At 46.7% G+C, this 57671-nt stretch carries 63 protein-coding genes and 1 tRNA gene (2 of these 64 only partly in view); 19 read left to right on the top strand and 45 right to left on the bottom strand.

Annotated elements, in window-relative coordinates; genetic code table 11:
• On the bottom strand, positions 1-1116 hold the 5' portion of the coding sequence (locus AS006_RS05225; protein ID WP_101513282.1) for a radical SAM protein. The gene continues 255 nt to the left of window position 1, outside the view; only the first 1116 of its 1371 coding nucleotides appear in the window; its start codon is at positions 1114-1116; its stop codon lies off the left edge, out of view.
• Positions 1113-1853, bottom strand: a complete 741-nt coding sequence (locus AS006_RS05220) for a type III pantothenate kinase (RefSeq protein ID WP_101513281.1) — start codon at positions 1851-1853, stop codon at positions 1113-1115. Before AS006_RS05220 ends, AS006_RS05225 begins: the two co-directional genes overlap by 4 nt.
• A gap of 138 nt (positions 1854-1991) precedes the next feature.
• Here AS006_RS05220 and AS006_RS05215 point away from each other — a divergent pair, with 138 nt between their 5' ends.
• The 9 genes from AS006_RS05215 (at position 1992) to tsaB (ending at position 10169) form a co-directional block, all read left to right on the top strand.
• The gene (locus AS006_RS05215; RefSeq protein WP_101513280.1) at positions 1992-3284 is read left to right on the top strand and encodes an O-acetyl-L-homoserine sulfhydrylase; all 1293 of its coding nucleotides are present in this window, start codon (positions 1992-1994) and stop codon (positions 3282-3284) included.
• Positions 3285-3287: 3 nt separating this feature from the next.
• Positions 3288-4202, top strand: coding sequence for a homoserine O-succinyltransferase (metA, locus tag AS006_RS05210; protein ID WP_101513279.1), 915 nt, complete (start codon positions 3288-3290; stop codon positions 4200-4202).
• A gap of 69 nt (positions 4203-4271) precedes the next feature.
• Positions 4272-5396, top strand: coding sequence for a sodium ion-translocating decarboxylase subunit beta (locus AS006_RS05205; RefSeq protein WP_199167397.1), 1125 nt, complete (start codon positions 4272-4274; stop codon positions 5394-5396).
• 12 nt (positions 5397-5408) lie between these two features.
• Entirely contained in the window at positions 5409-5615 is a 207-nt protein-coding gene (locus tag AS006_RS05200) for an ATP-binding protein (protein ID WP_101513277.1), read from the top strand.
• Positions 5603-6757 (top strand): 2-oxoacid:acceptor oxidoreductase subunit alpha, encoded by a 1155-nt coding sequence (locus tag AS006_RS05195; protein ID WP_101513276.1) that lies wholly within the window; start codon positions 5603-5605, stop codon positions 6755-6757. Before AS006_RS05200 ends, AS006_RS05195 begins: the two co-directional genes overlap by 13 nt.
• Positions 6758-6809: 52 nt before the next feature.
• Complete coding sequence (gene eno, locus AS006_RS05190; RefSeq protein ID WP_199167395.1) at positions 6810-8099, top strand: phosphopyruvate hydratase; 1290 nt, start codon at positions 6810-6812, stop codon at positions 8097-8099.
• 45 nt (positions 8100-8144) lie between these two features.
• Entirely contained in the window at positions 8145-9059 is a 915-nt protein-coding gene (locus tag AS006_RS05185; protein WP_101513275.1) for a cation diffusion facilitator family transporter, read from the top strand.
• 12 nt (positions 9060-9071) lie between these two features.
• Complete coding sequence (locus AS006_RS05180) at positions 9072-9536, top strand: DUF3855 domain-containing protein (RefSeq protein WP_233185655.1); 465 nt, start codon at positions 9072-9074, stop codon at positions 9534-9536.
• A 9-nt stretch (positions 9537-9545) separates the two neighbouring features.
• A complete protein-coding gene (tsaB, locus tag AS006_RS05175; RefSeq protein ID WP_101513273.1) occupies positions 9546-10169 on the top strand; it encodes a tRNA (adenosine(37)-N6)-threonylcarbamoyltransferase complex dimerization subunit type 1 TsaB in 624 nt (207 codons plus the stop codon).
• 6 nt (positions 10170-10175) lie between these two features.
• On the opposite strand, the gene AS006_RS05170 is transcribed toward tsaB, so the two are convergent.
• Positions 10176-12554, bottom strand: coding sequence for an ATP-dependent Clp protease ATP-binding subunit (locus AS006_RS05170; RefSeq protein WP_101513272.1), 2379 nt, complete (start codon positions 12552-12554; stop codon positions 10176-10178).
• A 263-nt stretch (positions 12555-12817) separates the two neighbouring features.
• Here AS006_RS05170 and rsmH point away from each other — a divergent pair, with 263 nt between their 5' ends.
• The 3 genes from rsmH to AS006_RS05155 are packed head-to-tail and all read left to right on the top strand — an operon-like array spanning position 12818 to position 15737.
• Positions 12818-13720 carry a 16S rRNA (cytosine(1402)-N(4))-methyltransferase RsmH gene (gene rsmH / locus AS006_RS05165; RefSeq protein WP_101513271.1) on the top strand — a complete coding sequence of 301 codons (903 nt, stop codon included), beginning with the start codon at positions 12818-12820 and terminating at the stop codon, positions 13718-13720.
• Positions 13686-13976, top strand: coding sequence for a hypothetical protein (locus tag AS006_RS05160; RefSeq protein ID WP_101513270.1), 291 nt, complete (start codon positions 13686-13688; stop codon positions 13974-13976). Before rsmH ends, AS006_RS05160 begins: the two co-directional genes overlap by 35 nt.
• A 9-nt stretch (positions 13977-13985) precedes the next feature.
• A complete protein-coding gene (locus AS006_RS05155; protein WP_101513269.1) occupies positions 13986-15737 on the top strand; it encodes a penicillin-binding transpeptidase domain-containing protein in 1752 nt (583 codons plus the stop codon).
• On the opposite strand, the gene trxB is transcribed toward AS006_RS05155, so the two are convergent.
• The 7 genes from trxB to rplI are packed head-to-tail and all read right to left on the bottom strand — an operon-like array spanning position 15728 to position 20518.
• Positions 15728-16681, bottom strand: coding sequence for a thioredoxin-disulfide reductase (trxB, locus tag AS006_RS05150; RefSeq protein WP_101513268.1), 954 nt, complete (start codon positions 16679-16681; stop codon positions 15728-15730). The two genes, AS006_RS05155 and trxB, sit on opposite strands and share 10 nt — an antisense overlap.
• Positions 16682-16687: 6 nt before the next feature.
• Positions 16688-17353, bottom strand: a complete 666-nt coding sequence (locus AS006_RS05145) for a thioredoxin family protein (RefSeq protein ID WP_101513267.1) — start codon at positions 17351-17353, stop codon at positions 16688-16690.
• Between the two features lie 29 nt (positions 17354-17382).
• Positions 17383-17862 (bottom strand): hypothetical protein, encoded by a 480-nt coding sequence (locus AS006_RS05140; RefSeq protein ID WP_233185642.1) that lies wholly within the window; start codon positions 17860-17862, stop codon positions 17383-17385.
• The gene (locus AS006_RS05135) at positions 17862-18782 is read right to left on the bottom strand and encodes an SPFH domain-containing protein (protein WP_101513265.1); all 921 of its coding nucleotides are present in this window, start codon (positions 18780-18782) and stop codon (positions 17862-17864) included. The genes AS006_RS05140 and AS006_RS05135 overlap by 1 nt, the downstream gene beginning before the upstream one ends.
• A gap of 13 nt (positions 18783-18795) precedes the next feature.
• Positions 18796-19218 carry an NfeD family protein gene (locus AS006_RS05130; RefSeq protein WP_101513264.1) on the bottom strand — a complete coding sequence of 141 codons (423 nt, stop codon included), beginning with the start codon at positions 19216-19218 and terminating at the stop codon, positions 18796-18798.
• A gap of 11 nt (positions 19219-19229) precedes the next feature.
• Positions 19230-20072: a ribonuclease Z gene (gene rnz / locus AS006_RS05125; RefSeq protein WP_101513263.1), complete on the bottom strand. Its 843-nt coding sequence runs from the start codon at positions 20070-20072 to the stop codon at positions 19230-19232.
• Positions 20069-20518, bottom strand: a complete 450-nt coding sequence (gene rplI, locus AS006_RS05120) for a 50S ribosomal protein L9 (protein WP_101513262.1) — start codon at positions 20516-20518, stop codon at positions 20069-20071. Before rplI ends, rnz begins: the two co-directional genes overlap by 4 nt.
• 81 nt (positions 20519-20599) lie before the next feature.
• Here rplI and AS006_RS05115 point away from each other — a divergent pair, with 81 nt between their 5' ends.
• A complete protein-coding gene (locus tag AS006_RS05115; protein WP_101513261.1) occupies positions 20600-21664 on the top strand; it encodes a glucose-1-phosphate thymidylyltransferase in 1065 nt (354 codons plus the stop codon).
• A gap of 19 nt (positions 21665-21683) precedes the next feature.
• Here the strand turns inward: AS006_RS05115 and secF are convergent, their stop codons facing one another.
• From secF to AS006_RS05060, 11 genes are all read right to left on the bottom strand, one after another.
• On the bottom strand, positions 21684-22562 hold the full coding sequence (gene secF, locus AS006_RS05110) for a protein translocase subunit SecF (protein ID WP_101513260.1): 879 nt from the start codon (positions 22560-22562) through the stop codon (positions 21684-21686).
• Positions 22559-23956 carry a protein translocase subunit SecD gene (gene secD / locus AS006_RS05105; RefSeq protein WP_101513259.1) on the bottom strand — a complete coding sequence of 466 codons (1398 nt, stop codon included), beginning with the start codon at positions 23954-23956 and terminating at the stop codon, positions 22559-22561. The genes secF and secD overlap by 4 nt, the downstream gene beginning before the upstream one ends.
• Before the next feature lie 3 nt (positions 23957-23959).
• On the bottom strand, positions 23960-24301 hold the full coding sequence (gene yajC / locus AS006_RS05100; RefSeq protein ID WP_041437806.1) for a preprotein translocase subunit YajC: 342 nt from the start codon (positions 24299-24301) through the stop codon (positions 23960-23962).
• Positions 24294-24797: an ECF transporter S component gene (locus AS006_RS05095; protein WP_101513258.1), complete on the bottom strand. Its 504-nt coding sequence runs from the start codon at positions 24795-24797 to the stop codon at positions 24294-24296. Before AS006_RS05095 ends, yajC begins: the two co-directional genes overlap by 8 nt.
• Complete coding sequence (gene ribF, locus AS006_RS05090) at positions 24794-25684, bottom strand: riboflavin biosynthesis protein RibF (protein WP_101513257.1); 891 nt, start codon at positions 25682-25684, stop codon at positions 24794-24796. Before ribF ends, AS006_RS05095 begins: the two co-directional genes overlap by 4 nt.
• Before the next feature lie 4 nt (positions 25685-25688).
• The gene (truB, locus tag AS006_RS05085; protein WP_101513256.1) at positions 25689-26618 is read right to left on the bottom strand and encodes a tRNA pseudouridine(55) synthase TruB; all 930 of its coding nucleotides are present in this window, start codon (positions 26616-26618) and stop codon (positions 25689-25691) included.
• On the bottom strand, positions 26615-27004 hold the full coding sequence (gene rbfA / locus AS006_RS05080; RefSeq protein ID WP_101513255.1) for a 30S ribosome-binding factor RbfA: 390 nt from the start codon (positions 27002-27004) through the stop codon (positions 26615-26617). The genes truB and rbfA overlap by 4 nt, the downstream gene beginning before the upstream one ends.
• A 12-nt stretch (positions 27005-27016) precedes the next feature.
• Positions 27017-27880, bottom strand: coding sequence for an HDOD domain-containing protein (locus tag AS006_RS05075; protein ID WP_233185641.1), 864 nt, complete (start codon positions 27878-27880; stop codon positions 27017-27019).
• A complete protein-coding gene (locus AS006_RS05070) occupies positions 27852-29309 on the bottom strand; it encodes a cell wall metabolism sensor histidine kinase WalK (protein WP_101513254.1) in 1458 nt (485 codons plus the stop codon). Before AS006_RS05070 ends, AS006_RS05075 begins: the two co-directional genes overlap by 29 nt.
• Before the next feature lie 9 nt (positions 29310-29318).
• Positions 29319-30326, bottom strand: coding sequence for an L-threonylcarbamoyladenylate synthase (locus AS006_RS05065; protein WP_101513253.1), 1008 nt, complete (start codon positions 30324-30326; stop codon positions 29319-29321).
• Between the two features lie 48 nt (positions 30327-30374).
• A tRNA-Leu gene (locus tag AS006_RS05060) sits at positions 30375-30461 on the bottom strand.
• A gap of 125 nt (positions 30462-30586) precedes the next feature.
• Here AS006_RS05060 and hrcA point away from each other — a divergent pair.
• The 3 genes from hrcA to dnaJ are packed head-to-tail and all read left to right on the top strand — an operon-like array spanning position 30587 to position 33236.
• Positions 30587-31606, top strand: a complete 1020-nt coding sequence (gene hrcA / locus AS006_RS05055) for a heat-inducible transcriptional repressor HrcA (protein WP_101513252.1) — start codon at positions 30587-30589, stop codon at positions 31604-31606.
• A 4-nt stretch (positions 31607-31610) separates the two neighbouring features.
• Positions 31611-32117, top strand: coding sequence for a nucleotide exchange factor GrpE (locus AS006_RS05050; RefSeq protein WP_101513251.1), 507 nt, complete (start codon positions 31611-31613; stop codon positions 32115-32117).
• Between the two features lie 6 nt (positions 32118-32123).
• Positions 32124-33236, top strand: coding sequence for a molecular chaperone DnaJ (gene dnaJ / locus AS006_RS05045; RefSeq protein WP_101513250.1), 1113 nt, complete (start codon positions 32124-32126; stop codon positions 33234-33236).
• On the opposite strand, the gene yqeH is transcribed toward dnaJ, so the two are convergent.
• From yqeH to AS006_RS09510, 24 genes are read right to left on the bottom strand one after another with little or no spacing between them, the layout of a single operon-like run.
• The gene (gene yqeH, locus AS006_RS05040) at positions 33233-34324 is read right to left on the bottom strand and encodes a ribosome biogenesis GTPase YqeH (protein ID WP_101513249.1); all 1092 of its coding nucleotides are present in this window, start codon (positions 34322-34324) and stop codon (positions 33233-33235) included. The genes dnaJ and yqeH overlap by 4 nt on opposite strands.
• An 11-nt stretch (positions 34325-34335) precedes the next feature.
• Positions 34336-35232 (bottom strand): GTPase Era, encoded by an 897-nt coding sequence (gene era, locus AS006_RS05035; protein ID WP_199167410.1) that lies wholly within the window; start codon positions 35230-35232, stop codon positions 34336-34338.
• Positions 35228-35623 carry a cytidine deaminase gene (gene cdd, locus AS006_RS05030; RefSeq protein ID WP_101513247.1) on the bottom strand — a complete coding sequence of 132 codons (396 nt, stop codon included), beginning with the start codon at positions 35621-35623 and terminating at the stop codon, positions 35228-35230. Before cdd ends, era begins: the two co-directional genes overlap by 5 nt.
• Positions 35565-36926 carry a hemolysin family protein gene (locus AS006_RS05025; RefSeq protein ID WP_101513246.1) on the bottom strand — a complete coding sequence of 454 codons (1362 nt, stop codon included), beginning with the start codon at positions 36924-36926 and terminating at the stop codon, positions 35565-35567. The genes cdd and AS006_RS05025 overlap by 59 nt, the downstream gene beginning before the upstream one ends.
• Before the next feature lie 16 nt (positions 36927-36942).
• Complete coding sequence (locus tag AS006_RS05020; protein WP_101513245.1) at positions 36943-37398, bottom strand: 23S rRNA (pseudouridine(1915)-N(3))-methyltransferase RlmH; 456 nt, start codon at positions 37396-37398, stop codon at positions 36943-36945.
• Complete coding sequence (gene ftcD, locus AS006_RS05015; RefSeq protein ID WP_101513244.1) at positions 37395-38309, bottom strand: glutamate formimidoyltransferase; 915 nt, start codon at positions 38307-38309, stop codon at positions 37395-37397. The genes AS006_RS05020 and ftcD overlap by 4 nt, the downstream gene beginning before the upstream one ends.
• Before the next feature lies 1 nt (position 38310).
• Complete coding sequence (locus AS006_RS05010) at positions 38311-39069, bottom strand: response regulator (RefSeq protein WP_101513243.1); 759 nt, start codon at positions 39067-39069, stop codon at positions 38311-38313.
• Positions 39070-39103: 34 nt separating this feature from the next.
• Positions 39104-40474, bottom strand: a complete 1371-nt coding sequence (locus AS006_RS05005) for a PEGA domain-containing protein (protein ID WP_101513242.1) — start codon at positions 40472-40474, stop codon at positions 39104-39106.
• A 16-nt stretch (positions 40475-40490) separates the two neighbouring features.
• Complete coding sequence (locus AS006_RS09600) at positions 40491-40697, bottom strand: hypothetical protein (RefSeq protein WP_233185640.1); 207 nt, start codon at positions 40695-40697, stop codon at positions 40491-40493.
• Positions 40685-41122 (bottom strand): hypothetical protein, encoded by a 438-nt coding sequence (locus tag AS006_RS05000; RefSeq protein ID WP_233185639.1) that lies wholly within the window; start codon positions 41120-41122, stop codon positions 40685-40687. Before AS006_RS05000 ends, AS006_RS09600 begins: the two co-directional genes overlap by 13 nt.
• Before the next feature lie 50 nt (positions 41123-41172).
• Positions 41173-42207 carry an FtsW/RodA/SpoVE family cell cycle protein gene (locus tag AS006_RS04995; RefSeq protein WP_255408707.1) on the bottom strand — a complete coding sequence of 345 codons (1035 nt, stop codon included), beginning with the start codon at positions 42205-42207 and terminating at the stop codon, positions 41173-41175.
• 43 nt (positions 42208-42250) lie between these two features.
• Positions 42251-43459, bottom strand: a complete 1209-nt coding sequence (locus AS006_RS04990) for a hypothetical protein (RefSeq protein ID WP_101513241.1) — start codon at positions 43457-43459, stop codon at positions 42251-42253.
• Positions 43456-45159: a GspE/PulE family protein gene (locus AS006_RS04985; RefSeq protein WP_101513240.1), complete on the bottom strand. Its 1704-nt coding sequence runs from the start codon at positions 45157-45159 to the stop codon at positions 43456-43458. Before AS006_RS04985 ends, AS006_RS04990 begins: the two co-directional genes overlap by 4 nt.
• A complete protein-coding gene (gene ftsZ / locus AS006_RS04980) occupies positions 45159-46214 on the bottom strand; it encodes a cell division protein FtsZ (protein WP_015920154.1) in 1056 nt (351 codons plus the stop codon). Before ftsZ ends, AS006_RS04985 begins: the two co-directional genes overlap by 1 nt.
• A gap of 16 nt (positions 46215-46230) precedes the next feature.
• On the bottom strand, positions 46231-47490 hold the full coding sequence (locus tag AS006_RS04975; RefSeq protein ID WP_101513239.1) for a cell division protein FtsA: 1260 nt from the start codon (positions 47488-47490) through the stop codon (positions 46231-46233).
• Positions 47483-48010, bottom strand: a complete 528-nt coding sequence (locus AS006_RS04970) for a DUF4894 domain-containing protein (RefSeq protein WP_233185638.1) — start codon at positions 48008-48010, stop codon at positions 47483-47485. The genes AS006_RS04975 and AS006_RS04970 overlap by 8 nt, the downstream gene beginning before the upstream one ends.
• A 28-nt stretch (positions 48011-48038) precedes the next feature.
• Entirely contained in the window at positions 48039-49949 is a 1911-nt protein-coding gene (gene gyrB, locus AS006_RS04965; RefSeq protein WP_101513237.1) for a DNA topoisomerase (ATP-hydrolyzing) subunit B, read from the bottom strand.
• A complete protein-coding gene (locus AS006_RS04960; RefSeq protein ID WP_101513236.1) occupies positions 49930-50235 on the bottom strand; it encodes a DUF721 domain-containing protein in 306 nt (101 codons plus the stop codon). The genes gyrB and AS006_RS04960 overlap by 20 nt, the downstream gene beginning before the upstream one ends.
• Positions 50232-51053 (bottom strand): aminotransferase class IV, encoded by an 822-nt coding sequence (locus AS006_RS04955; RefSeq protein WP_101513235.1) that lies wholly within the window; start codon positions 51051-51053, stop codon positions 50232-50234. The genes AS006_RS04960 and AS006_RS04955 overlap by 4 nt, the downstream gene beginning before the upstream one ends.
• The gene (gene mtaB, locus AS006_RS04950; RefSeq protein WP_101513234.1) at positions 51013-52317 is read right to left on the bottom strand and encodes a tRNA (N(6)-L-threonylcarbamoyladenosine(37)-C(2))-methylthiotransferase MtaB; all 1305 of its coding nucleotides are present in this window, start codon (positions 52315-52317) and stop codon (positions 51013-51015) included. Before mtaB ends, AS006_RS04955 begins: the two co-directional genes overlap by 41 nt.
• Entirely contained in the window at positions 52314-52766 is a 453-nt protein-coding gene (locus AS006_RS04945) for an HPP family protein (RefSeq protein ID WP_101513233.1), read from the bottom strand. The genes mtaB and AS006_RS04945 overlap by 4 nt, the downstream gene beginning before the upstream one ends.
• Positions 52767-53726, bottom strand: a complete 960-nt coding sequence (locus AS006_RS04940) for a 1-phosphofructokinase family hexose kinase (RefSeq protein ID WP_101513232.1) — start codon at positions 53724-53726, stop codon at positions 52767-52769. It lies immediately after the preceding gene.
• Between the two features lie 28 nt (positions 53727-53754).
• Positions 53755-54483, bottom strand: coding sequence for an ATP-binding cassette domain-containing protein (locus AS006_RS04935; protein ID WP_233185637.1), 729 nt, complete (start codon positions 54481-54483; stop codon positions 53755-53757).
• On the bottom strand, positions 54428-54598 hold the full coding sequence (locus tag AS006_RS09510; protein ID WP_199167391.1) for a hypothetical protein: 171 nt from the start codon (positions 54596-54598) through the stop codon (positions 54428-54430). The genes AS006_RS04935 and AS006_RS09510 overlap by 56 nt, the downstream gene beginning before the upstream one ends.
• A gap of 124 nt (positions 54599-54722) precedes the next feature.
• Here AS006_RS09510 and AS006_RS04930 point away from each other — a divergent pair, with 124 nt between their 5' ends.
• The 3 genes from AS006_RS04930 to AS006_RS04920 form a co-directional block, all read left to right on the top strand.
• Positions 54723-55694 carry a radical SAM protein gene (locus AS006_RS04930; RefSeq protein ID WP_101513230.1) on the top strand — a complete coding sequence of 324 codons (972 nt, stop codon included), beginning with the start codon at positions 54723-54725 and terminating at the stop codon, positions 55692-55694.
• Positions 55695-55774: 80 nt separating this feature from the next.
• The gene (locus tag AS006_RS04925; RefSeq protein WP_101513229.1) at positions 55775-57223 is read left to right on the top strand and encodes a radical SAM protein; all 1449 of its coding nucleotides are present in this window, start codon (positions 55775-55777) and stop codon (positions 57221-57223) included.
• A 15-nt stretch (positions 57224-57238) separates the two neighbouring features.
• Positions 57239-57671: the 5' portion of a TetR/AcrR family transcriptional regulator gene (locus AS006_RS04920; protein WP_101513228.1), read on the top strand. Its footprint extends 143 nt past the window's final position; only the first 433 of its 576 coding nucleotides appear in the window; the start codon lies at positions 57239-57241; its stop codon lies off the right edge, out of view.

Genomic DNA, 57671 nt, shown 5'->3' with positions numbered 1-57671 from the left:
GTTCAAACAAACCTTTACAGCCTCCAGCACATCTTCTTTTGTCTGACCGGGCATGTTCACCATAATGTACGCTGAGACTTCCTCTTTCGAGAAACCAACTTTTCTTAGAATTCGGGCAGCGCGCACAAGATCTTCATCGTACACCTTTCCTCCCGTTTCTCTCTGGAGCTTTCCAGAGGTTTCGTATCCCAGTTTTATGGTCTTGAAGTTCGCTTCTTTCATCAGAAGAGCGGTTTCTTCATCGAGAAGTCTTGCGTGTATTCCGTTTGGAAGATGAAAGTGCACCTTCCAGTTCTTTCTAACGATGAGTTTCAATACTTCTTTGAATCGTCCAGATGCCAGTATCGCATCGTCGAAGAAAACGATGTCCTCAACCTGAAACATGTCCAGGTACTTCTCGACAGTTTCTACCACTCTCTCTGGACTTCTCACCCTGAGGCCTTTCCAGAGTCTGTGAACTGCACAATAGGAACAGTGAAAGGGACAGCCAAGCGTTGTGGTGAAAACAAGGTGCCCTACCCTCTCGTAGAGTTCGTACATTGGATCGAAAACTTCGAACCAGTTCTCCGGTATCTCCTTCGAGGGAAATCCGAGTTTTTCCAAAAAAGATGGAAGAAAAACAAGATCACCGAAAGGAAAGACCAGTGCTTCACTTCTGGACGCATGTTTTGGAAAGAGTCTTGGGTATATTCCCCCCAGAACGATCGGGACATCGTAGCGTTTTTTCAGAAAACGGATCGTTTCCCAGACACCGGGATACCAGTAACTCAGAGTAGAGGTGACCATCACAAGGTTTACCTCTCCTATCTCCCTGAGTCTCCAATCCAGAAATTCCGGGGGTGCTCCGTATCTTTTGTATTTCCTTGGGACAAAGCGGAGAATCTCTGGTTTCTCTATTACTCTACTCGGGAACTTTCCGGTAGCGTACTTTTTGTCTTTTGGAACTTTCACAAAGCGTGGAAGATAGGGATCGTGTCTGTTGAGAAGATCCACGAGGTGAACCTCGTATCCCATCCATTCCATTGCACGGGCAACGTAAAGGAGACCAAGGGGTTTCAGCCAGAAGTCGTACGCTGCAAAGTCGTGGATCCACGGATTCACAAGGAGCACTCTCATTTTCCGAAGCAGAAATGGAACACCCCCTTTATGGTCAGGTCTTCGTCGAAGATCTCGTGTCTGAGGATTTCCCTAACGATCTTCGACTGTCCTCCCGTCAGGACTACCGGCAGTTCGCCGTACATTCCTTTTATTCGTTTCACTATTCCCTCGAGGGCATAGACCGTTCCATTCACAACACCGAGTTGTATGTTCTCTTCCGTATCCTTGCCCACCACAAAATCTGCCGGTTTCACCTCAACGAGTGGAAGTTTCGCTGTTCCTCGAAAGAGTGAATGAACCATCATGAAGAGCCCGGGAAGTATGGCACCACCCTCGTAAGAACCCTCCACTACAAGATCCACCGTGGTGGCGGTTCCCATGTCAATGATGATGCCGCTGCTTTCGTACTCTTTCACGAAACCCACAACGTTTGCCACCCTGTCTGCTCCAATCTCCCCCGGGTTTTTCACGTTCCATCTCACACAGCCGTCCTTCGCCTTCACCCAGATTGGATCCATGCTGAAATACTTCCTTGAAAATCGTTCTATAACAATATTCTGAGTGGGAACAACGGAAGCAACTCCGATGCCCTCTATTTTACGCATGGCATCACCAAGAAGAGGATACAGATGCGAAAAGAGTTCGTCCTCTGTCTGGAAGATTCCTGTGGACAAGCGCCATCTTTTGAAAACTTTTCCGTCTTCCGTTGTGGAGAAAACGGAATGGGTGTTTCCAACATCTATCAGAAGATACACGGGTACCACCTCCGATTTTAAGATGATGTAAAATACATTTTACATTCAATACCTACAATTTGACACGAAGATTCAGTAAGGTAATACTAAATCCTTAGTTAGAGTACACCAGAAATTCTACCATGGGAGGTGGATACATTGGATTGGAGGAAGTACGGATTCAACACGAGGGCACTCCATGCGGGCTATGAACCCCCTGAGCCGACAACAGGTTCTAGAGCCGTTCCCATTTATCAGACGACCTCTTATGTCTTCAAAGATTCCGACCACGCTGCGAGACTGTTTGCCCTGGAGGAACCCGGGTTCATCTACACGAGAATCGGAAATCCAACGGTGGGTGTTCTTGAAGAGAGAATAGCGGCCCTGGAAGGTGGGGTCGGTGCTCTCGCTGTCTCCAGCGGACAGGCAGCCATCACGTACGCCATCCTGAACATAGCGGGGCCCGGTGATGAGATCGTCAGTGGAAGCGCACTGTATGGGGGAACATACAATCTCTTCAAACACACGCTGTACAGGAAGTCCGGAATTGTGGTGAAATTCGTGGATGAAACAGATCCGAAGAACGTGGAAGAAGCCATCACGGAGAAAACAAAAGCAGTGTACCTTGAAACCATTGGAAATCCGGGTCTTACGGTACCTGATTTTGAGGCAATAGCAGAAATCGCTCACAGGCATGGAATACCTCTCATCGTGGACAACACAGTGGCACCGTACATCTTCAGGCCGTTCGAACACGGAGCAGACATCATCGTGTATTCTGCTACGAAATTCATAGGAGGACAGGGTACATCGATCGGTGGGCTGATAGTGGACAGTGGAAAGTTTGACTGGACGAACGGAAAATTTCCAGAACTCGTGGAGCCGGATCCCAGCTATCACGGTGTGAGTTACGTGGAAACGTTCAAAGAAGCCGCCTACATAGTGAAGTGCAGAACGCAGCTTCTGAGAGATCTTGGAAGTTGTATGAGTCCGTTCAACGCATTCCTGTTCATTCTGGGACTCGAAACTCTGAGTCTGAGAATGAAAAAGCACTGTGAGAACGCACTCAAAGTCGTTGAATTCTTGAAGACGCACCCTGTGGTGAGCTGGGTCAACTATCCGATCGTTGAAAGCAACAAAACCAGAGAAAACGCCCTGAAATATCTTAAAGAGGGATACGGTGCCATAGTGACGTTCGGCATAAGAGGAGGAAAAGAGGCCGGAAAGAAGTTCATCGACAGTCTCACACTCATTTCCCATCTTGCCAACATCGGAGATGCAAGGACACTGGCCATCCATCCTGCTTCCACCACCCACCAGCAACTCACAGAAGAAGAGCAGTTGAAAACAGGAGTCACTCCGGATATGATAAGATTGTCTGTTGGAATAGAGGACGTGGAGGACATAATAGGAGATCTCGATCAGGCTCTCAGAAAATCTCAGGAGGGATGAAGATTGCCAATAAACGTTCCAAGTGGTCTTCCTGCCGTTAAGATTCTGGCAAAAGAAGGAATCTTTGTGATGACAGAAAAGAGGGCGATACACCAGGATATTCGCCCTCTTGAAATACTCATCCTGAACCTGATGCCAGACAAGATAAAGACGGAGATTCAGCTTCTTAGACTCCTTGGAAACACCCCTCTCCAAGTGAATGTGACCTTACTCTACACCGAATCCCACACACCCAAACACACTCCCATCGAGCACATTTTGAAATTCTACACAACCTTTTCTGCTGTAAAGAACAGAAAGTTCGACGGGTTCATCATCACAGGAGCCCCCGTGGAACTGCTACCTTTTGAAGAAGTGGATTACTGGGATGAGCTCACAGAGATCATGGAGTGGAGCCGTCACAACGTGTATTCGACCATGTTCATCTGCTGGGCGGCTCAGGCAGGGTTGTATTACTTCTACGGTGTACCGAAGTACGAACTACCCCAGAAGCTCTCGGGTGTTTACAAGCACAAAGTTGCGAAGGAAACGGTCCTCTTCAGGGGGCACGATGATTTCTTCTGGGCACCGCACTCCAGATACACGGAGATCAGAAAAGAAGACATAATGAAGATTTCGGAGCTAGAAATCCTTGCGGAATCAGACGAGGCCGGAGTTTATGTGGTTGCAAACAAAAGCGAAAGACAGATATTCGTGACAGGACATCCAGAGTACGACAGATACACCCTGAGAGATGAATACTACAGAGATATAAACCGCAATCTGAAAGTACCCATACCAGCCAACTATTTTCCAAACGACGATCCGACGAAAACACCTGTTCTCACCTGGTGGAGTCATGCCCATCTTTTCTTCAGCAACTGGCTGAATTACTGTATATATCAGAAGACACCTTACAGACTGGAAGACATTCACTGAGAAGAACCCCCGCAAGGGGTTCTTCTTTTGTGTTAGAATATTCCTGGCTGCACAGAGGGAGGGAAAAAGTTGTCCGTCTTATCAACACTGGAAAACTTCTTCAATCAAACGGCCTTTCCTCATCTCACAGTTGGAAACGTCATCATGTTTGCAATAGCGATCTCCCTGCTCTATGTGGCGATAGTGAAACACTCAGAACCCCTTCTGTTGATACCAATTGCCTTTGGCATCATCCTCGCAAACATTCCACCTGAAGCCTCCGGAATCCTGAACGAAGGAGGATTTCTTTATTACATAAAGAAAGGTCTCGATCTGGGAATCTATCCCCCACTCATCTTCCTTGGAATCGGTGCTCTCACGGATTTCTCTTTCATGCTCTCTTATCCGATTACCATTTTCCTCGGCGCCGCAGCCCAGATGGGGATATTCTTCACACTCTTTGTTGCAAAGATGCTTGGGTTTTCCTTGAAACAGGCAGCATCGATCGCCATCATCGGTGGAGCAGATGGTCCCACCGCCATCTACATCACCAACACACTGTCTCCCGAACTCATCGCTCCCATTGCTATCTCTGCGTACTCTTACATCGCCCTCATACCGATATTACAGCCTGTTGTTTCAAAAGTGTTGACCAGTAGGGAAGAAAGGAAAATACGGATGAAACCTCCCAGAAAGGTGAGCAGGTTCGAAAGACTCTCGTTTCCTCTCATCATAACCATCGCCACTGCTCTTCTGATACCAAAGTCGTTGCCACTCGTTGGTTCACTCATGTTTGGAAACCTCCTCAGGGAGGCAGGGGTGGTAAAGAGACTGGTGGAAGCAGCAAGCAGGTACATTCTCGACACGGTGACCATACTTCTCATGCTCTCCGTTGGGGCATCTGCCAGGGCGGACGTGTTCTTACAACCCCAAAGCCTGAAAATATTCTTCCTGGGCGCCACCGCTTTCATCGTGTCTATGAGTTCTGGTATTCTGTTTGCAAAACTCATGAACCTCTTTTTGAAAGACAAGATAAACCCTCTCATAGGTGCTGCCGGCGTTTCCGCCGTTCCAGATTCCGCCAGAGTCGCTCAGAGGCTTGCCCAGGAAGAAGATCCGAGCAATCACATACTCATGCATGCGATGGGGCCGAATGTGGCGGGCGTGATTGGATCTGCAACGGTAGCCGGTGTGTTTTTGATGTTCCTCAGCTGAGAAGGTGAGGTTATGGGATACAGAATCGAGGTAAACTACGATTGGTGTAAAGCCTGCAAACTGTGCTCCTGGGTTTGTCCCACAAAGGCTATCACAAGTGATGAACTTGGAAGACCCATGATACGCGAAGAAAAATGCATCGGGTGTCTGAGATGCGAGAAAATTTGTCCTGAGATGGCAATAGAGGTACTGGGAAGTGAAGAAAGATGCCGGAGATGATGTTTTTGCAGGGAAACGAGGCATGTGCACTGGGTGCCATAAAAGCGGGATGCAGATTCTTCGCAGGTTATCCCATCACACCTTCTACGGAGATAGCCGAAGTCATGGCGAGGGAGTTACCAAAGGTCGGAGGTGTGTTCATCCAGATGGAAGACGAAATAGCCAGTGCCGCAGCCGTTGTTGGGGCCTCTCTTGCCGGTGTGAAGGCCATGACTGCAACGAGTGGTCCTGGATTCAGTCTCATGCAGGAAGTGATCGGATACGCGATAATGACGGAGACTCCGTGCGTTTTTGTCAACGTTATGAGACTGGGACCGTCCACAGGACTTCCCACAAAACCGGCCCAGGGAGACATCATGCAGGCAAGGTGGGGAACACACGGCGATCACGCCATAATTGCCCTCTATCCCTCCACGGTGGAAGAAGTGTATCGTCACATAATCACCGCTTTCAACATGGCAGAAGAGTACAGAACACCGGTTATCTTCCTGATGGATGAGACCCTGGGACACATGAGGGAGAGTTTCTACCCTCCAAAAGACGAAGATCTTTTCGTCATAGAAAGACTGAAGGACACATCTTTTGGTGACGAAGAGTTATTTGTTCCGTTTTCCGAGAGCGAGTACGCAGAACCCACGCCGCTACCAATGGCCGAGATGGGAAGGACGAAGTTTCACGTTTCCGGTCTTGTACACGATGAATCTGGCTTTCCTCTCAGTTCTCCCGATGTGGCGGAGAAACTGATAAGACGGCTCACAAACAAGATAAGGCTTCACTCAGACGAACTAGCTCTGTACGAAGAGTACGAAGTGGAAGATGCAGAGATCCTCGTGGTGGCTTATGGAATCGTCGCAAGAAGTGCTCTGAGGGCTGTGAAAATAGCAAGACGCGATCGGATTAAAGTGGGACTGTTCAAACCCATTACGATCTGGCCAGCTCCCATTTCCAGATTCAGGAAACTGGCGGAGAAGGTGAACACGATCATCATCGCCGAGATGAATCTGGGGCAGTACGCGAAAGAACTGATCAGTGCCATCGACAGAAAATCGAAGGTCATAAGGACGATAAACAAAGTGAACGGAGAACTCATAAAACCGGAAGAGATACTCGATGTTATAACCGAAACTCAAATAGAGATTTAATCGGAATGGGGTACAATATTGATGGAATCAAAAAAGCGAGGAGGTGGAGACTGTGTACGTGGAAATCGTCGATGTGAGGGCAAGAGAAGTTCTCGATTCTCGAGGAAATCCCACCGTTGAGGCCGAAGTCGTTCTGGAAGATGGTACTGTGGGAAGGGCGATCGTTCCTTCCGGAGCATCCACTGGAAAGTTCGAAGCTTTGGAGATAAGGGACAAAGACAAGAAAAGGTATCACGGAAAAGGTGTCCTGAAAGCCGTAGAAAATGTCAACGAAACAATCGCCCCCGCTCTGATCGGCATGAACGCCTTCGATCAGCCCCTTGTGGACAAAACACTGATCGAACTCGACGGCACAGAAAACAAATCAAAACTCGGTGCCAACGCTATTCTCGCTGTCTCCATGGCAGTGGCAAGAGCGGCGGCGAACTATCTGGGACTTCCACTGTACAAATACCTCGGTGGAGTCAATGCGAAGGTACTTCCCGTTCCTCTCATGAACGTAATAAACGGTGGTCAGCATGCAGATAACAACCTTGACCTCCAGGAGTTCATGATCGTTCCAGCGGGATTTGACAGTTTCAGAGAAGCCCTGAGAGCAGGAGCCGAGATCTTCCACACCCTCAAGAAGATCCTTCACGACTCTGGACACGTGACGGCGGTCGGCGACGAAGGTGGATTCGCACCGAACCTCTCATCCAACGAAGAGGCGATAAAGATACTGATTGAAGCCATAGAGAAGGCTGGTTACATCCCCGGTGAGCAGGTGTTCATCGCCCTCGACTGTGCTGCATCCTCCTTCTACGACGAAGAAAAGGGAGTCTACTTCGTTGACGGCGAGGAAAAATCCAGCGAGGTACTCATGGGATACTACGAGGAACTGGTAGCAAAATATCCAATCATATCCATCGAAGATCCGTTTGCAGAAGAAGATTGGGATGCGTTTGTCGAATTCACCAAGAGGGTAGGACACAAGGTTCAGATCGTGGGAGACGATCTCTACGTGACCAACGTTAAGAGACTCTCCAAAGGAATCGAACTCAAAGCGACAAACTCCATTCTCATAAAGCTCAACCAGATAGGAACCGTCACGGAAACACTCGATGCAGTGGAACTCGCTCAGAAGAACAACATGACGGCCATCATCTCCCACAGATCCGGAGAGAGTGAAGACACCTTCATAGCAGATCTTGCGGTGGCAACCAACGCCGGATTCATCAAGACGGGATCTCTGTCCAGAAGCGAAAGGATCGCCAAGTACAATCAACTTCTGAGAATTGAGGAAGAGCTTGGAAAAGTGGCAGAGTTCAGAGGGTTTTCTTCCTTCTACTCAATAAAGAGATGAAAAAGGCCCACTCCGGTGGGCCTTTTCTCATTGAGGTGAGGTTCGTTGGAAAGGCACGATGAGATAAAAAAGGGTGCCTGGGTTGGAATCGTTGGGAACACTGCCCTTGCGTTGTTGAAGGTGATCACAGGACTTTTCACAGGAAGTTATGCGATACTTGCAGATGGAATAGATACGTCAACCGACATATTCACATCTTTTGTCATTCTCCTGTCGGCGCGCATTTCGGGAAAACCCCCCGACAGAACTCATCCCTACGGTCACGGAAGAGTGGAGGCTGTGGCTTCAAAGATCATCTCGTTCATCATGTTCTATGCAGGAGCTTCCTTGTTGCTAGAGTCCATAAAAAGACTGATCACCGGCGAGATCTCTCTGGAGTTAACTTTTCCTGCCTTCTTCGTTGTTGGGGCTTCTGCTGCAGGAAAAACTTTCCTTTTCCTGTACAAACTGTCACTTGGAAAGCGTCTCAACAGCCTTGCCACGATCAGTGACGCTCTGAACATGAGAAACGACATCATGATCTCCGGCGCCGTGCTGGCTGGAATGATAGCGATGAAGACACTCGGTTGGTGGTGGCTGGACAGTGTTCTTGCGATATTCGTTTCGATAATGATCCTCAGAACTTCTTTCCAGATCTTCTACGAGGCTGCCTTCGAGTTGATGGATGGAATGAAAGAATCGGAATTAGATATATACACAGACATCTTCAGGGTTTTAGAAAAGTTTCCAGATGTACACAACCCTCACAGGGTCAGGGTGAGAAAAGTGGGAACGAAATATTACATAGAGATGGATATAGAAGTTGATGGATCGATGACCGTGGAAGACGCTCACGACCTGACCGTGAAAATAAGAGAAGAGATAATGAGCAAAAGAGACGATATAGAGGATTTGACGATACACGTGGAACCTCTTGGTAATGTGGAGAAAGAGGGTTTTGGTGTGAAGAAAGGGGTGTAGGCGTTGAAACTGATGGACAGCCTGGAGATCTTCTACCGGAGAAAGGACATAGATACCAGAGACTTCGAGAAGAAAATCAGGGAGATCTTGCGAGAAACCGGTATCACCTTGGACGTTGTGAACTCGGAGTCGGCAGGAAGGATTTTCCTCAAGATCAACGTTTTGGAAGATCAGGAACAAATTCCGAGTTTTATTTTGAAAGCCTTAATCCCGGAAACCGATGCCACCAGACTTCCCCTTGGAGAGTGGGCGACTCTGAACGTCTTCGTGGAAGAAGCCTCCTATTTGGAAGATCACGATTACATGAAGATCCATTCAGAGGGAAACAGATACGCACTCTACGTTCCGTACTCCGCCGTGAAGAGCAAAAACAGAGATGAAGTGGTGGCAGATTTCATGAAGTACTTTTTTGAAAGAAGAGGCTGGGATTTTAAAAACTACGAATTCTTCGTACGAGAAGTGGACAGCATAATATGAGGTGAAAAAATGATCGTGCTGGCGCTGGATACCTCTCAAAGAATAAGAGTTGGTCTGAAAAGAGATGAAGATGTAATCGAAGTCTCCTACACAGGGCAGAAAAAACACGCAGAGGTACTTCCTGTTCTGATAGAGAGGCTCTTGAGTGAAAATAGTATCTCTGTGAAAGATCTGAGCGCTGTGGGAGTGGGTATCGGCCCTGGGACGCTAACTGGACTCAGAGTTGGAATCGCAACCATCATAGGTATAACGGCTCCTTTCGATATTCCCGTTGTTCCTCTGAACTCTTTCGAAATGGCCGTGAAGAGCCTTCCCATCGATGGTACGGTCCTTGTTTCCAGAAGGGCACGTAAGGGTTATCGCTACTTTGCAGTCTACTCGAAACAGGGAGATCTTCTGAACACCATCAAAGAACCCTCCGTTTTCTCAGACGAGGAGGTACAGAAGATCCTTTCAGAAACAAAACCCTCCGCTGTTCTGGAAGAAGAAATCTTCATATCACCGAAAGTGCTCGTTGAGGAAACAGAAAAGGCGTTTAAAGAAGGAAGATTTGTGCATTACTACGAGATAGAGCCTCTCTATCTTCAAAAGTCCATAGCGGAGTTGAACTGGGAAAGAAAAAGAGGGGGATAATCCCCCTCAACTCACCTTCTCGATCTCTCTTGCAACCTCGAGTATCAGTTTTTCACCGTTGAAGTCTACTCTTACCGTCTGACCTTCTTTGACCTCGCCTGCTATGATCATCCTAGCCAGAGGTGTCTCTATCTCCCTTTCAATGAGTCTTCTCAACGGTCTTGCTCCGAAGGTTGGGTCATACCCCTTTTCTGCAAGGTACTCTTTTGCTGCATCGGTGATGGTCAGTCTTATACTTTTGTCCTTCAAACGACCTTCGAGTCTTTTCAACATGATCTCCACTATCTGTTTCATATGTTCCTTGGTGAGTGGTTTGAACACGACCACGTGGTCTATCCTGTTTATGAACTCCGGTCTGAAGTAGTGTTTCAACTCTTCTCTCACTTTCTCTTCGATCTCCTCGAAGCTTTTGCCTTCTCTGACGAAGTTCAAGATAAGATCGCTTGCTATGTTACTCGTCATTATTATGATCGTGTTTTTAAAATCCACGACGTTTCCTTTGGCATCGGTCAGTCTACCATCATCCATGATCTGAAGCAGTATGTTAAAAACATCTGGATGAGCCTTTTCTATCTCGTCGAGCAGGATCACGCTGTACGGTCCTCTTCTCACAGCCTCTGTGAGCTGACCACCTTCTTCGTATCCTACGTAACCCGGTGGTGCTCCTATCAGTTTGGAAACGGCGTGCTTTTCCATGTACTCACTCATGTCGATTCGAATGAGGGCGTTTTCACTTCCAAAGAGCACCTCGGCGAGTGTTTTTGCAAGCTCTGTTTTTCCAACACCCGTTGGTCCCAAAAAGAGGAACGTTCCAACAGGTCTGTTTGGATCTTTTATCCCCGCACGTGCTTTTCTTATGGCATCCGCCACAACTCTGACGGCCTCTTCCTGATCCACCAGTCTCTGGTGTATGATCTCTTCAAGTTTGAGCAACTTCTCTTTCTCCGACTCCACTATTCTGGACACAGGTACTCCAGACCAGGATTCCACAACTTCCGCTATTTTCTCTGCTGTGACGACCGGCCTTCCACTCTTCAGGGCTTCGTATTCGCTCTTCAGTTTGAAAAGTTCCTTCTTGAGATCTGCAACTTCTTTGTACTGGGACCTCACGGTGAGCTCGTCGATTCTGTTCTCAAGTTCTTTTATCTTTCTTTCGAGTTCCTGAAGCCTTGCCTCATCCTTTTTCTGTTTTGAGAAGCCCAGTTTCACCCTCGCAGCTGCTTCATCCAGCAGGTCGATTGCCTTGTCCGGGAGGAATCTGTCTGTTATGTACCTTGCAGAAAGCTTCGCGGCAGCCTCTATTGCTTCATCTTCTATTTTGACCTTATGATGTTCTTCATAAACCCTCTTGAGGCCTTTCAGGATCTCTATCGTTTCCTCCACACTGGGTTCCTTCACCAAAACCGGCTGAAATCTTCTGGCGAGTGCTTTGTCCTTTTCTATGTGCTTTCTGTATTCATCCAGTGTGGTTGCTCCTATGACCCTGATTTCACCTCGGGCAAGGGCGGGTTTCAACATGTTGGCCGCATCCATTGCCCCTTCAGCTGCTCCCGCTCCGACTATGGTATGGATTTCATCGATGAACAGAATGGTTTTTTCTTTCTGTTTCATCACTTCGTCGAGGAAGGATTTTAGCCTTTCTTCGAACTCACCTCTGTACTTGGTACCCGCTATCATCCTACCAAGATCGACCATCAACACACGCACACCTTTTAAAGGATCGGGTACTTTCCCCTCCACGATCCTCTGAGCAAGTCCTTCCACGATGGCCGTTTTCCCCACTCCAGGATCTCCGATGAGTATTGGATTGTTCTTCGTTCGCCTCATCAAGATCTCTATCACGCGCTCGATTTCTTTTTCCCTTCCTATGATGGGACCGATCTTTCCTTCCTTGGCAAGCTTCGTCAGATCTGTGGCAAACGCCGTGATCGGTGATTGCTTATCCACAAACTCCTCTTCGTGCTCTTTCACTTTCTGAAGCACCTTTTCGTAGTCCACTCCATACTTTTTGAGAACGCGCGCTGCATGCGTTGAACCATCCCTCAGAAGGCCCAGGAGGAAGTGCAGAGGCCCCACGTCTTTCTGCTTGAAGAGCCTGGCTTCCTTCCTTGCCAGTTCCAGGATGTACGAAAGCTCTCTGGAAACGTACACCTGATCGGAAAATCCATAGAATATCCCGTACTGGGAATCGATGTAACCCTCCAGTTCGTCGGCAATCTCTTCCGTGTTCACATTGAGTTCTTCCAGTATCTTTGTGACGTCGTTTTCGTCGTACAGGATCTGAAGGAGAATGTGCTCAGGTCTAAGTAAATTCTGGTTTCTGTCTTTGAGATCCTCCACACTCTTTTCAAAGATATCCTTCATCTTGTCGTTCAGGTTTCTCATATGTCTCACCTCCGGCGAAATATATTAGCACTTTATTATTAAGAATGATAAACAAAAAAGTAACACCCAATAAACAGCACCATCCTCTTTCATCGACACAATAGGTATACACCCGTATATCAAGATATTTCACCACATAATTCCCATCAGAAGCCTGATTTGGATACTTTGAATTATGTTCGTCATTTTTTGACTTTTATGTAAAAACACGTTATAATTTTCTGCAAGCGAAGTCCAATCCCACTGTTCAGAGGTGTAAGAAGATGAGGAAATATACACACTACCATATTCCAGTAATGGTTCGAGAAGTGATCGAATATCTAAAACCCGAGGATGAAAAGATCATTCTGGATTGCACGGTGGGGGAAGGTGGACACGCACGAGCAATCCTGGAGAGCTGCCCTGGTTGTAGACTGATCGGAATAGATGTTGATTCAGAGGTTCTTCAAATCGCCGAGAGAAAACTCGAAGATTTTTCCGATCGAGTGAGTCTCTTCAAAGCTTCTTATAGGGACGTAGATTTCTTACTCAAAACTCTTGAAATTGAAAAAGTGGATGGAATATTGCTGGATCTTGGTGTTTCAACCTATCAGTTGAAGGGGGAGAACAGAGGTTTCACCTTCGAAAGAGAAGAGCCACTCGACATGCGTATGGATCTGGAAAGTGAGATAACAGCCCAGAAGGTACTGAACGAACTGAGCGAAGAAGAACTGGCCCGTATCATCTTCGAGTACGGAGAAGAGAAAAGATACGCAAGGAAAATAGCAAGAAAGATCGTGGAAAACAGACCCCTCAACACCACTCTGGATCTCGTGAAAGCTGTGAGCGAAGCACTTCCTTCTTACGAAATAAGGCGTCGAAAGAGACATTTTGCCACCAGAACGTTCCAGGCAATAAGGATATACGTCAACAGAGAACTTGAGAATTTGAGGGAATTTCTCCTGAACAAGGCAGAAAAACTTTTGAAGTTCGGCGGCAGGATAGTGGTGATCTCTTTTCATTCTCTGGAAGACAGGATAGTAAAGGAGGCTTTCAGAAATTCCAGAAAACTCCGTATTCTGACGGAAAAACCAGTACGTCCCTCTGAAGAAGAAGTGAGAGAGAATCCTCGTTCCAGAAGTGCTCGTCTGCGTGCAGCGGAGCTCGTGGAGGAAGGAGGAGATTGAACTGCCAGCGAAGGTAAACCAGAAATCCAGGGTTCTTGTGCTCTCTTATCAACTCGTCTTTACTATCATCATGGTCATCATGCTGATATTCGTGGGGATAACAGCATTGAGAATGGGAATTCTAACCTTTAAGCTGACACAGGCCAACAGACAGCTTGAGATCAGAATAGAAGAGATGAAAACAACATATCAAACTTTGAAAGAAGAATTCGACCACATTTCCTCCTATTTCGATGTTGTGCATCCTGCGGAGTGAAGGAATTAGATGGAGAAAAGGTTGGCTCTGCTTCTGGCAGTGTTCATGTTATTTCTGGCGGTCTCGTTCATAAACCTTTTCTTCTTTCCCCCTGTAGGACAGAAGTCCCACTGGTATGTTTCAATCCCTCCAAAGCGCGGTAGTATTCTGGACGCAAGGGGAAGAAAGATCGCTTACGATTCTCCGGTTTATGTTGCCTATCTGGATGTCGATTTTTTCAAAAGGCGGAATGGTAACAAGAGTGCTCTTGAGAGGACTCTGAAGGCCTGTGGTATCGAAAAAGATCCAGAGGAGATCCTGAAGTACAGATTCTACAGACTAACAGAAGCAGAAGATAAGGAAAGTGTTCTGAAAAGACTCGACCCAGATATCTTACCCTTTGTCAGCTTGGAAGTGGAGTACAGAAGAAAAAGGTTTCAAGATTACAGCGTAGGTGTGCTGACAGGTGCGGTTCTGAACGGTCAAGGAAGAGGCGGTGTTGAAGGTTTCTTCGACGATGTCCTAAAAGGGAAAAGAAAGGGAGCTCTGGAGTTTCTATACAGAGGCGCAAGGCTTTCTCCTGTTCTTACCGACTACATCCTACCAGAGGATGGTCAGGATGTTCATTTGTCCATCGACCTGGATCTTCAAAGACATGTCTATAGAATTATTTCCGACGCTGTGAAAGAGTTTTCCGCAGAAGCAGGACATGCCATTGTCATGGAATCAAAAACGGGAAAGATCCTTTCAATGGTGACCACAAGGAGTTGGAACGATCTGATCGGTGGTTATATAGAGCCCGGTTCCACCATAAAACCCGTGGTTTACGCTATTGCACTCGAAACAAGGTCTGCTTCACCGTCTTTTTCCATAGAATGTCAAGGAGAGATAAAGCCTGTTGAAGAACTGAACATCATCATAAGAGACATAGAAAAACACGGAAAGGTTGACTTTCTCACTGGAATCGTGAAATCCTGTAACGTTATGAGTGTGAGGGTAGGAGATCTGATCGTAAAACACATAGGAGTTGAAGGATTCTATGAATGGTTGAAAAGAGCAGGTTTTGGAGAAAAGACAGGAGTGGAAATGGAAGGAGAAATCGATGGAATACTGAGAAATCCAAAAGAGTGGTCACTCATAGATCCGGCGGAGATCTCCATAGGCCAAGGAATCGGTGTTACACCCATTCAACTTGTGGCTTCCCTCAACGTGTTTGCCAACGGAGGATACTGGATAAAACCGTCCATTTTGAAGGAAAGTCCTGTTGAGAAGAGGAAGGTCTTTTCTGAAACAACAGCAGAGACGATCAAGAAAGCCATGATAGAAGTCGTTGAAGAGGGTACGGGAAGGTTTGCACAAATCAGGGGATTGGAGATCGCTGGCAAAACGGGAACAGCTCAAAAGGCCGTTGGGGGAAAGTACCAGGATCTCTATCACTCTCTCTTTGTGGGTTTCTTCCCTGCGGACGATCCCAAATACATGATAATGGTGCATCTGGACAGTCCTTCTGGAGCGTTCTACGGAGGTGACGTTGCTGCTCCTGTATTCAGAAAGATAGTGGAACTTCTAATAGAAAAAAAGGAGAAAAAAATAACCCTCATAAGAGGTTTGATGCCCAATCTGGTGGGCCTACCGGTGAGAGACGCCCTCCTTGTGTTGGAAGAACTCGGTGTCAAGGATGTGGAACTGAAAGGCAAAGGGTGGATGGTATCCGATCAGACACCTCCACCCAATCATCCCCTGGAAGGAAAGGTTGTTTTGATCCTGGGTGATCAGAAGTAATGCTTTGCAGCGTGCTCTACCGCTATGGCTCCGTCTGCGACTGCTGTAACAATCTGCCTGAGGTTCTTCTTCCTCACATCTCCAACAGCGTAAAGACCTTTGATACTTGTCTCCATGTTTTCGTCCGTTATAACGTAGCCATAAGGATCCAACTCAACGAGTCCTTCGAGCAATTTGGAATTGGGATCCAGTCCTATGAATATGAACACTCCTTCGGTTTTCAGCACCTTCGTTTCACCGGTCTTCACGTTCTCTATGACGACCTCTTCAACCTTGTCTTTTCCCCGTATCTCCTTCACCGTGGAATTGTAGATCACCTCTATCTTCGGATTGTTCAACACCCTTTCCTGGAGAACCTTCGCCGCGGTGAGGGTTTCCAGAAGCTGGACCATCGTGATCTTGTTTACGATGTTGGAGAGAAAGATCGATTCATCGCACGCACTGTCTCCTCCTCCAACAACCACGATGTCCTTTCCTGCAAACAGGTATCCGTCACACGTTGCACAGTAAGAGACTCCCCTTCCGAAAAACTCCTTTTCTCCGGGAACGTTCAGTCTCTTTGGATTGGCACCCGTTGCAACGATCACCACAGGAGCTTCTATTTTCTTACCATCATCAAGTTCGACCACTTTTTTATTTTCTTGAACTTCAAGTTTTACAACTTCTGCGTTGTAGATGTCTGCACCAAAGCTTTCCGCGTGTTCTTTAAACTTCGAGGCGAGTTCCTCACCCGATATTTTTGGAAAGCCCGGATAGTTCTCAACCAGGTGAGTGAGATTTACATACCCACCTTCGATCGCCTTTTCAACAACAAGAACAGACAATCCCGCTCTTCTTGCATATATGGCAGAAGCAAGACCTGCTGGCCCTGCACCGACGACCACTATGTCGTATCTATCTTTGATCTCTTTTTTCTTCACAGAACCAGTGTCGAAGAAAACCACATTTCATCACCCCTTCGCAAGCCTCAAAACCTCGTTTATGAATTCCTTCTCAGGGTAGGCTCCTACGAAGAATTTTGAAGGATCCCTGTTCACCACGATGTGCGGAACGGAGGAGACACCGAATTTCTCACTCAATTCCCAGTATTCGTTCGCCTCGATCATCTCTCCAATGATCTTGTCGCTTGCCATAGCCATGTTGTGGGCCATCAGAACCGCCCTTGGACAGTAAGGACACGTCGGGGTGACGAACACGCTTATCCTTATCGGTTCTTCAAGACTTTGGAGTTTCTGTATGCTTTCTTCGGAAAGTTGTGGCTTTCCCTTTGAAACTGTGATGATATCCTGTATGAGTGTGCCAAATTCGTGGCCTGAAGGAACACCGTAGAACCTTATGCCGTAGTCCTTTCCCTCTTCAGAGAGCAAAACTGTGGCAGGAACCATTTCCACCTGGTACTTCTCGGTCACCTCTTTTTCGGTGTCAAAATCGTGAACTTCGAGTTCAATCCTTGGATCGATGGAAACCAGTTCGTTGAGCACCTGTTCTGTGATTTCACAGTACTGACAGCGTGCTTTGTCGTCGGTCTTGAAGAGCAGCACCTTCACTTTTTTCTCCAGTTCTTTGTTGAAAAGATCCTTGAGATACGCCACGTCCTTTTCAGACAGAATTCCCATTTTTTCACCTCCATTATTATTCTACCAAATTAGTCGAGTTTATTTATTCCGTTCAGTAAACTGATTGTTACACCAAGGAACAATATTGCCGGAACTATCAGAGAGCTCTTCAGATCAACGTTGGAGAAGACAGCGTACAATCCTAAAAATTTCAGGGCGGGTTTTACGAAAGATCTGAACAGTCTCTTTCTGATCTGGTACAAACTGAATTCCCTGTCGTTGTATTCAAAGGCCAGAAACATGATGCGGTACTGTTTGTCTATGCCCATTAAGAAACGAGCAGATTCTCCAAGAAAAAAGAGTACAGCAAGTCCGGAAACCAACAGTCGAAAGATCACAGGGTTGAAAACCCAGGAAAACAAAAAGATGAGTCCTAGAACAGTGAACTCGTTGAAAATCCTGAAGGCACTCAAATCCAGTTTTTCCCTCTCTTTGAGGTAAAAGTAAGAAAAAAGTATGGAAGTGGCAAACCCCACTCCACAGAACAGAAGTCCCTCAAAAAACCACATCATTTCTCATCCCTTTTGTCCTCGTTCTTTTCTTTGAAGATCTCCGAGATGACCCCTAGACTTGCGAGTATGGAACTTGCTTCGAACGGAAGGAAGATCTTTGTCGCCTGACCGTTTGCCATCTCTTTGAGTGTCTCCAGATACCTGACAGTGAGAAGATCTTTTGTTGGTTTACCTTCGTGTATAGCACCAAAGACAAGTTTTATTGCCTCGGCCTGTCCACGTGCTTCGAGCATGAGTTTTTGCATGTTTGCCTCAGCAACTCGCTTTATTGCTTCGGCTTCTCCTTCTGCTCTTAGTATTGCTGCGTTCTTTTCACCCTCTGCCCTCAAGATCTGGGCCTGTTTGTAACCTTCAGCTTCCAGTATGGCTGCCCTCTTCGTTCTTTCAGCTTTCATCTGCTTACTCATGGCATCTGTGATGTCCTGAGGAGGATCTATCTTTTTGATCTCAACCCGGGTGATCCTTACACCCCACTTGTCTGTTGCTTCATCGAGAACCGTTCTGAGCTTCATGTTTATCCTTTCTCTCGAAGTGAGCGTCTGATCGAGTTCTAGCTCTCCTATCACGTTTCTGAGATTGGTCTGAGCAAGCTTTATGGTGGCCATTTCGAAGTTACTCACGTTGTATACCACCTTGTAAGCATCCGTGATTTCGTAGTAGATGACCGCATCGACGGTTACAACCACGTTGTCCCTTGTTATCACTTCCTGTGGTGGAACATCGATCACTTTCTCTCTCATATCGACTTTTATCATACGTTCGAAGAACGGAATGATGAAGTGTATTCCTGATCCTACTTCCCTCTTGAACTTTCCAAGCCTTTCTACCAGACCTCGCTCGTAAGGCCTCACTATCCTCAAAGAACTGGCAGCAACTATCACAAGAAACAGAACGACAACAACAAGGGCTATCAGCATATCCCTCACCTCCTCAAACTTTTTTCACAACGACGTGGGCTCCTTCTACTTTCAGGATCTTCACGTGTTCACCCTTTTCAATGATTTCCTCATCGTCCTCCGCAAATGCCCTCCACACGTCCCCGTCGATCTTCACAAGGCCGGTTCCCTCTTTGTTGTTTATCGTTTCGATAACGAGAGCCACCTTCCCAACGATCTCTTCAACGTGGATTTTCCTTGGAGATTCCCAGCTCTGAACCAGTTTCCTTGTTAAAAGAACCAAGACGATTGAAACAACGGCAAAGACGATTATTTGAATGTAAACACCCAAGTACAAAGATACCAACGAAGCCGCAAGTGATCCCACACCGAACCAGAAAATGAAAAAGGTGGGTGTGAAGATCTCCGCTACCATGAGTATTACACCAAGAATAAGCCAGAACATCCATGCTTCCATAGTATCCCCCCTCACATCTCGAACACCCTCCTCGGATCCATGTAGGTGATCTCCACGTCAGGCAACATCTCCCTGTACTTTTTTATGACGCTCTTAATGCTCCTTATGTAGCGTGTTGAAATGTGGTAAAGAATCACCCTTTTCACACCCGCTTTCTTCACTGTTTCCATGACTTCATCGATCGATGCGTGATTCTTGTACCTTCGATCACGAGGATCGAGAAAGGTGCACTCGTGGATCAGAAGCTCTGTTCCCTCCACCTCTTCTGGATCGAGTGCCAGAGAATCACCGCTGATGGTGAGGATTTTTTTGTGATACTCATCAGTTACGAAATCCCGACCTTTTTCCTTCACCAGTTTGGCGATCACCTTGCTGTCCAGATTCTGAAATTCTTCCTTCAGTTTTCTTCTAACCTCGAAAATGTGATATCCGAAACTCACTTCAGATGCCACGTGCTTTGTCCTGAAAGGCTGAACGTAACGTTTGAAACCACCCGCATCTCTAAGAAACACCTTTTCCCCTTCTTCCAGAGGATGAACGTTGAAGGAAAATCGAAGTTCTGGGTTCGCCTTTTTTATGAAATTAGTGTACTCCTCAACCGCTCTGTTTCCTTTTGGGTAAAAAACATCGAGCGGCTTTTCCCTATCACCCATTCCGTTGTTTCTTATGTTCACAATACCCCACAATCCCGCTATGTGATCCACATGGCCATGTGTAAGAAAAACATATTTGAAGGCATAAACCTTACTTCCAAGAGCGGTGGAAACTCCCTCTCCTGCATCAAAGAGAATTCGCTCGGGAGAGTAATAAATCCAAGTGGAAAACAGAGCCTTTGAAAACCCTATTATGTTCATTCTTCTCTTTCCACCCTGATATCTATAGTGTCTCTAACACCACCTGGCAGGACTACCTCCACCGAGTACTTTCCGATTTCTTTTATGGGTTTGTCCAGCTTGAACCATCTCTTGTCGAGGTTCAAACCGGTGAGTTTTGAAATCTCTTCTGCCAGGGTTGCTGCTGTAACGGCTCCGAAGATTTTCCCGGCTTCACCCGCTTTGACTTTTATGATATGTGTTCTCTTTTTGAGTTCTTTCAGGATTTTCTCACTTTCCTCTCTTTCACGCTCTTTCTTTTTCCTTTCCATCTCCTTTTCATGTTCTATCGCCCTTTCGAGCCCCTTGGTGTACTCTCTGGCAAGACCACGGGGAATGAGATAGTTCCTCGCGTACCCATCGGAAACTTCCTTGATTTCGCCCTTTTTCCCAATTTTTGGAACATCTTTTAGGAGTATCACTTTCAAGCTCGTTCACCTCCCAATAGTTTTTCCTTACTTATTCTATCATGGTCGATTGATATAATTTTTGAGAAAGGAGGTGTGATAGTGAAAAAAGCGATTGTGCTCTGTGCAGGAAAGGGTACCAGACTAAGGCCTCTAACATTCACTACCGCAAAACATCTCATACCGATTGCAAACAAGCCCATTCTTTTCTACAGTTTGGAAAACATCGCACGAGCCGGAATCGAAGAAGTGGGAATCGTCGTAAATCCTTACAACGCAGAAGAATTCAGAAACGTTGTAGGAGACAATCCCTTCGGCCTGAAAATCACTTACATTATTCAGGAAGAGCCCAAAGGTCTTGCTCACGCCGTCTTGGTTTCCAGAGACTTCCTCGGTGATGAGAGCTTCATGATGTACCTTGGAGACAACCTCATCCTCGAAGATCTCAGAAAGTTCGTGGAAGATTTCGAAAAGTCAGACTACGCTGCTTCCATCTTGCTCTCACCGGTCAAAGATCCAACCCGCTTCGGTGTGGCTGTGATGGAAGGGGATAGGGTTATAAAGGTCGTTGAAAAACCAAAGATTCCTCCTAGCAATCTTGCCATCGTGGGATTGTACCTTTTCAGAAACAGAATATTCGAGGGCGTAGAGAACATAAAACCCTCCTGGAGAGGTGAACTTGAGATAACCGACGCTATAGAATATCTCATAGAGAAAGGGGAAAAGGTAAAAGGTTACATCATCTATGGCTGGTGGAAAGATACAGGGAAACCCAATGATCTGCTGGAAGCCAACAGGAAAATCCTCATGGGAATAAACGAGGAGATTCTCGGTGAAGTGGACGATAAAACCACCATTCAGGGAGCTGTTATGATTGGAAAGTCCTCCAGAATTGTCAACTCACTGATCAGAGGACCCGTGGTTATAGGCGAAAATTGCCTTATAAAGGACACTTACGTGGGGCCTTACACATCCATTGGAAACAACGTGGTCCTAGAAAACTGCGAGATTGAAAACAGTATAGTGATGGACAGTTGTTCTATAGTGGGTATAGAAAAGAGGATAGACTCCTCCATTCTGGGAAAGGGTGTCTCTGTAAGAAGCTCTGCTAGGAAACCTGCTAGTTTGAGCCTCATCCTGGGAGACATGAGCAGAGTGGAATTTTAAAGAGGGGCCTTCGCCCCTCTCATTTTGACCATTTCACGATGATGGGAGAAACTATGTAGAGTGAAGAGTAGGTTCCCACCACCGTCCCTATCGTCATTCCAAAGGCAAAAGGTTTCACAGCATTTCCCGCAAACAGTAGTAAGACAAAAACTACAAAGAACGTTGTGAGAGAGGTATTGATCGTTCTGGCAAGAACCTGATTTATACTCATGTTCACGATGTTGAGCATGTTCCTTCCGCGGTATCTTTTCATATTTTCTCTGATCCTGTCCGAAAGTACGATGGAGTCGTTCAACGAATAGCCAAGAAGTGTCAGAAAGGCCGCAACGGCAGCAACGTTGATTTCGTATCCGAAGAGTGAGAAAAAGCCCATTGTGATGAGAACATCATGAACGAGAGCAACGATCGCTGCCACACCGAACACGAACCTGAACCGTATGGTGATGTAGATGAGGAGGACTACCAGCGCCACCAGAATAGCTGTCCATGTGCCCCTTCTTATCTCTTCTGCTGCTGTTCCGCTGATTTCGTTGAAGGAAACAACCTTCCCCGGAAGAAGACTTTCAAGTTCTCTTTGAATCCTCTCCTTTTCATCTGGTTCGTAGGTTTTGGGAACGACTATTGAATACTTCAGAACGTTCGCGGGATCCCCCGCGGACCGCACTTGAACGATCCTGGCCGTTGCGAATTCATCGGAGATTCGAGAGATCTCGTTTCTTATATCAGACTCTGTGATCTCCACGTTCTCAAAACGCACGATGATTTCGGAGCCACCTGTGAACTCTACTCCGAAGTTGAAGCCTTTCGTGAATATCGAAACAAGAGAAATCACGATCAGTATCAGTGAAACCGTTATAAAGATCTTCGATTTCCCCATGAAATCGATCTCTCTTCTCATTGTTTGCTCCCTCCCTGAGCTTCCTCAACCCGGGGCGGTTTTATGAGAGGAGCAAGGCTGTCGAGGAGAAGTCTGCTGAACACAAGATTCACGAATATACTACCAAGAACACCGATTATCAATGTGATGGCAAATCCTTTTACGGTTCCTGTTCCGAAATAGTAGAGTATGAGTCCAGTGAGTATGGTTGTGATGTTTGCATCCAGAATCGTTGAAAGCGATCTGTCGAAACCTGCCGCTATGGATGTCTTAACGGGTTTTCCTAACCGCATTTCTTCTTTTATTCTTTCGTATATGATCACGTTTCCGTCCACCGTTGTTCCGATAGTGAGGATGATACCCGCTATACCGGGAAGGGTGAGTATGAACTTGCCAGCTGCCATCACACCAAGTAGAAGTATCGTGTTGTAGATGAGGGCAAGATCCGCTACAATTCCCATCGTCCTGTAGTAAACCAGCATGTACAAAAGGACAAGGATAAGTCCCACTATTCCTGCTTTCAGAGAAGCATCGATCACGTCACGACCAAGAAGAGGCGCCACCCACCCAGAGGAGGTCTTTACAAGTCTCGCAGGTAAAGCACCACTTCTCAAAATGGCGGCAAGTTGTTTTGCTTCTTCAAGAGAGAAGTTTCCAGTTATTTCAGCTTTTCCATCTGGTATGATGGCAACAACCTGACCTGCAAACTGCACAACATTGTCCAAAACGATCGCAAGTCTTTTTTTTGGATCGTAGGTGCCTTCGGGAACGTAAAGGGCCTGGGTGATCTTTTTGAATTTGTCCACGTATTCTTTGGCAAGTTCAAAGGAAACTTTGTAACCGTATCTTCCCGCTCTTGTTTCCACCTCTGGCCTGGCGTAAACGATCCGTGGTGCTTCAAGAACCAGGTCCTTTCTTCCCATTATCTCTTTTTTCACAAGATACCATTTCCCGTTCCTCCCTCTGAGCCACGCTGCTTTTTCTCTCTTAGCTTCTAGAGAAAGTTCTGGTACCTCGTATGGATCTTCACCGTCGTACTCATCCAAAACCTGGGCAAAGTAAAGCACACCCGTTGACCCTATAAGCTTTTCCGCTTGGACGGTATCGGTTGCTCCAGGTATTTCCACAACTATGTAGGATTTGTTCTCGCGAAATACTTTCTTCACGGAGGCTTCAGTGTACCCAGCCGCATCGAGCCTGTTTCTCAAAACCGTCCACACGTCATCAACCACATCAGAAGGGGTCTCCGTTCCTTCTTCCACCTCGACGAGATACTCTATCCTCGCACCACCTTTTATATCCAGTCCGAGGCGAATGTTGGACGTCCACCCTCCCTTGCTGGGCCAGAAGAGGGCCAATAGAGCGCCGACCAGTACGATCAGCACTACCACAAGCCTTACCCTGTCTCCCCTCATCGATTATCCCTCCTGATTCTTCTCCTTTATGACGGTTGATATAGCTCTTTTTGTGATTTCAAGTTCTGTGGCGTTGGCAGTTTTGATCTTTACGGTGTCTTTCTTGATATCGATGACCTTTCCAACGATACCACCTATTGTGACAACCGTGTCTCCCCGTTTCAACTGACTCAGCATCTGCTGAAACTGCTTTTCTCTTCTTCTCTGAGGAAGGATGATCAGAAAGTAGAAGATCGCTATGAAGAAGATCAGCATGAAGAGGAGACTTCCCCAGCCACTGCTTGCCGGGGCCGTGGCACTACCGTTTGAAGCACCTGGAGCTGCTGCGTAGATGATCTCAGGCATTCTCCTTTCCTCCCTTCTCAAGTATCAATTGAAGCCTTCTATAGACGAGTGGAACAAGAACAAATTGAAGAACAATACCGGGAATCCCCGTGGTGAAGCTCAATAGAATCGAAGTGAGCGGCTGAAGTTTTATTCCAATGAGTGCTCCTAGAGCGTAGTAAGACACCGAGTAAACCAGTCTGCCAAGAAGAACCGCAACGGCGAGTCTGAGGAATATATTTTTCTTCTCCATCATTCCCAGAATGAAGCCGTACACGAAGACTTCAGGAATCATGAACAGAAACATTGGAAAGGGCGGCATACCCATGGTCAGAAAAGACAGAACCGGAAGAATCCCTCCAACAATCCCTCCAACAAAAGCCCCGGAGACCGCTCCAGCGAGCATGGCAACAAGATGAATCGGCAGGAACATCCTGCCAAGGTTCACCAGATGCAGAAGGTAGGCAAGAGCAACTCCAACGGCCAGCCACATGGCTGTGTAGGTCAACTTCCTCATTCACCATCACCTCTTCTGGATAACTTCGAATTGATTATATCATCCATCAACCGTTTTGCATTCTCGATGTCCTGAGCGATCGTATCTTTCAACTCTTCAATTGAGTTGAACTTCTTTTCTGGCCTTATGAACTTCAGAACTTCCACCTTCAGGTGGGCACCGTACAGATCTCCTTCGAAATCCAGTATGTAGACCTCGTATTTCACGTGCGTAGAATCGCCCACGGTAGGTCTGAATCCCACGTTCATGACACCGAATTTCTCTTCCTGATTCGGCAAATGCACCTTCACAAAATATACTCCGTTTTTCAAATTCACGAGTTTTTCTCTTCCCCTGTCGATGTTGGCCGTTGGAAACCCCAACTTTCTTCCGAACTGTCTGTCTCTGTAGACAATCCCTGATATCTCATAGTGCCTGCCAAGATAGGGTGGTATCTCCTCCACCCTTCCTTCCTGGACGAGTTTTCTGATCAGAGAACTGCTCACTTTCTTTCCGTTGACGATCGTGTCGGGCACTTCGTACACTTCCAGTCCGTTTTTTCTCAAAAAAGAAATATCTCCCTCGGCGTTCTTTCCGAATCTGAAATCTCTTCCAACGACCACCCCAGAGACATCTGGCAAATACTTTTCGACAAATTCTTTCGGTGACAGATCTTTGATCTGAAAAAAATCCAGTACGACCACTTCCGAAAATTTTGAAAGAATCGCCACCCTCTCTTCTACAGGCAACAAAAGACCTAGAAAATCGGGTGAGAGATATTCGGGGGGATGGGATATGGTGAACACAAGAGCAGGCATTTTCTTTGAAGAGGCCACTTCCCTGAGTTTCTCAAGAACCTTGCGATGCCCAACGTGAACTCCGTCGAAAACACCGATGCTGACAATCATTTTTTCACCTCGTGTTGAAAACCTTTTTCAATTTCAAAACTCGTTCGTTCCTGCCCTGTCTTTTCAATGTACGAAGAAAAGAAGCGTTTCTCTCTGCCTCCGCGAGCGCAAGAAGATTTCCCTCTTCATCGAAGACTCTCACCGTGTCTTCCTTCCTGAACTCATCCCATTCCTTCAGCATCTCCAGAAACACCTGGGATCCGTTGAGGATCCTTTCAGAAAAATCCTGAAAGATCACCACGCGTGGGAGCCACTCCAGGCACCTTTCCATCGGGATCACTCTGTTTTCTATCTCCTCCGGCGATGCTTCGAAGACGTTGAGACTTTCTTCGAGGGTGTGCGGCCCCACACTCTCTCTCACAAGCTCTACGACGGTCGCCCCACAACCAAGTTTGTATCCGATGTCCATGCAGAGAGACCTCACATAAGTTCCGGGCGAGACCTCCACCCTGAAAGAGACGGTTTTTCCATCTATCACCACATCCCAGATTCTGAAGATCTTCACCCTTCTTGGAGGAAGTCTTATGATTTTACCCTCTCTTGCCAGTTTGTAGAGTCTCTCGCCCCTGTATTTCTTCGCAGAATAAGCGGGTGGTACTTGATCGTACTCTCCAACGAAAGAAAAGATGGCCTCTTTTATTTCCTCCTCCGTGACGTTGCACTCTCTTTCTTCGACGACTTCTCCCGTTATGTCGAAGGTCTCTGTAATCAGCCCGAGCCTCATCTTCACCCAGTAGACCTTGTTCAGGTTCTTGTAGAACTCAAGAAGACGCGTTCCCTGGTTCACCCCTAGAATGAGCACACCGCAGGCGAAGGGATCCAGGGTTCCACCGTGTCCCACCTTCCGTGTTTTCAGCTTCTTTCGTACTTCATCCACCACATCGTGTGAGGTTGGACCCTTCGGCTTGTAGGCTACGAGGACTCCGTGTTTCATTCCTTGTTTTCACCTTCCTCTTCTTCGTGTTTAAACGGATCGAAGCCCAGTTGATTCAGCAACTGATGTACCCTGACGCTCGCTTCTATTCCTTTGTCTTCGTAGAAGCGAATCTCCGGAGCAACGTAGAGTTTCAGATTCTTTGCCACATAGGTTCTGAAGAAACCCTTTGCCCTGTTCAATATTTCCACCGCTTCCTTTCGCTCCTGAGGACTTCCCAGAAAACTTACGTAAACGTCAGCGTATTTCTTGTCCTTTGAAAGTTCGACGCGAGAAAAGGTCACAAATTCTTTCTTCAAACGTGGATCTCTCAGCTGTCGAAGCGCCTCGGCCAGAAGTTTCTGTATCTCCGATTCCAACATCGCCTTTCTATAGAGAGGATGCATTCTTTTCACCTCCTAATCCAGACTCAGAAACTCCTTTGCCTTCTCGTATTTTTCCCTGGATCTCTCAAGAACTCTTAAAACAAGACGTGGCTTCAATCTGAGTGTGTTCAGAGCAAAATGAGAAAGAACAGGATCTCCCCACGAAAGAGACGCACCTTTCATCATGAGGTTCGCCAGGACATCCCCAACATGGACCATCGACACCTGATTGATGAACAGTTCGTTGGGGTTTGCATCAACTCGATGATGATAGTCTGCTGTGAAAACAAGAAGATCCGGAAAATTCCAGTTTTTCAGAAGCTTTGCCCCAACTTCGGTGTGAGGGGGCACCTCCAGTTCCTCTTCCACTTCGATCAGGTTCTTCTTTAACTTCTGAGCGATTCTTACCTCCATCTCCAGAACGTCAGAGAGAAGAAAGTCGTAAACCACTTTTCCTATGTCGTGGAGTAGTCCCGCTATGAATATCTCTTCCTTCAGCGGGTAACCGACTGTCTCTGCAATGGTTTCTGAGGCAACGGCCGTTGCAATAAAGTGCGCCCAGAGTTTTTCTCTGTCGATGCTAGAGGATCTGTTCTTGAAGATCATATCGTAGGTGAAAACGCTCAAAGCAAGGTTCCTGACAGTCTTGAATCCCAGTATCATGACTGCTTCACTCAGGGTTGTTATTTTCCGGGGAATCCCGTAATAAGCAGAATTTGCAAGTTTCAAGACCCTGGCACTGAGACTTGCATCCATCATGAGGGTGTTGGCAACTTCCGAGGAAGAAGCAACCGGATTTGAACACACGGCCACTATCCTTTGAACGACGATGTTGGGAGATGGTAACTTGTCGATACCCTCGAGTATCTTATCGATTATCTTCAGTGCCATGATCATGCGGGATCCACACGAAAAACCTGGATCCCTTCCCCTCCTCACTCTCAACCCAGATTCTTCCGCCGTGGAGTTCCACGATCTCTTTTGTAATGGCAAGTCCCAGACCCGTTCCAGAAACTTCGTAAGTCAAGGAAGAGTCGACTCTGTAGAACTGTTCGAAGATCTTTTCTCTGGCGTGTTCCGGTATCCCTATACCGTTGTCTTCCACAACAATGAGAATACCATCTTCGTTTTTGTCCAGAACCACCTTCACATATTTTTCTGGTTCATCCTTTTTCGAGTACTTCACACCGTTACTCAGAAGGTTCAAAAGAACCTGTTTCATCCTCGTTGGATCGACTTCCACCTCGAAGCATGGAACCTTCTTTTCCAGAAAGACTTTTACACCCTGAGAAGCTGCGAATTCTTTGATGGCACTGACGGCGCTTTCCACCAGTTCGCAGATGTTGATTTTTTCCTTTTTTATTTGCAGTGCTTTTCTTTCGAGTTTGGAGAAATCGAGAAGTTCGTCGAGAAGACTTTCAAGGTGATTGCTCTGATCGAGTACAACTTCCAGAAATTCTTTCAGGGTATCCGCGTCGAGTTCCTCCAAGCTGTTGTACATGGTCTCCGTGTAGGCTTTTATAGCAGTCAGAGGGGTTCTGAGCTCATGGGATATGTTCGCAACGAACTCTGTTTTCATCCTGTCTATGCGTTTTAGCCTTTCTAGTTCCTTCGATGCCGTGATGTTTTCTACGATCGTCAGGGCCTGTGTCTCACCGTTGTAGAGCAGAGGAATGGAGGTGATAGAAAAGAACTCGTCCTCAGATTCGACTTCCCCAGTTCTCTGAACTCCAAGCGAAATTGCCTCTTCTGAAATCTCCATCGCTTTCTTCATAACATCTTCTGGGAAACTTTCCCTTGCGAACCTTTCGTTCTGAAAACGTATTTCTCCGTTTGAATAAACGAAGATACCCTCCGGAAGGTTGTTGAGGATAGTGTTCACGTAGTCGTACGTTTCTTCAAGTTCTCTGTAGAGCCTGACGTTTTCCAGTACGATGGAAGAAAGAACCGAAAAAATTCTGAAGATCTCTGTCTCTTCCATCGAAGGTTGGTGATCCATGAAGACGATCAGACTCCCGAAGGACCTTCCGAGTTTGACCAGAGGAATGATTCCGACGTATCTTCCTGCCTCTTCCACAAAAGCTGGAGATGCCTGTTTTGTAGCCCATTCTATGAACTCCTCGAATCTTGAAACATCGAGTTCTCTTCCCAGCACAACCCGCTTGTTTTCGTCGATCAGAACCAGATCGTTCACATCAACGACCTTCTTCACAAGGTTCAACAGGCTAAGAAGGACATCCCTCTCTTCCTTTACGTTGGAAAACTCCATTATCAATATAGAAAGAAGCAAAAGCAACTTATCGGTTCGTTCCTGGGTTTTGTCCATCTAGATCTTTCACCTCACGATCCTGGAGGCGGCCTTCCTCAATCGGTTCATCACCGCAAAGAGTATGCCTCTTTCCTCCAGTCCCTCAACAATTATATACTCTTTTTCTCTCTTTTCCGCTTCTCTGAGTGCTGCAAAGAGGTTCTGCGCTATGCTGTAGGGATTTTTCAAAGAACCTACGACGATTCTGTCTCCGTACAGGGCCTTCCTCTCTTCGACACATATCACAACGTGATCGGGAAACTCTTTCAAAACGTTCTTCATCTTCTCGAGGTTTTCTACGAGTATCAACGGCTTTGAGGGAGCGTAGTGACGGTATTTCATGCCCGGTGCCAGAGGTTTTCCTCTGAACTCCCCTTTTTTCACGAAATCCGGTACAACAAGATTGGGGAAGAACTCTTTCAGTCTTTCAACCTCTACAGGGCCCGGCCTCAAAAGGACAGGCTTTTCTTTTGAAAGATCTATTATGGTGGATTCCAGGCCAAGCGGTGTGTTCCCTGCGTCCAGTATCAGGCTCACCCGTCCCATGAAGTCCTCCACAACGTGATCCACGTTCGTCGCGCTGGGTCTTCCAGACAGGTTCGCACTCGGGGCAGCAATGGGATCTCCCAGCATTTCTATCAGTTTCATGGCCACCGGGTGAGCCGGCATTCTCACAGCCACCGTGGGAAGTCCCGCAGTGACCACATTAGAAATTCTCCAGGACTTCTTCGGAAGTATGACCGTTAAAGGACCAGGCCAGAATCTCTCCAGAAACTTTCTGAAAGGTTCGTACCCATCTGCCACCTCTTCGAGTTGGGAAAATGAACATATGTGGACTATCAGAGGGTTGTCTGCGGGTCTTCCCTTGATTTCGAATATCTTCCTGCACGCTTTCTCGTTGTAAGCATCCGCCCCTATTCCGTAGACCGTTTCTGTCGGAAAGACAACAACCTCCCCTTTTTTCAGAAGATCGGCGGCCTCTTTCAGGGCTCTTTCATTGGGAAAGAGAGGATTCACCTTCACGACCCTGGTCATCGATCAACCTCCTTCATTAAAAACAAATGGGGCTCCTAGAGCCCCTCCTGGTGCCGAGGGCGGGACTTGAACCCGCACGGGGTTATCCCCCAGCTGATTTTGAGTCAGCCGCGTCTGCCATTCCGCCACCTCGGCTCCCGTATAATATGGTAGCAATTTTCCATTCGTAAATCAAGTCCTTTTGTTTTCTCTTCTGACCTTGAATTCTTTCAAGATGTATGCTAAACTATTATTAGCACTCAAAAGAAAGGAGTGCTAAAATGAGAAGGCTCCAAAACAAGGGTGAACACCAAAGAAACCTGAACGACCGCCAAAGAAAGGTACTTTACTGCATTGTGAAAGAGTACATAGAGAACAAAAAACCCGTCAGCTCACAGAGGGTTCTCGAAGTGAGCAATATAAATTTTAGCAGTGCCACCATAAGAAACGATATGAAGAAACTGGAATACCTTGGTTACATATACCAACCTCATACCTCGGCTGGCCGGGTTCCAACGGACAAGGGACTCAGATTCTACTACGAAGAAATGGTAAAGATCTCCAAAGAAACCGAAGAACTGAACCTGGAGGTGGATACCTTCAGGTTAATTCCGCTTGCAGATCCAGAAAAAATCCTGCTTCTGGCTGGCAATCTTCTTGCCCGGCTGGCCGAAGGGTACGTTCTCATAGAAAGACCAAATCCCAGAGATTTGAAAATACTCAGGGTGATCCTCACACCGATATCCGAGGATTACCTTATTTTCTCAATACTGACAGAATTCGGTATTTCTAAGATCACTCCCATTAGAATCCATGACGATTTGAATTGGGAGGAAATAGAAAGACAGCTGAACTTCCTTTTGAGGGGAAGAACAGTTGAAGACGTGCTAACAGGAAAGGTAGAAACTCTCAGAGGAAGCGGTATTCTCAAACTCATAGAATCCGTGATGAACGAAAAACTGGAAAGGTACATAGACGTTGGCTTTGAAAATCTCCTGAAGGACGATACTCTCTCTCTGGAAGATATAAAGCACCTTCTGGAAGAGTTAAAGGACCATCGTTTTCTAGAGAGTCTCATAGAAAACGACAAAGACATTACGGTGAAGATCGGAAAAGAGATCGGAAGGAAAAAACTGGAGAGATTTGCCGTTTTCTCTGGTAGATACTACAAAGGTTCATCGCCTATTGGAAGCGTCCATCTTTTCACCTCAAAGATCACCAGGTACGACAGAAACCACAGGGTTTTCAACTACGTACTCAACAGACTTTCGGAGTACTTCACATCGGCTGCCAGGAGGTGATAGAATGTCTGAAAAAGAAAAGAAGGATCTCTCTCAGGAATGTGAGGAATTGAAAGAAAAATACAGGGAACTCGAAGAATACGCCAAAAGACTCAAGGCCGAATACGAAAATTACCGTGAGGAAGTCGCCCGGGAAAAGAGAGAACTCATAAAGAACGCAAACGAATACCTCATCTCAAAACTGATTCCCATACTCGATGACTTCGAAAGAGCGTTGAATCAGAAGGATCATGAGAAATCCTTCTACGATGGTGTGAAGTTGATATACAAAAAGCTTCTGAATACACTGGAAAAGGAAGGCCTCTCTAAGATCCAGGTGGGAGAAACTTTTGATCCGTTCGAACATGAGGCAGTTGAGAGAGTTGAAACGGACGATGTGGAGGAATACACTATCCTCGAAGTACTGGAAAGTGGTTACAAATTCCACGGGAAGGTATTGAAGCCAGCGAAGGTGAAAGTGGCCGTGAAACCGAGAAAGAAAGATGAAGAACCTCCCGATAAAAAGGAGTGATTCTCCATGAAAAGAGAAAAAAAGGATTATTACGAGATCCTCGGTGTTCCGAGGAACGCCACGCAGGAGGAGATAAGAAAAGCGTACAAAAAGCTGGTAAAAGAGTGGCATCCAGATAGACATCCAGAAAACAGAAAAGAAGCCGAGCAGCGCTTCAAAGAGATTCAGGAAGCCTACGAGGTCCTCAGCGATCCTCAGAAGAGGGCCATGTACGATCGTTTTGGATACGTCGGGGAACAACCCGTCTATCAAGAAGCAGAAACTGGTAGCAGCTTCTTCGAAGACGTTTTCAGAGAGTTCGAAAATATCTTCAACAGGGATATATTCGACGTGTTCTTCGGTGAGGAATCTGGACGAAGAGAGAGAAGAAAATACGCCCGCAGAGGAGAAGACATACGCTACACCATAGAAGTGAACCTTTCCGACCTGATCAACGGTACGGAGATTCCCATCGAATACGAAAGGTACGAAACGTGTTTAAGATGTGGAGGAACCGGTGTAGAGCCAGATTCAGGATACATCGGCTGTCCACGCTGTGGTGGAACGGGAAGGATCAGAGAAGAAAAAAGGTCGTTCTTTGGATATTTCGTCAGTGAAAGAACCTGTGACGAATGCGGCGGAACGGGAAGAGTCCCTCGAGAATTGTGTCATGAGTGCGGAGGAAGTGGAAGAGTTCTCAGAAGAGTGCGAAGAACGATAAAAATACCCCCAAACATCGAAGACGGCGGGCATTTGAGGATATCCGGTGGTGGTAACGCGGGTTATTACGGTGGTCCCTACGGTGATCTGATAATCACCGTTCGAGTGAAATCAGATAGCAAGTTCAGGAGATCTGGAAGAGATCTGATATACGACATCACGATAGATTACCTCCAGGCGATACTGGGAACAACCGTCGAGATTCCTCTCCCCGAAGGTGGTACAACCATGCTGAAGATACCACCTGGCACACAGCCCGAGACGGTATTCCGTCTGAAAGGGAAAGGACTGCCGGGTGAGTACGGTAGAAGGGGCGACCTCCTTGTGAATGTACATGTTGAAATTCCAAAGAACCTTTCTAGAGAAGAAAGAAAAATACTGGAGGATCTGGCAAAGAGAAGAGGCATTCCCGTTGCCTAGCGGTTGGGGTTCACCAGGGCTTCTCTTATAACGAGTTTTACATTTTCCGGGATGGTAACTTCGACCGTCAACGGTCCTCTTCTGACACTCATCCATCCCAGGCCCGCCACTGCCAGTTCTTCTCCTTTGTTCAGAATGAACTTCTCCTTTTTCCACGTGAAATCTTCGTACCTCGCTTTCGAACAGGGTGGTTTTAGAAGATCTCCCAGTCTGTTCCTCATCAACTCGTCTGCTCTTTCTCTCCTTGTCTCATGAAAGGTAACCTCTCTGGAGGAAAAGAGTAGGAATATGGGGCTTTTCTCCGTTTCGTAGTCTATGTCAAAGCGACACAATCCTCCCATGAAGATCGTTCTGTTCCTCTCTGGTTTGAAGGTTTTTCTGGAGAGTTCTTCCCTCGGCAGGATCGCCTTTTGACATTCCGGATCCAGAAGATCGAGGACTCTGTCTTTCGTCATGATACCGGGGGTGTCGTAAAGGTAGAGATTCTCACCTTTTACCTTCCTTCTCAGTATTCCAAGAGTCGTTCCTGGAAACGGACTGATGGTGTTCTCGTGAGTACATATCTTGTTTAAAAGGGAGGATTTCCCAACGTTCGTCACTCCTATCACCAGTGCCTTGTCGGTCAATCGTGCAAGCAGTTTCACTAGGGACTTCAGACCGTGGTTTTTCTCGGCACTCACTATTCTTATCTTTTCGGGATCTTTTGCTTTTATTCTCCTTTTCACCCATTCTTTCACTTCCCTGACAGTAACTGCCCTGGGAAGAAGGTCGAGCTTGTTGATCACATACACAACGTCCTTTCCTTTCAGCAGGTTCGCTATGTCTTCTCTGTACGTGCCCTCAAAGTCGAAGATGTCGATCACCCACAGAACCACCTCAAAACCACCGAGGTAGGATTTCAACTGATTCCTGAAATCCCAGTCGTACTCTATGGGTTCCAGTTTTCCATAGTGCTTTATACGAAAGCACCGTTGACACAGGATTTCTTTCCCTTCCTCCAGTCTTTTTTCAAAGGCTTCCCTTGGGATGTACCCTGGTTTTTTCGGATCCTCGAACTGTATGCTGGCACCACATCCTGGACACTTCATCGAACATCACCTCATTTTATGTCGTGTTTCAGACCGATTTCCTGAAGGATTATGAAGTCCTTTTCCCTCCACTTTTCTTTCACCTTGACGTTGAGATCGAGAAACACCTTCCTTCCAACAAGGAACTCTATCTCTTCACGTGCAAGGGTTCCTATCTTCTTTATCATGCTGCCGCTTTTTCCTATCAATATTCCCTTCTGTGAATCACGTTCTACGTATATGTTGGCCCGTATGTAAAGGACACCGTTCGGTCTGTCCTTTATCTCCTCGATGACGACGGCGGTGGAATGCGGAACTTCCTGACGAGTCAGATGGAAGATCTTTTCTCTTATGATTTCAGCCGCCATGAAAGAGAGCGGACGATCCGTGATCATGTCCTCAGGGTAGTACTGTGGTCCTTCTGGAAGTTCTTCCTTTATCTTATCAAGCAACTCGAAAACACCTATACCCTTCAGAGCGGATATGTAATGAACGGAAATAGCGTTTTCGACCATACCTTTTGCAAGTTCTCCTACCGACTTTGCCTTTTCCTCTCCTGCTACATCTATCTTGTTCACGGCGATGATGGTTTTTGTCCTGGATTCGTTCACGATCTTTGCGACCTGTTCATCTGTTTCGGTGAAACCATCGGCGGCATCCAGAATGAAGAGGACGATATCCACTCCCTTTAGAGCCTGAACGGCAGCCTTCACCATGTATTCTCCCAGGCGATGAAGTGGTTTGTGTATACCCGGAGTGTCCACAAATATGATCTGTGCGTCTTTGTCGGTGTAGATGCAGTTTATCCTGTTTCTGGTGGTCTGGGGTTTATCGGAGACGATCACAACCTTTCTACCCAAAACAGTGTTTATGAAGGTGGATTTTCCAACGTTCGGCTTTCCGGCCAGCGCAACAAAACCCGATTTAATGTTCTTCACCTCCCAGTCTGAAGCCTCTTGGCAGAAGATCTTTCAACTTCACCACCTCGTAATCTCCGTTTCTATCCGCCATGATCACATCCATGTCCTCGGAGAATTCGTAGAGCACCTGCCTGCAGGCACCACAGGGCACAGTTTTTTCAAGAGAATCCGAAGCTATCGCGATCGCGACAAACTCTCTTTCACCTTCAGAAACCGCTTTAAACACGGCTACCCTTTCTGCACACACGGTGAGGCCGTATGAAGAGTTCTCCACATTCACTCCCGTGAACACCCTTCCACTCTTTGTGAGAAGAGCAGCCCCTACTCTGAATCCAGAGTATCTAGCGTACGCCTTTTCCCGAACCTCCAGAGCCATTTCCACCAGTTTCTCCGGTCTCATCTCCTCCCCCCTCCAGAACTTTTATCATGATCTTCTCTATCCTGTTTTTACCGACTGCCAGCACTTTGAAGTACAGGTTACCGATGACAGCCTCCTCACCAACGTTCGGTATTCTTTTGAAGTGTTCCAGAAGGTATCCTGCTATCGTTTCGTACTCTGTCTGCGGAAACTGAATTCTTAACTCTATCTCCAGATCGTTTATAGGTGTACTACCATCGACGATGTAAGTCTTCTCTCCGATTTTCTTTATACCGGACACTTCGTCGTAGTCGTATTCGTCCATGATATCACCGAAGAGTTCCTCTATTATATCTTCGAGGGTCACGATCCCGGCCGTTCCACCGTACTCGTCCACAACTATGGCTATATGGATCTTTCTCGACTTGAGGATTTTCAGGAGTTCATCTATGTTCATGGTCTCCGGCACGTAGAGGGCGTCTCTCATTATGTCCTTCACCTTCATGTTCTTTACCTCTTCACAATCCTTCTCTGCCAGAATTGAAAGGACATCTTTAGCGTAACAGACCCCCACGATGTTGTCTATGGTCTCCCTGTAGACAGGAATCCTGGAATAGCCTTCATCTTCTATCAGTTCAATGAGATCCCTCACCGTCTGGTTCTCCTCTATTGCCACGATGTCAACGCGGGGTGTCATTATCTCCTTGACGGCTATCTGTTTCATTTCGAAGGCACGTTTCACTATTCTTTCCTCTTCCTGCTCTATGACTCCCATCTCGCCCCCAACCTGAACGATGGAGACGATGTCTTCCTCGGTGATGAACAGATCTTCGGATATCTTCTTCCCATGCCTCAAAGCGATGATACCGTCGGATATCTTCACCAAAAGCCTTCCGACGGGATCGAAAACTCTGGTGAGAAATCTGACCACACCTATCGATCTCTGGAAGATGCGGTCTGGCTCAGCCCTTGCCATAACTTTTGGGGTGATCTCTCCGAATATGAGAAGAACGGTGGTGATAAAGAGGGTGGAAACCACCGCCACAAGCTCTTCGCTCACTCCTCTGAGAAGATTCAGAAAGATCAGTGTGGAGATGGACGAAGCGAAAAGGTTGACGAGGTTGTTACTTATCAAGATCGTCGTGAGGTACTTGTTGAAGAGATGGATATAACTTTCCCTTTCCGATTCTTCCTCTTTCTTTTCCAGAAATTCCTTGATCTTCACCTTGCTCATCAGGGTCAAAGCGGTTTCTGAAGAGGAAAAGAAGTTAGAGAGGTAGATCAGCACAACAAGGAGCACACCTTCAAGACCGAGTGTCAACATACTACTGACAGGGTCTTCCACTTCCGTTCCACCTCCATCAGTAATGGTAACTTTCTCCACGTATTATTTTAAACGCCCTGAACACCTGTTCCAAAACTATGAGAGCGCTCATCCCATGGGTGAAGGTCATCCTGGACAGAGAAAAAACACGGTGGGCCTCGGAGAGTATCTCTTCACTCAATCCATAGGGCCCACCAATCAAGAACGTGATATCTTTTCCTTTCATCTCCACTTCTTTGAGGAATCCGGCGAATTCCTTCGAGGAGAGGTTTTCACCCCTTCTGTCCATAACCACCATCAAACTGCCGGGTAAAACCCTCTTTTTCAGTTCCTCTGTCTCTCTTTTTACAATTTCTTCAACGCTTCCTCTATGGGTACGTTTCAACTCGATGATCTCGATCCTGCAAAATCGTCTAAGAAATTTCTTGTAATGTTCTATTCCCATCTTTATGAAATCATCTAGCTTTCCACCCACAACAACTCTTACCTTCATTTCTCAGTTTCCTTGACCAGGATATCGAGCAAATTCGATTCTATGACCTTTTTACTGTTTAGGTTCGTTCTCAGATAATACGAAACCGTCTGTAGCAGAGAATCCAGTGGGAAGAGTCCCACTATTTCAGAACTCAAAACGGGAACACCATAGCGTTCAGCCTCCATTTTTATCATCTCGAAAACACGGTACAAGGGAGTTTTTTTGTGATTGGTGACATTGATCGATACCTGCACGATCCCCTTCTCCTTCAACTCGATGCCTATCGCCTTGACGTATCTGAGACCACCACTTGAAAACCTGATCGCTCTTGCGATCTTTTCCGCTACACTCACGTCCCCCGTTCCAAGGTTCACGTTGAAGGCTATGAGAAATTCTCTGGCACCAACCGCCGTCACTCCGGCGGAAGGATGGACCCGATCGGGCCCGAAGTCTGGCTTCCACATGGGGTCCTTTATCTTTTCGAAGAACCCTTCGAACTCACCTCGCCTGATGTTTGCGAGATTTTCCCTTTCAGGGTGTGTGGCGGATTTCTCGTAGAGATAGACCGGCACACCAAGTTCTTCGCCTATCCTTTTTCCCAGGATCTTCGAGTACTGGACACACTCGTCCATCGTCACGTTGTAGAGAGGAACAAGAGGAATGACGTCTGCTGCTCCCATTCTCGGATGCTGTCCCGTGTGGTTCCTGAGATCGATCAACTCCACCGCTTTCTTGGTCATGTCGAAGAGGGCATTTATGAGGTTTTCTGGCTCTCCCACAAGGGTCACAACCGATCTGTTGTGATCCGCGTCCATGGACCAGTCGAGAACCCAGACCCTGTCGTACTTTTTGGCCTCGGCCACTATCTTTTCAACTACTTCTTTTCTTCTTCCTTCGCTGAAGTTCGGAACGGATTCCACCAGTTTCAACTCACTTCCCCCCCAGCTCTGCCAGTCTGTTCTTCAGTGAGAGGATGAACTCTTCGTAGGTCTTCCCATCATCTGGATAACACACGTAGACGTACTCGAAACTCTGTGAAAGTTTTTCTTTCATCCTTCTTGTAACGGCGGTGATACCATGCTTTCCCGTCAGTGTCAGAACGAAGACGTATTCGCTGGCAGAGACCGGCAGAATGTAATCTGTCTCTCTGAAGAACTTTTTGATTGCCTCGTAATCTCTCATTACACCGTTGAATCTAACGTACATGACACAGAAATGTCCTCCGGCCCTGCTACAGCGCTTTATCTCTTTTCTCACGATCTCTTCGAACCTCAAAGTTATCTCCATATCTTCGATGTTCTTTCTGACAGAAACAGACACCCTCGATGTCTCAGGAGAAGCCAGTATCTTCTTCACCCTGCCAAGAAGATAGTCTTGCTTGAAGGGTTTCAGGATGTAGTCAATCGCTCCCGCTTTCACCGAGTTGATAACCAGGTCTTTGTCGACATAGGCACTCAGAACGGACACTTTTGTATCGGGAAAACTCTCACGTATCTCTCTTATCAGGTTAAGACTCTCTTCACCTTCGAAGATGTCCACGAAGACAAGATCCACACGTTCTCTACGAAGGATTGAGATGGCTTCCTGCCTGTCTCTTGCCCACAGAACCCTGTACCCTTCCTTTTCGAGGGCGTTCTTCACGGCCAGAAAGGTGATCTTTGATTCGTCAATTACCATGACCGTTGCCATTCCTCTACCCTCCTCAGGATCATTTTATCATCGATCACTCGATTCCGCTCAGGATGAACTTGAAGTATTCCTCCTTTTCATCGAAAGTTACCGTTCTGACTATCGTTCTGTATCCGGGTTTGACTATTGTGATCTCGTACGTTCCAGTTTGAACGTAGATGGTAACGGGTGTTTCACCGTGATAGTATCCGTTGAGATACACCGTGGCTTTAGATGGCTGAGTTTCTATTCTGACTTCGGAGAAGACTACTCTTTCTTCAAGGCGTCTGAACACTTCCTTTTCTTCACCGGATTTCAGGTTCACCGTGAAACTGTCTGTTTCGTATCCTTCCTTTTCGAGCCTTATACTGTAGGTTCCAGGATCAAGAACGATGGTCAATCCACTCTCGGAGGTTGTTCCAGCGTACCTTCCATCTACGTAGACGTCCACACCAGCAGGATCCGTTCTCAGCCTCAAAGTTGCCCGAAGCGGTTTCAGATCGATGTGAATGGATCGGGACTCTCCCTCACCGAGAGTGATATACCTTGTCTCCTCACGGTAACCTTCTTTTCTGAAGGTCACGCTGTAGTTTCCGGGTGAAAGATTCAGTGTCAGTGGTGTTTTCCCCCTGTAGTCTCCGTTTATGTACACATCTGCCCCACTCGGTGAAGAGCTGAGCGAAAGCTTTGCAAGAGGAAGTCTGGCTGACACGCGTACTGTCTGATTTTCCCCTACGTACACTTCTTTGTAGAAAGTGTAGTTATCAAAGTACACCGTCACGTAGTGTGTTCCTTCATCCACCGTCATCGTGATGGGTGTTTTTCCCCTGTAAGATCCGTCCACGTAAACCGTCATCCCGGAAGGATCTGAGTCCACGATCAGAGTACCAAAAGAGGGGGCTCTTCCAACGTAGAAATACGTGATGTCCGAGACCCACTCTCCTGTGAGATAGGGTTTCAACCTCTTTTGAACGTACTCTTCGACGTTGTCGGACAGGGTGGGAAACATCCGCGTTGTGCCGAGTTCTTTCAACTGATTGAAGATGGAAATCGGAGTTGTACTGGCGATCACCTGAATGTATTCTTTACCGTACGGGGATGAGACTCTGAGAGAGTAGGTGGATTTGGATGGAATCTTTTTGATCTCGTTTGCACGAACGAAGTTGTCGCTTTCGTATTTGTTGGGAAAGATGAGAGTCACTTTTCCTTGGGCGTTTATATCGTAGACCAGTATGTAGGCATCCCTTGAAGACTTCACGAAGATCTCGATCCTCTCTCCCACGTTGTAGACAGATCCCTCCGGTTTGTCGAGCCACACGTCCACCGTGAAGTAAGGTATCTCAGGAACGATGATGATGCTCTTCGTGTCAAAGGAGAAAGAAAAAATCGCAAAAATTATCAGAAGAAGGAACACGTACTTTCTCATGGTTCACACCTCCTCATCATTTTGGCCACACAACTTCCGCACCGAAAATCTTTGTTTCTGATTCAAGAGTTACTTTACTTGGAATTTTCTGAACGAAGACAGCAAAGCCGTGTGTGCTGTCTCTATAGACCTGTCCGAGGTGATACACATCTTTGTTTGGGTCATAACTTGGCTCCGTTATAGATAGAACACGAAAGTATTCATCGTTTTTCACGAATTCCACCAGAAACACCTTGTTTTCAACAAGTTCAAGGGCGGTCTTACACGCGCCTGCCATCCACCTTCATCGCCCTGGTACCACACGTCCACATCGTAGATCGGTGTGTAACTCTGCCAGATATTGGTCAGATCATCTTCCAGATTAGATGTATCTACGATCTCTCCTGCTGCAGCGACGAAATCGCCACTTTGTTCATAAAATCCCTGTCTTTCATTGTAAGAGTTTGTGTTATCTTCGTAATAGAGCACCAGCACAGGATGTTCCTGAAGCCAGTAGTCACTGTAAGAAGGCTGGTACCAATTCATCACATTGGACAAATACGTGTTTCCCACCACTTCTACTATGAACTCGTGCTTTTCTTCGGGAAGCGGAAGACAAGATGTCAAAAGCAAAAGAGCCACCACCAAAAGAAGGAAAAAGCGCTTCATGATGTTCACCCCCTTTGGTTTTAAGACTCACGGAAGAAAAAGGAGGTTCTCTACGCTCTCTTTTCAACCCTTGCAATCGCTATTCCCTTCAGGATGAGACCGGCGATGAGAGAAAACACAATGGTGGATGTTCCACCGTAACTGATGAAGGGAAGAGGAACACCCGTGACGGGAAGAAGGCCCAGGTTCATCGAAACGTTCTCGAAGACGTGAAACCAGATAAGACCACACGAAGAAACCATGAGGATCTCCCAGTATTCGTCCTTCACGTTCAGGATCCATCTTGAAACTTCGAAGAAGAAAAGACCAAAGAGCGAAAGAAGAAACGCGATACCAAGAAAACCAAATTCCTCTCCAACGACGGACACGATGAAATCCGTGTATGAGACAGGGACGTACCCCATCAGATTCGCTTTTCCTTTCATGTAACCTGTACCGAAGAATCCCCCGGCACCGATCGCATGTATGGACTGAAGCACGTTGTAAGAATAGCTCCTTCCGTACTCTTCGGGGTTGAGGAAGGAAAGTATCCTTGCCCTCTGATAATCCTTCAGACCAAAAAAGAAGAACACAGGAAGCAGGATCAGAGCAACCACCAGGAGAACAAAAAGGGGCTTCTTATCGACTCTGGAAGACAAAACGGCAAAGAGCCAGATCAATCCCATAGAGAAAGCGGTCCCGAGGTCCGGTTCCAGAAAGACGAGTACTCCAGGAACGAGAGTGAGAAAAAGACTCCTCCAGAACCACTTTCTTTCCAGAAGATACGGAAGCAAAACGATGAGGGAAAGCTTTGCTAGGTCTGAAGGTTGAAAACTGATTCCTACTATTTTGAACCACCTTCTAGAACCACCTATCGGCGTTCCCTTTAAAAGGAGTGCAATCAACAAAACAACAGAGACCACGTACAGGACCACGGAAAGTCTTCTTATGGTACTGTCCTTTACGAAAAGAATCGAGATCATTAGTGAAAAACCAAGAACATCCCAGATCATCTGTTTCGAAAACAGCGTTTCATTCTCTCCGTAGGTAGCACTCCTCAGAGAGAACAATCCAAACACCATCAACGTGCCAACAATGACCACGATGAGCCAGTTTATCCTCTTGTTCTCATGCGGAATAACTCTCACCTCACTCGGAAGCAACTATTTCCATTTCTTTCACGAATCTGTCATCCTCGCTTTCCACCACCACAACCATTCTGTAAGTTCCAGGTTCGTAGAACTTTACAAGATCGTACGCCGTTGTTTTGAAGATCTCTCTGGAGGAAAACGAATCCAGAACGATCCTGAACTCGTCCGATCTGGAGTAGGAAAAAACAGGTTCCTTTCTGGTGATGACGATCAGAACGTTTTTTAAAACAAGATGCTTTCTCTTCTTCTCTTCATTCAAAAGTTTCACAGAAAAGTCGTACCTCTCACCAGCGCTCACGAATTTCGGCCCTTCAATCACCAGGATCGTTCCTCTCAACTCTTTCTGGTACTCTTCGGTCACAATTAAGGGCAAAACGCGTTTCAGAGTGCCTTCTTCGGTCTCCAGTTCTAAAACGATGAGGTAATTCCCCGGCCCTTCAGGAGTGGAAAGACTTTCTCTGTGAACTTCTACCGTTCCCATAGGAGCCGCTCTGAAGATCTCTCCCAACGTTGTCTTCTTCTCGACGATCGTTCTTTCATCTTCTTCCAAGATCTTCAAAGTCACACTCTTTACTGTTATATCTCTCTGTCTGGAACTGATGTTTTCAAGATAGACTGAAAAGTCGATCTCCTCGTATGGAAAGTAAAAGTCTTTCAGGTTATCAACCTCGACCCTCCACTCTTCAACGACCGTCACGATCTTTCCCATGGTCACCCTCTGGTCGTTCACTCTCATGGAAACAGTCACCAGGTAATCCCCACCGCCCAGATCAACCAACCCCACTTCTCTTGACAGGTCAAAGACCAGAGCACTCTCAAAGGCACCGAGTTCTTTCACAACCCGCTGTGGATAGTGAAACTCGTATACCACGTTTTTGTCTTTCTTCACAGAGAAGAGAAAATCTTCGAGGACAAGTGTTCCTTTTCTTCTTTCTCTGTTGTAGATCTTCACCCTGATGTCAAGAGGTTCGTCCGGAAGGTATGACTCCTTGGAGTCAATCACTATCTGGAACTGTCCAACAACACCTTCTGGTCTGTTGGGAAAGAAGGCTTTCGTGAAGAAGAAGAGGAAAACCACAATGGCGAGATTCACAGCAATGATAAAGTTCGCCCTTCGGCGAATTCTGTTTCTCCTTTCTCTTTCTTTTCGCTCTTTTTCCTCATCCGACTTTTTCCAGTCTTCCGGGCTTCTGGAAAAGTACTTCATGGCAGGGTGGTCACCCTGAAGACTTCTTCAAGACTCGTCAGGCCCTGCATTACCTTCTCAAGGGCATCCACAAACATGGGGCGCATACCCTTTTCCATGGCGCGTCTTGCGATTTCCATCTCACTGGCCCTCGAGGATATCAATGCCCTCATCTCTTCATCAACTATCAAAACCTCTCCAATGGCCATTCTTCCTCTGTACCTCATCCCTCTACAGGCAGGACATCCCTCTTCAGATGGGTAATAGATCTGGTCAGGCACTCTTCCAAAGAAGCGCTCGAAATAGGATTTTGCGTTCTCATCTTCCACTTCTCCCGGGATTTTGCACTCGTCACACAATTTCCTCACAAGTCTCTGTCCTATAACTCCTATCAGGGAAGTAGCCAGGAGGTGTGGATCTATTCCCATCTCCATGAGCCTTGACACGGCACCTGCCGCCGTGTTGGTGTGGAGGGTGCTCAAAACCAGGTGTCCTGTAAGAGAGGCCTCGACGGCAAGCTGAGCCGTTTCCCTGTCTCTGATCTCACCGACCATGATGATATCTGGATCTTGTCTCAGAAACGCCCTCAGATATCGCGCAAAGGTGAGCCCTATCTCCGGGAAAACCTGACATTGAGTGACACCATCGATGGTGTACTCCACAGGATCTTCAGCGGTGACGATGTTCACGCTTTCACTCTTCAGGTGATTTATCATGGCAACGAGTGTTGTGGATTTTCCACTGCCCGTTGGACCAGTGACGAGAATGATTCCATAGGGTTTCTCAAGGAGTGACAGGATCCTTTTGTAGTTGTACTCGCTGTATCCGAGTTCCTCCAGACGTCTGTTTGCGGCAGAAACTTTCAGGATCCTCATCACAACCTTCTCACCGAACGTAGACGGCATGGTCGATACACGAAAGTCGTACTGCTCTCCACCTTTTATCGTGTAAAATTTACCATCCTGCGGCAGTCTTCTCTCCGAAACATCAAGGCCACTCATGATCTTGATGCGTGCCACAACGGAATTGTGCTGGCCCTTCTGATACTCCAGAACCCTTCTCAAAACACCATCTATCCTGAACCTCACCCTCACGGTTCTTTTCATCGGTTCTATGTGGATGTCACTCGCTCCCATTTCTATGGCGCGGTTTATGATGTTGTTTACAAGACGAACGATCGGCGCCTCTTCCATTGCTGCCTCTTCAGACTTTTCTGCCTCTTCTACCTGTTCTTCCGTTTCTTCTATGACAACATAAGGCTCCTCGAAAAGCTCAAGAGGAACACCCAGCACGTAAGTCTGGTACAGCTTGGAAAAATCTCTGCTTGCAACCAGATAGATCTTCGGATCCTTTCCGGTGAGAAAACGTATTTCCTGCCTTATTCTGGGAATGTTCGTTCCGCTATCTGTGACGACAACGAGGGTGCCGTCTTCTTTCTTATCGATGGGAATCACGTGGAGAGATTCTATGACGTTCTTCGGAAGAGAACCAACCACGTTGAGCGGAATGTTTTTGGGAAGGTCCTTCAAAATCGGTGCGTTGTACTGCTCACTGAGGGCGTCAAGAAGCTGATCCTCTGTGATGTAACCCAGTTCCACCAAAACCTCTCCCAGGGGCTTTTTCAGTTGTTTCTGTATCTCAAGAGCCCTTTCCAACTCTTCTCTGGTTATAAACCCTCTTTCGACCAGTATCTCCCCAAGTTTCCTGTACCTTCTAAGCATTAAAGGAGACCCTCCAGGCCGTATCTGTATATGGCGGGGATGTCACCCTCCGGGAAGAGTATTTTGTCTTCGTCCGGGAATCTTGTTGCAATGAAAATCACGCGGATCTCATCCTCGGGTATCTCATCGTCGAAGATGAGTCCGAATTTCACATCCGCATCTTCGCTGCTGTTTTGTCTTATGATCATGGCGGCTTCGTGTACCTCTTCCATTCTGATGTTGCTGGGAGCCGTTATGTTGAAAACGATGGAACTGGCGTTCTCAACGGGATGCTCTATCAATTTGCTCTCCATGGCCTTCTTCGCCGCTTCTCTGGCCCTCTGTTCACCCTTTCCGACTCCTATTCCAAGGATCGCCGCCCCTGCGTCTTTCATCACAGACTCTATGTCTGCAAAGTCGAGGTTTATGTACCCTCTCTTCGTTATGAGTTCTGAGATACCTTTCACTCCCTGGTGGAGAGTTTCATCTGCCTTCAGGAAGGCATCCTTTATCTTCACGTCCCTCGGGAGTTCTTCCATGAGTTTGTTGTTGGAGATCTTTATCAGAGTGTCAACGTGTTCTCTGAGCTTCTTCAAACCCTTTATCGCCTTGTTGAGTCTTTCAGGACCTTCGAAGTAAAAAGGAGTGGTAACGATTGCCACCGTCAAAATCCCCATCTCCTTGGCTATCCTGGCTATGACAGGTGAGGCTCCCGTTCCCGTTCCGCCACCGAGTCCTGCCGTTATGAAAACCATATGGGTATCCTCGAGGACCTCACGAATCTTCTCCTCGCTTTCCATGGCTGCTTCTTCGCCTATTTCCGGTCTTCCACCGGCGCCAAGACCACGCGTGATGTTTTCACCTATCTGTATCTTGACATCGGCGTTGGAGGCCTCCAGTACCTGTAAATCCGTGTTCACGGCAACGAACTCAACGCCGTGTATTCCTATCTCTATCATTCTGTTTATGGCGTTGTTTCCCGCACCTCCGACTCCTATGACCTTTATCTTGAGGTTGTTCGCTTGGGGTATGTTCCTGCTTTCCTTCTTTTTCTCGACGTCGAGATCAAAGCCCATACTCTTAACCTCCCAATCATTCCATCAGTTCCCTGAACAATCTGAAAATCCTTTTAAAAGGATTCTCCCGTTTCACCGGGGCTTCCTCGTATGGATTCTCCATCGATGAGAAGACGTTCCCAAAGGCAGCAGCAAACGAAGGATCGTAAGCAGCCTCGTCCGAGTTGATGATCAACGGTTTGTCCGAGTTAGCATAGCATCCTGTTCGCACAGGAACCCTGAACACCTCTGTTGCCAAATCGTTTATCCTAGGAATTTTGGCACCTCCACCCGATAGGACGACTCCGCCGGGTATCCCTATCTCTCCTTCCTCCATTATCTTTGCCTCTACTTCCCTGAAGACCTTCTTCGACTTACTCATTATCTCTCTGAGGCGGGCGTGTATGATGACGGCGAGTTTCTTCACACTTGTGGTCTTCACAGTGTTCCCATCCAGTCCTCTGTACTGTATCTCCTCTTCTTTGATGTCGCTGTAAACCGCGTTGCCGTAGGTGATGATCAACCTTTCCGCTTCTTCGAAGGAAGTATCCAGAACAGCGGAAACATCCTTGATCACGTGTTTCATACCGACGGGAACGTAGGCGATCTTTATGGGAACACCGTTTTTGTAGGCTATAAGACCGGTGAAGTTGTATCCCAGATTCAAAACCACCACACCGCGATCCTTCTCCGACGAAGTGAGAACCCCCTCCGCCGTGGATACAAGAGAAGATCTCAACTGAAAGGGACTCTTCACTATATCCTGTAGGAAATTGTAAAACATCTCGTAAATTCTCACAGGGATCACTATGGAGGTGTACTCAACTGTGATCTTCGACGCTTTCATGTCAAGGGGATTGAAAACGATCCTCTCACCATCAAGAAGGTATCTCTTGGAAAAGAGATGAAGGGGTTTTTTTCCATCTTCCTCCAGTTTTCCCAGGGCCTCCGACTGCATCTCCCCGAGGATGTCCAGGTTTATCACTCGCCTGTCTTCTCCGAAATCCTTCTCCGACACAACGTCTTTTCTTTCGAAATTCACATTACTGAAAGATATGATGAAATCGCTTCTTAAAGATCTTTGAATCTGCTCTTCCAGTTCTTTCAAAAGGGTGTTCACAGATTCCTTGAAGGCTATGGCATCCTTTATCTCTCCCTCATCCAGTCCTCTAGACTTCACACTCGAGTAAGCGAGTGCTTCCCATTCTTGATCATGTTTTCTAAGAACCAGGCCCTTTATGTACCTGGAACCTATATCTATGGAGGTGAAGAAGGATGCTTTTGGCAAATCAATCACCCCTTATTTTTATCAGGATACCACTCTCGGTCAGAAAATACTCACTCCTTGGTTCGAGAAAGTCTATCTGCGACTTCAACATCTCGAAATTGTTCACAAAATCCCGCCAGTCTCTGAAAGAAATCGTAACACCTTTGATGAGAATCACCTTTTTTGACTCAAAGAAAACGGTCGAGACAAGACCACTGTTCAGAACGGGTTCCAAAAGACTCAGGATCTCTTTTCCTTTCTCTGAAAGCTGCAACCCTTCCAGTTTCACTTCTAAAAACAAAGGGTAAAGCCTGAAAAACTCCTCGTTCAAGACAGAAGAAACCAGACTGCCATCGTCAGAACACAAATAGTAATTCTCCTCGTTGAAGGCTATTCCAGCAACTTTTCTCGAATCTATTATAATACTTTTTCTGGAAATGTTAAAATTTTCTATCAAATTGTGTGCAATCGTTTCTGGAACGATCACTGTTTCTCCAGGATTTGAAAAAGTCTTCATAAAAAACAGAACATACATCGCAACAAGTATCATCAAAACGATCCTCAAAGACCGCATGGTCTCAGATGTCGAGTTCCTTTACCTTCAGGGCGTGCCTTTCTATGAATTCTCTTCTGCTTGATGGGTCGTTTCCCATGAGGATTTCAAAGAGCCTGTCGGCTTCTTCAGCATCCTCTATGGTCACTTTTATTATCTTTCTGGTCTCAGGGTTCATGGTCGTCTCCCACAACTGCTCCGGATTCATCTCTCCAAGCCCCTTGTACCTTTGTATCTCCATCTTCTTTCCCTCAAACATCTTCCTGTACTCCATCAATTCCGCATCACTGTACACGTAGAAATCCTCTTTTCCGACCCTTATCCTGTACAGTGGAGGAAGTGCTATGTAGATCCTTCCATCCTCTATCAATGGTTTCATGTACCTGTAAAAGAGTGTCAGAAGGAGTGTTCTGATGTGAGCCCCGTCGATATCGGCATCCGTCATGATGATTATCTTCCCATATCGCAACTTGTTTATGTCGAAATCGTCTCCTATTCCGGTTCCAACCGCAACGATTATGTCACTGATCTGTTCGTTCTTCAGCAGGCGATCCAGGGAGGATTTTTCAACGTTCAGGATCTTTCCCCTGATCGGAAGGACTGCCTGGAACACCCTGTCTCGTGCCTGTTTGGCGGATCCTCCCGCAGAATCACCCTCTACGATGAAGAGTTCGGTGTTCTCACGATCGGTGGAACTGCAGTCTGCCAACTTCCCGGGGAGGGTGGTGCTTTGGAGCACGTTCTTTCTCCTCACCATCTCCCTTGCCCTTCTTGCTGCTTCCCTTGCCTGTTTTGTGTTCATTATCTTCGACAGTATTGTCCTGACAAGATCGGGGCTGGCGTCGAAAATCTTCTTCAACTCCTCCCTCATTGCCCTGTTCACCGCTTCTTTCACTTCTTCGTTGCCGAGCTTTGACTTGGTCTGCCCCTCAAACTCCGGGTTCTTCACATACACACTTATAACAGCGGTGAGCCCCTCTCGTACGTCATCTCCCTGGAAGGAGTCTCCGTTCTTCAAAAAGTTATGTTTTCTTCCATATTCGTTCATCAGCCTCGTGAGAGTTGTTTTGAAGGCTGTAACGTGTGTTCCTCCATCGACAGTTTTTATGGTGTTCGCAAAGGAAAGAATCTCCTCTGAATAAGAATCAGTGTACTGAAAGGCGATTTCCACGACTACCTCGTCTTCTTTGTCTTTGACTTTGACTTTCTCCGTTCTCTTCAGATACACCACGTCATGGAGCACCTTTTTTCCACGATTCAGATACTTCACGAATTCTATCAGACCACCATCGAATTTGAACGTTTTCTTCTCGTTGTTTATTCTGTCTTCGAACTCTATTTTCAATCCCGGTACGAGAAAGGCGATTTCTCTCAACCTGTGTTCGAGTATGTCGGGATCGAATTCGGTCTCAGAGAATATAAGAGGATCCGGTTTGAACCGGACGACTGTACCGTGTTTGTCAGTTTCACCGATCACCTCAACAGGTGTGACCGATCTTCCCCTTTCGTACCTCTGTCTGTAGATCTTACCGTCTCGATGAACTCTCACCTCGAGCCATTCAGAAAGTGCGTTCACCACAGAAACTCCCACACCATGGAGTCCACCACTTATTTTGTAGGAATCTTTGGAAAACTTTCCTCCTGCATGAAGAACGGTGAAAACCACTTCAAGAGCGCTTCTTCCTTCCTCCGGATGAACGTCGACAGGAATACCCCTTCCGTTATCCTCAACCTCAACACTGCCATCCTCATGCAGTGTTACTTTGATCCAGTCGCAGTAGCCCGCAAGAGACTCATCGACACTGTTGTCGACCACCTCGTACACAAGGTGGTGCAAACCGCGCTTTCCTGTAGAGCCGATGTACATTCCAGGGCGCATTCGAACGGGTTCCAACCCTTTCAAAACCTTTATGCTCTCAGCCGAGTATTTTTCCATTGATCTTTCCCCTCCTGAACACCATGTCTCTGAACATCTTCTTTCCTGCTTTCTCGTTGAGTATTTGAAGAATTCTGTCCTTCTGAAGAGAAAGTTCGGTCAGCCACAGCGAATCATCACAGACGACATGAACGATACCATTTTCAACCTTCTCCACCACCGTATGTCTGGCAATGACAGGACTCACAAGGTTTATCCAGTCCATCAAGAGCATCCTCGTTTTCAATTCAGAAAACAGGGGGTCTTCACCCGCAAGTTCCTCGAACAATTTTCCAATAGGCTTCATGTTCCCACCCAGTTTTCCTCCAGATTCAAAATGAAGGGTTCGAAATTTTCCATCAACGTCGATGTTATGGGTCCTGGTTCTTCCTCGAAAAACAGATGATCGTTGAGCCTCCTCACAGGAACGATTCCTACACTCGTGTGGGTCAAGAACATCTCGTCTGCCTCAAACAGTTCCCAGACCCACACATATCTTTCTTCCAGTGGAATTTCCAATCTGTTTGCAAGTTTTATCACGTTTTCACGGGTTATGCCATCGAGGATACCAGATTCGATGGAGGGGGTGATCAACCTTCCTTCTTTCACCAGAAAAACGTTGCTGAAACTTCCTTCACAGACCTGACCATTCACACCTGTCAAAATCACATCGTAATATTCCCCAATCTCCCTTCGAGCAAGCAGAATGTCTGTTCTTCCGGTTATCTTCAAACTCGGCGGTGTGGAAAGATCGGGAATCCTTCTGACCTTCGATATTTTCACATTCACTCCCTCTTCGACGTCTGGAATGTTCAGCGGCGAAAAAACAAAGAACAACTCAGCAGTTTGCACAGAGAGAAGCACTTTTATTCTGCTTTCACGATCGATCTGCCGGGTGCCCTTTTTCAGTATGTCGACGAACTCTTCAAATGTCATGGAAAAGGGAATATCAAAAAAAGAAACAGACCTCATCAGTCGATTGTAGTGTTTGTAAGCGGCAAAAGGAACTCTGTTGTACGTTCGCAGAGTTTCATAAACGAGTCCCTGGGAAACCTCATCAAACATCTCGTAGTTCAGAAAGAATTCATCCGCGTGAATGAACCGCCCTTTCTGCCAGATCAACACGACAGGAAATCACTCCTTCTTCCGAAAGAGACTTCACTCTCACATCGTGGAACATCCCTATACCGTCACCCACAAATTCGTGTTTAACGTAGTATTCGTCGTATCCTGAAAGCACGCCCTTTGCGATGTACCACTCTGCAAGAACTTTCCTCCTCTTGTTCACCGTCCGCCTTTTGTATCTGTGAGACACTTCTTTTGCCTTTTCCTTTAAAATGTTCAATCGTTCTTTCTTCTTGTGTTCAGGGACAGCATCGGAAAAGGTACTCGCAGGGGTTCCTGGCCTGGGAGAGTACCTGAATATGTGAACTCTGCTGAATTCGACCTCTTCCAGTAGTTTCACAGTCTCCAGGAAATCCTCGTCCGTCTCCCCTGGGAACCCAACGATGATATCCGTTGTTATGGAAAAATCGGGATCGATACTTCTCAGTTTTTCCACCACTTTCAGAAAGTCGGAGGAACTGTACCGCCTTCCCATTCTCTTCAGAACTCTGTCTGAACCACTCTGAACAGATATGTGGAGATGCGGGCACAGTCTGGGGTTGTCCCGGAAAACTTCCACGAGTTCGTCCGTTATGTCCTCTACGTTCAGAGAACTGAGACGCACTCTGTAATCGCCGGGAACACGTTCTACGCTCTTCAAAAGATCGACCAGGGTGGTCCCGATATCCTTCCCGTACTTTCCAAGGTTAACTCCCGTGATGACGATCTCCTTGTATCCCTTCATCACCATCTTCTCGAATTCTTCTTTGAACAACTCCAGTGGCTTGCTTCTCACCTTCGTTCCACGTGCAAACCTTATAGCACAGTAAGTGCAGCCGTTGTCACATCCGTCCTCCACCTTTATGTAGGCTCTCGTTCTATCCTCAAAACTTCCCTTCACCTTTTCGTAGACAGGACTGTCAGGAGCCGACACCACCAGTTTCTGCTCACCGTTCAGAGAGAGGAGATGATCGACTATGTTCTTCTTCTCCGAGATTCCAAGGACCATGTTCACGGGAAGCTTCTTTGCCTCTTCAGGAGAGAGCTGCGCAAAACATCCTGTGAGAACGATCTTTGCATCCCTGTTCTTCCTTCGTATGCTTTTAACTAGCCTTCTTACCTTTTTCTCCACTTCCTGGGTGACCACGCAGGAGTTTATTATGTAATAAGAAGCCTCACCAGCCGGCAAAACGGTATAGCCGGCCTTTTCGAGCTGTTCGGCCATGTATTCACTTTCGTACTGGTTCACCTTACATCCAAAGGTCTCGATTCTCACCGTTCTCATATCTCAAGCTTCCCCTCCGAAACCACTTTCAGAATGTCTATCCTTCTGACGATACCGACAAGTTGCATACTATCATCGACCACAGGTAGTGCCTTGAAACCATGTCTTATGAGATAATCCGCCGCCACTATGAGAGGGTCGTCCTCCTTCACCACAACAGGTGGTTTGCTCATGTAATTCGATATGGGTTTGTCCTTTATTTTGACTATATTTCTGATCAACTGGTTGGTGTCCGGGATGAAAGAAGCGGATCTGAGAAGAGAAAAATAACTGGGAACCAGGGCCTTTATCAGATCACTCTCACTGACAAACCCCACAACTCGCATGTCGTGGTCGACAACGGGTATTCCAGAGAGATTCTGCCTTGACAGAAGTTTTATGACCGTTTCCACAGTTTCATCTTCGAATACAGCTGATATATCATAAATAACGGCATCCTTCACTCTCATTTACTTCACCCTCTCCACGGTGAAGTGATCGTATTCCTTTTTTATTGCCTCGAGATCCGGCATGTATTTTTCTTTTCTCCTTGTTGCAGCGAGTGCAGAAGCAAAACCAAACTTTGCCATCTCCAGGAAATTCGCTCCGTGGGTGACGAAATAGTAAACCATTCCGGCTACGTAAGCATCTCCCGCACCGAGCAGATGGGACGCATCTATCTCCCCTTTCGATTTTATGATCCACACACCGTCCTTTGTGGCAACTATATCGTTTTTCACCTCGTAGGAGACAACTGCGACCTGAGATTTTTCTGCTATCTTCTCTGCAAGCCGAACGTAGTCTTCAAAGGTTTTGAGCTCCATACCGAAAAGTGCCAGATGATTCCCTCTCAAGTCCGGTTTCACCACGTTTGGATACTCCGGACCTGTCAGTGTTCTTTCGAGCAATCTGGGTGCCTGTTCCACAAAGACAAAGATTCCCTTCTCACGCGCAAGTTTCACCAGTTCGTAACAGACGTCTTCACTTACTCCGAGTGGTATGCTCCCAGAGATGACCACACAATCGACCTTCGAGAGGGTCATCCTGTACCTTCTCAAAAAATGATTCAGATCATCTTCACCGATTTCTGGACCAGGAAAATTTATGGCCGTTATGGTTTGATTCTTTTCGTCTATGATCTCTATGTTCTCCCTCGTCTCCCCATCCACGTAAACAAAATTCGTGGTGATCAGATTCGAGATCTTCCGTAGTTCCTCTACAAGAATTCGTCCTATGTGACCTCCCACGAATCCGGTGGCTACTGAAGGAACCCCGAGCCTTGAAAGGGCTACGGAAACGTTTATTCCTTTTCCACCAGGTGTCATTTGAGACCTGCTCAGATCTCTCAACCTGTATAATTTGTTCACCTGGAAATCGTCTATGAAGATCTCCCGGTCCAGTGCGGGATTCAACGTGACGGTCAGTACCATAGGATCACCTCGTTCGTGAAACGGTTCTTCACATCTTCAAAACAAAATCTCTGGGAGTTCCCGTATAATTGATTCTACCATCATTCAACATCACCAACAAATCCGCAATGTAGAGAAACCTCTGGAGGATGCGTGTGGAAATGATGAAGGTCCTATCTTTTTTCATCTTGAAGAACGTACCGATGATTCTTTCAAGATTTTCATCGTCGAGGTGATCCAGCAGACAATCCATCAGTATGATCTCGGGTTGCTTCTGTTCCAGTATGAAAAGGAGGAGGGAAATCTTTTCGGCGGGTGAAAAAACAGAAAGGGGGGTTTTGCGTCCCAGCGTCAGCATTCTCAATATTCCCAGATCATCCAGTCTTTCGGAGATTTTTTCAAGATCCACCTTCTTCTTCAAACTCAACCCCAAAAACTCTTCGAAACTGTAATGGTTCATGGCGTCGATGAAACTCGTATCAAGGTACAGAGCCTTCTTTCTTACATAGGTGTCATCGAGTTCTCTCACATCCTGTCCGAAAAGATAAACCGTTCCGCCTTCCGTCACACCTTCCAGTATTTCATCATTCAACTTGACAACCGCTCGAAGAAGGGTGGATTTACCTGAACCCCGGGACCCATACAGAACATTTATTCCTTTAACAAAGGAAATGGTGATATCTTCTAAAATTTGCTCTCCGTTGGCGAAAACAGAGAAATGATCAAACGTTATCGGAGATCTTTCGTCTTTCATTGTTCTCTCTTTCTTTCTTTTCATCAAAACCCAGCCTTCTCTTTATTTCCCTGAGGGCATTCTCATCTCCACCGGCCATCATTCTGAGGAGTTCTATCTGTGAGAGTACTCTGGGATTCTTGGACACCTTTTTTCCCAAGTGGCATCACCTCACGATAGATTTTATTCCCAAACCTTTAATTGGACTTGTAAGGATCATTACAATTAGAGTCCTCTCCTTTCAGATCTATCCCAGGAGTTAAAATCTATCTGGAGGTGATTGAATGCGAAAACCCCCATTCATAGTAGAGTACGAGTTGACAACAAGATGCAACTTCAGATGCAAGCACTGTTACTGCGAAGCGGGAGAGCCTCATCCAGGCGAGTTGAGTTTCGAGGAGATAAAAGAACTGATGATCGACTTGAGGAAACTCGACGTGTGGGCCCTGGATCTTGTGGGAGGTGAGCCACTTCTCCATCCAAGGCTTCTTGACATACTTGCCTTCGGCAGAGAGATAGGTCAAAGACTCATGATAAACACGAACGGATCCCTTGCCACCAGAGAAATGGTTCAGAAAATAAAAAGAGCCAATCCATATGTACTGATTGGTGTATCGCTGGAGGGACCAGATCCTGAGACGAACGATTATGTGAGAGGAAAGGGCAACTTCGAAAGAGCGGTCGAGGGCATCAAAAATTTCATAAACGAGGGTTTTCAGGTCACGATACTCAACGTGATAAACAGAATGAACTGGAGAAAGTTCGAAGACATGGTAAAACTAGCCCTGAAACTGGGAGTCAATGCTCTGTACGTGGACAGGTTCATCCCGGTTGGAAGAGGAATGGTCCACGCGAAAGAACTGGATATGAATCCTGAAGAATGGAAAAGGGCCATAAGATACGTTCTCGAAGTTGTAAATACTTACAGAGACCGGCTGACGTTCTACGTGGAAGAATCCATATCCGGTGCCCCTTGCTCCGCCGGTATCACCCATGCCTCGATACTCGTTGAAGGAACCGTCGTACCATGCGGACATTTCAGGTACAACAAAGAGTACTACATGGGAAATGTGCGAGAAAAGAAGTTTTCCGAAATATGGAACGAATACAAACCCTTGCCCTCTCCCGAATCATGTTCGGCGTGTCCAGTTTTGAAAGAATGCGGAGGAGGATGCAAGGCGTATTATCTGTTGAAAGGTTACGAGAAAGATGAAGCCATCTGTGCGATAAATCTCTCCAGATACAACATAAAGTAACAAACGCGCAATGTATATTTCATCTTGTGGGCATAGAATCTTTTACCGACCGGTAAGTAAAAAAAGATGGAGGTGATTCAATGCCAGTAGGTGGAATCAAAGGAATGATCTATCGACAGGCAGGAAAACTCGTCGGATCTTTTGTGAGAAACGCCGATGTGGAAACCCTAGGAAAGATATTCGGAACCCTCAGTATGTTCACGAAAGAACCCTCGAAGAGTGGCCTTCGAAAACTTGCAGACCTCGCCAAAGAAAGACATCCCATGGTGATGTCATGGGTCAACGTCTTCAAAAAAGCGAGTCCAAAATGTGTAGAAGGGGTTATAAACAACCTGATCATCAACGAGTTCGCACTCGGAGAACCCATAAGGCAGGAGAAGATGCACGAGTACAAAACCGTCCTTCCAAAACTCCTCGTTCTGAGTCCCACCTACGCATGTAACTTGAACTGTGTTGGATGCTATGCAGGACTCTATGGCAGAAAGTACGAACTTTCCCACGACGAAGTCAGAGACATTTTGAGACAGGCCAACGACCTCGGAATATACTTCTTCATCATCACAGGAGGAGAACCCTTCTTCTGGCCGCACCTGATGGACATCTTTGAAGAGTTCAAGGACAGCTATTTCCTTGTCTATACGAATGGAACGTTGATAAAGGAAGAAACAGCAAAGAAACTATCGGAACTTGGAAACGTGACGCTCTCCATTTCGGTGGAAGGTTTCGAAACAGACACAGACTGGAGAAGAGGAAGAGGCATATTCAAAAAGATCCTCGAAGCGTGGGAAAGATTGAGAAGATATGGTGTAATCTTTGGAGCTTCCGTAACAGCAACCAGAATGAACCACGATACCCTTATGAAAGATGAGTTCTGGGACTTCCTGAAAGAACAAGGTGTCTCCTACGTCTGGGTGTACCAGTTCATGCCCGTTGGAATGAACCCATCCATGGACCTCGTTCCCACGCCAAAACAGAGATACGAGAGGTTCCACAAACTCGAACAGATCAGGCTCAGTGGAAGATTCGCCTTCGTTGCCGATTTCTGGAACCATGGATTCCTCACCAACGGTTGTCTTGCGGCGGGTGCCAAATATCTCCACATAAACGCAAAAGGATATGTGGAACCCTGCGTCTTCCAGCAGTTCGCCGTTGACAGCATCCGTGAAAAGAAACTCATCGACATTCTTAGGTCACCGTTCTTCGAGGCATACAAACGAATGATTCCCTACAGTGACAACCTCTTCAGACCATGCCCAATAATAGACAACCCGAAGGTGTTCAGAGCCATGGTGAAGTCATTCAACGCAAAGCCTCAACATGAGGGTTCTGAGAGAATCATCACCGAACTTGCACCCGAGATCGACAAACTCGCTGCCGAATGGAAGAAGTACGCAGACAAACTCTGGTACGAGGAAGGATACTCCGAAATATACCCGGCAAACAGAGGTGTTTATAACTACGAAGTGAGAATGAGAAGGTACGCAGACAAAGAAAAGCTCCTTGCGGTGGACAAACGTTACAGGGATTGAGATGGAGGGGTCAAATTGGGCTCTGAAACAAGGAGAAAGATACTGGAGGCAGCGAAGAAGGCCTTTTCAAAGTATGGATACGACGGTGTCAGCATGGAGGAAATCGCACGAGAGGCAGGTGTGAAAAAGGCTCTCATATACTACTATTTCCCGAGCAAGGACAAACTATTTGAAGAGGTCTGGAGAGAGGCTTTAGAAGAACTGGAAAACCATCTCTTCACCGTTACAAAGGAGACGAACTCCTACTTTGCCAAGATCAAAAAGTTCTTGAAGTCGTACGTTGACTTCGTGTTGAACAAGTCGGTACTGAACGAAATAATAGAGAAGGAGAAAACAACGATCCGCTTCGAGGAGAAAGAAAAGTGGTCGGTTTTGAGAGAAAGATACGAAAACTTCATAAAACGGGTTGAGAAGTTGATAGATGAAGGAAAAGAGCAAAACTACGTAC

The organism is Thermotoga sp. SG1 (assembly GCF_002865985.1).
Classification (GTDB): Bacteria; Thermotogota; Thermotogae; order Thermotogales; family Thermotogaceae; genus Thermotoga.
Note: the sequence above shows the minus strand (reverse complement) of the source record. Positions and strands in the feature narration are given on the sequence as shown.

Bases quoted from the DNA above. Each gene is read 5' to 3' on its own strand.
- AS006_RS05200 (WP_101513277.1), top strand. From the start codon at position 5,409: ATGGGATACAGAATCGAGGTAAACTACGATTGGTGTAAAGCCTGCAAA.
- AS006_RS05195 (WP_101513276.1), top strand. From the start codon at position 5,603: ATGCCGGAGATGATGTTTTTGCAGGGAAACGAGGCATGTGCACTGGGT.
- AS006_RS05180 (WP_233185655.1), top strand. From the start codon at position 9,072: ATGGACAGCCTGGAGATCTTCTACCGGAGAAAGGACATAGATACCAGA.
- tsaB (WP_101513273.1), top strand. From the start codon at position 9,546: ATGATCGTGCTGGCGCTGGATACCTCTCAAAGAATAAGAGTTGGTCTG.
- AS006_RS05170 (WP_101513272.1), bottom strand. From the start codon at position 12,554: ATGAGAAACCTGAACGACAAGATGAAGGATATCTTTGAAAAGAGTGTG.
- rsmH (WP_101513271.1), top strand. From the start codon at position 12,818: ATGAGGAAATATACACACTACCATATTCCAGTAATGGTTCGAGAAGTG.
- AS006_RS05155 (WP_101513269.1), top strand. From the start codon at position 13,986: ATGGAGAAAAGGTTGGCTCTGCTTCTGGCAGTGTTCATGTTATTTCTG.
- AS006_RS05145 (WP_101513267.1), bottom strand. From the start codon at position 17,353: ATGGGAATTCTGTCTGAAAAGGACGTGGCGTATCTCAAGGATCTTTTC.
- AS006_RS05140 (WP_233185642.1), bottom strand. From the start codon at position 17,862: ATGTGGTTTTTTGAGGGACTTCTGTTCTGTGGAGTGGGGTTTGCCACT.
- AS006_RS05135 (WP_101513265.1), bottom strand. From the start codon at position 18,782: ATGCTGATAGCCCTTGTTGTTGTCGTTCTGTTTCTTGTGATAGTTGCT.
- AS006_RS05130 (WP_101513264.1), bottom strand. From the start codon at position 19,218: ATGGAAGCATGGATGTTCTGGCTTATTCTTGGTGTAATACTCATGGTA.
- rnz (WP_101513263.1), bottom strand. From the start codon at position 20,072: ATGAACATAATAGGGTTTTCAAAGGCTCTGTTTTCCACTTGGATTTAT.
- secF (WP_101513260.1), bottom strand. From the start codon at position 22,562: ATGAGAAGAGAGATCGATTTCATGGGGAAATCGAAGATCTTTATAACG.
- secD (WP_101513259.1), bottom strand. From the start codon at position 23,956: ATGAGGGGAGACAGGGTAAGGCTTGTGGTAGTGCTGATCGTACTGGTC.
- yajC (WP_041437806.1), bottom strand. From the start codon at position 24,301: ATGCCTGAGATCATCTACGCAGCAGCTCCAGGTGCTTCAAACGGTAGT.
- AS006_RS05095 (WP_101513258.1), bottom strand. From the start codon at position 24,797: ATGAGGAAGTTGACCTACACAGCCATGTGGCTGGCCGTTGGAGTTGCT.
- ribF (WP_101513257.1), bottom strand. From the start codon at position 25,684: ATGATTGTCAGCATCGGTGTTTTCGACGGAGTTCACGTTGGGCATCGC.
- truB (WP_101513256.1), bottom strand. From the start codon at position 26,618: ATGAAACACGGAGTCCTCGTAGCCTACAAGCCGAAGGGTCCAACCTCA.
- rbfA (WP_101513255.1), bottom strand. From the start codon at position 27,004: ATGCATCCTCTCTATAGAAAGGCGATGTTGGAATCGGAGATACAGAAA.
- AS006_RS05075 (WP_233185641.1), bottom strand. From the start codon at position 27,880: ATGATCATGGCACTGAAGATAATCGATAAGATACTCGAGGGTATCGAC.
- AS006_RS05070 (WP_101513254.1), bottom strand. From the start codon at position 29,309: ATGGACAAAACCCAGGAACGAACCGATAAGTTGCTTTTGCTTCTTTCT.
- AS006_RS05065 (WP_101513253.1), bottom strand. From the start codon at position 30,326: ATGACCAGGGTCGTGAAGGTGAATCCTCTCTTTCCCAATGAAAGAGCC.
- hrcA (WP_101513252.1), top strand. From the start codon at position 30,587: ATGAGAAGGCTCCAAAACAAGGGTGAACACCAAAGAAACCTGAACGAC.
- AS006_RS05050 (WP_101513251.1), top strand. From the start codon at position 31,611: ATGTCTGAAAAAGAAAAGAAGGATCTCTCTCAGGAATGTGAGGAATTG.
- dnaJ (WP_101513250.1), top strand. From the start codon at position 32,124: ATGAAAAGAGAAAAAAAGGATTATTACGAGATCCTCGGTGTTCCGAGG.
- yqeH (WP_101513249.1), bottom strand. From the start codon at position 34,324: ATGAAGTGTCCAGGATGTGGTGCCAGCATACAGTTCGAGGATCCGAAA.
- cdd (WP_101513247.1), bottom strand. From the start codon at position 35,623: ATGAGACCGGAGAAACTGGTGGAAATGGCTCTGGAGGTTCGGGAAAAG.
- AS006_RS05020 (WP_101513245.1), bottom strand. From the start codon at position 37,398: ATGAAGGTAAGAGTTGTTGTGGGTGGAAAGCTAGATGATTTCATAAAG.
- AS006_RS05010 (WP_101513243.1), bottom strand. From the start codon at position 39,069: ATGGCAACGGTCATGGTAATTGACGAATCAAAGATCACCTTTCTGGCC.
- AS006_RS05005 (WP_101513242.1), bottom strand. From the start codon at position 40,474: ATGAGAAAGTACGTGTTCCTTCTTCTGATAATTTTTGCGATTTTTTCT.
- AS006_RS05000 (WP_233185639.1), bottom strand. From the start codon at position 41,122: ATGAAGCGCTTTTTCCTTCTTTTGGTGGTGGCTCTTTTGCTTTTGACA.
- AS006_RS04990 (WP_101513241.1), bottom strand. From the start codon at position 43,459: ATGAAGTACTTTTCCAGAAGCCCGGAAGACTGGAAAAAGTCGGATGAG.
- AS006_RS04985 (WP_101513240.1), bottom strand. From the start codon at position 45,159: ATGCTTAGAAGGTACAGGAAACTTGGGGAGATACTGGTCGAAAGAGGG.
- ftsZ (WP_015920154.1), bottom strand. From the start codon at position 46,214: ATGGGCTTTGATCTCGACGTCGAGAAAAAGAAGGAAAGCAGGAACATA.
- AS006_RS04970 (WP_233185638.1), bottom strand. From the start codon at position 48,010: ATGATACTTGTTGCGATGTATGTTCTGTTTTTTATGAAGACTTTTTCA.
- gyrB (WP_101513237.1), bottom strand. From the start codon at position 49,949: ATGGAAAAATACTCGGCTGAGAGCATAAAGGTTTTGAAAGGGTTGGAA.
- AS006_RS04960 (WP_101513236.1), bottom strand. From the start codon at position 50,235: ATGAAGCCTATTGGAAAATTGTTCGAGGAACTTGCGGGTGAAGACCCC.
- mtaB (WP_101513234.1), bottom strand. From the start codon at position 52,317: ATGAGAACGGTGAGAATCGAGACCTTTGGATGTAAGGTGAACCAGTAC.
- AS006_RS04945 (WP_101513233.1), bottom strand. From the start codon at position 52,766: ATGAGAGTGAAGGATGCCGTTATTTATGATATATCAGCTGTATTCGAA.
- AS006_RS04940 (WP_101513232.1), bottom strand. From the start codon at position 53,726: ATGGTACTGACCGTCACGTTGAATCCCGCACTGGACCGGGAGATCTTC.
- AS006_RS04935 (WP_233185637.1), bottom strand. From the start codon at position 54,483: ATGAAAAGAAAGAAAGAGAGAACAATGAAAGACGAAAGATCTCCGATA.
- AS006_RS04930 (WP_101513230.1), top strand. From the start codon at position 54,723: ATGCGAAAACCCCCATTCATAGTAGAGTACGAGTTGACAACAAGATGC.
- AS006_RS04925 (WP_101513229.1), top strand. From the start codon at position 55,775: ATGCCAGTAGGTGGAATCAAAGGAATGATCTATCGACAGGCAGGAAAA.